This window comes from Ruminobacter amylophilus (genome assembly GCF_900115655.1).
GTDB classification, from domain to species: Bacteria; Pseudomonadota; Gammaproteobacteria; order Enterobacterales; family Succinivibrionaceae; genus Ruminobacter; species Ruminobacter amylophilus.
Genome location: NZ_FOXF01000019.1, coordinates 1 through 44,857, shown reverse-complemented (window position 1 = coordinate 44,857; position 44,857 = coordinate 1). Strand labels below are relative to the sequence as shown.

24 protein-coding genes are annotated in these 44,857 nt (G+C 42.0%); 20 read left to right on the top strand and 4 right to left on the bottom strand.

What is annotated here, in order from left to right:
* Window positions 1-495: 495 nt before the first annotated feature.
* The 3 genes from minE to minC form a co-directional block, all read right to left on the bottom strand.
* Window positions 496-831 carry a cell division topological specificity factor MinE gene (gene minE, locus BMY80_RS06290; protein WP_031579057.1) on the bottom strand — a complete coding sequence of 112 codons (336 nt, stop codon included), beginning with the start codon at window positions 829-831 and terminating at the stop codon, window positions 496-498.
* 2 nt (window positions 832-833) lie between these two features.
* Window positions 834-1,799 carry a septum site-determining protein MinD gene (minD, locus tag BMY80_RS06285; RefSeq protein ID WP_093142016.1) on the bottom strand — a complete coding sequence of 322 codons (966 nt, stop codon included), beginning with the start codon at window positions 1,797-1,799 and terminating at the stop codon, window positions 834-836.
* Window positions 1,800-2,158: 359 nt separating this feature from the next.
* Window positions 2,159-3,310 (bottom strand): septum site-determining protein MinC, encoded by a 1,152-nt coding sequence (gene minC / locus BMY80_RS06280; protein WP_093142014.1) that lies wholly within the window; start codon window positions 3,308-3,310, stop codon window positions 2,159-2,161.
* 350 nt (window positions 3,311-3,660) lie between these two features.
* Between minC and BMY80_RS06275 the strand changes: the two genes are divergently transcribed.
* Complete coding sequence (locus BMY80_RS06275) at window positions 3,661-4,341, top strand: outer membrane protein (RefSeq protein ID WP_093142011.1); 681 nt, start codon at window positions 3,661-3,663, stop codon at window positions 4,339-4,341.
* A 106-nt stretch (window positions 4,342-4,447) separates the two neighbouring features.
* Here the strand turns inward: BMY80_RS06275 and galU are convergent, their stop codons facing one another.
* Complete coding sequence (galU, locus tag BMY80_RS06270; protein WP_093142009.1) at window positions 4,448-5,362, bottom strand: UTP--glucose-1-phosphate uridylyltransferase GalU; 915 nt, start codon at window positions 5,360-5,362, stop codon at window positions 4,448-4,450.
* A 291-nt stretch (window positions 5,363-5,653) separates the two neighbouring features.
* Between galU and BMY80_RS06265 the strand changes: the two genes are divergently transcribed.
* From BMY80_RS06265 to BMY80_RS06175, 19 genes are all read left to right on the top strand, one after another.
* Window positions 5,654-6,685: a hypothetical protein gene (locus BMY80_RS06265; protein ID WP_093142006.1), complete on the top strand. Its 1,032-nt coding sequence runs from the start codon at window positions 5,654-5,656 to the stop codon at window positions 6,683-6,685.
* A 132-nt stretch (window positions 6,686-6,817) separates the two neighbouring features.
* Window positions 6,818-9,577, top strand: a complete 2,760-nt coding sequence (locus tag BMY80_RS06260; RefSeq protein WP_093142002.1) for a glycosyltransferase — start codon at window positions 6,818-6,820, stop codon at window positions 9,575-9,577.
* Window positions 9,578-9,688: 111 nt separating this feature from the next.
* Entirely contained in the window at window positions 9,689-13,705 is a 4,017-nt protein-coding gene (locus BMY80_RS06255) for a glycosyltransferase (protein WP_093141998.1), read from the top strand.
* A gap of 424 nt (window positions 13,706-14,129) precedes the next feature.
* Entirely contained in the window at window positions 14,130-15,305 is a 1,176-nt protein-coding gene (locus BMY80_RS06250; protein ID WP_093141995.1) for a nucleotide sugar dehydrogenase, read from the top strand.
* Between the two features lie 294 nt (window positions 15,306-15,599).
* Window positions 15,600-16,745, top strand: coding sequence for a non-hydrolyzing UDP-N-acetylglucosamine 2-epimerase (wecB, locus tag BMY80_RS06245; protein WP_093141993.1), 1,146 nt, complete (start codon window positions 15,600-15,602; stop codon window positions 16,743-16,745).
* Window positions 16,746-16,876: 131 nt separating this feature from the next.
* A complete protein-coding gene (wecC, locus tag BMY80_RS06240; RefSeq protein WP_031579069.1) occupies window positions 16,877-18,115 on the top strand; it encodes a UDP-N-acetyl-D-mannosamine dehydrogenase in 1,239 nt (412 codons plus the stop codon).
* An 86-nt stretch (window positions 18,116-18,201) separates the two neighbouring features.
* The gene (locus BMY80_RS06235) at window positions 18,202-25,791 is read left to right on the top strand and encodes a type I polyketide synthase (protein ID WP_143066470.1); all 7,590 of its coding nucleotides are present in this window, start codon (window positions 18,202-18,204) and stop codon (window positions 25,789-25,791) included.
* Window positions 25,791-27,122 carry an aminotransferase class I/II-fold pyridoxal phosphate-dependent enzyme gene (locus BMY80_RS06230; RefSeq protein ID WP_093141988.1) on the top strand — a complete coding sequence of 444 codons (1,332 nt, stop codon included), beginning with the start codon at window positions 25,791-25,793 and terminating at the stop codon, window positions 27,120-27,122. The genes BMY80_RS06235 and BMY80_RS06230 overlap by 1 nt, the downstream gene beginning before the upstream one ends.
* A complete protein-coding gene (locus BMY80_RS06225) occupies window positions 27,123-28,382 on the top strand; it encodes a polysaccharide biosynthesis/export family protein (RefSeq protein WP_093141985.1) in 1,260 nt (419 codons plus the stop codon).
* Window positions 28,383-28,402: 20 nt separating this feature from the next.
* Window positions 28,403-29,179 carry an ABC transporter permease gene (locus BMY80_RS06220; protein ID WP_093141983.1) on the top strand — a complete coding sequence of 259 codons (777 nt, stop codon included), beginning with the start codon at window positions 28,403-28,405 and terminating at the stop codon, window positions 29,177-29,179.
* Complete coding sequence (locus BMY80_RS06215) at window positions 29,179-29,841, top strand: ABC transporter ATP-binding protein (protein WP_093141980.1); 663 nt, start codon at window positions 29,179-29,181, stop codon at window positions 29,839-29,841. The genes BMY80_RS06220 and BMY80_RS06215 overlap by 1 nt, the downstream gene beginning before the upstream one ends.
* Window positions 29,838-30,989 carry a KpsE/RkpR family capsule polysaccharide export protein gene (locus tag BMY80_RS06210; RefSeq protein ID WP_093141977.1) on the top strand — a complete coding sequence of 384 codons (1,152 nt, stop codon included), beginning with the start codon at window positions 29,838-29,840 and terminating at the stop codon, window positions 30,987-30,989. The genes BMY80_RS06215 and BMY80_RS06210 overlap by 4 nt, the downstream gene beginning before the upstream one ends.
* A 288-nt stretch (window positions 30,990-31,277) precedes the next feature.
* Window positions 31,278-33,524 carry a polysaccharide deacetylase family protein gene (locus BMY80_RS06205; RefSeq protein WP_093141973.1) on the top strand — a complete coding sequence of 749 codons (2,247 nt, stop codon included), beginning with the start codon at window positions 31,278-31,280 and terminating at the stop codon, window positions 33,522-33,524.
* 164 nt (window positions 33,525-33,688) lie between these two features.
* Window positions 33,689-36,964: a glycosyltransferase gene (locus tag BMY80_RS06200; RefSeq protein WP_093141969.1), complete on the top strand. Its 3,276-nt coding sequence runs from the start codon at window positions 33,689-33,691 to the stop codon at window positions 36,962-36,964.
* A 129-nt stretch (window positions 36,965-37,093) separates the two neighbouring features.
* On the top strand, window positions 37,094-38,437 hold the full coding sequence (locus tag BMY80_RS06195) for a glycosyltransferase (protein WP_093141966.1): 1,344 nt from the start codon (window positions 37,094-37,096) through the stop codon (window positions 38,435-38,437).
* Window positions 38,437-39,543, top strand: coding sequence for a CgeB family protein (locus BMY80_RS06190; protein WP_093141964.1), 1,107 nt, complete (start codon window positions 38,437-38,439; stop codon window positions 39,541-39,543). Before BMY80_RS06195 ends, BMY80_RS06190 begins: the two co-directional genes overlap by 1 nt.
* Window positions 39,544-39,817: 274 nt before the next feature.
* On the top strand, window positions 39,818-42,226 hold the full coding sequence (locus BMY80_RS06185; RefSeq protein WP_177178513.1) for an SDR family NAD(P)-dependent oxidoreductase: 2,409 nt from the start codon (window positions 39,818-39,820) through the stop codon (window positions 42,224-42,226).
* Entirely contained in the window at window positions 42,227-43,795 is a 1,569-nt protein-coding gene (locus tag BMY80_RS06180) for an LTA synthase family protein (RefSeq protein ID WP_093141959.1), read from the top strand. It begins immediately after the preceding gene.
* 496 nt (window positions 43,796-44,291) lie between these two features.
* The coding region (locus BMY80_RS06175; protein ID WP_177178512.1) for a class II glutamine amidotransferase at window positions 44,292-44,857 on the top strand (566 nt) is incomplete at its 3' end.

Genomic DNA, 44,857 nt, shown 5'->3' with positions numbered 1-44,857 from the left:
ATTGGCATATCAAACTCCGTAAATATATAGTCTAATTATAAGTTATAATTAGACTATATTCAAGAAAAATTTCACAATTTTGTCGATATTTTTTAATTTTTTTAGGGAGAAAACAGGCTTTATATCTACATGAAAACTGAGGAAGTTATGTTGTTGATTGGTATATGGAGTAAATAATGAGATATTGAAACAAGATGTGCTCAATATTTGCACATCTTATATAGTATTATTAATTGGGAAAGTTCTAGTCAAACCTGGTGCGTTTAATGTATTTAAATCTGATGAAATTTCTGTCACATCAGGTGAACCATATTTCGAAGTTCTGCTTCGGATATTCTTCAATAAGTACCTGTTCTGGCTGCAGGGACAGAATAACAGAAGGCAGAATCAACTGATTCAGCCTTCTGATTTTGTTTATATGTTTATATGCTGATTTAATCCGTCATGACATAACTTCCTTTATTCAAGGGAAGAGGTAATCAGTCAGGATTTTTTTTACCTGTCATCAACGCTCTTGATATCGTTGATATCATTTTCGTCCGAATAACGTTCATGATATTCAGGAATCTTATCATCGTACTTAGGATCCAGAGATACGGAAACCTCCATCATTGAGGTATCGTTCTTCTGAGATACGTTTACGTGAACCTGTTCATCATTGATTTGTACGTACTTCTTGATAGCATTGATGATATCAAGCTTCAGCTGAGGCAGAAAATCAGGACCGTCACGGTTTTCACGATCGTGAATGAGTACCAGCTGTAATCTGCTTTTGGCACTGCTGCTGGCGGTTTCTTTTTTTCTGTAAATAAGATCAGTTAACCATGACATAGTTATTTCTTCCCTAATAAACGTTTGAAAATGCCAACCTTCTGGGTGAATCTGAAGTCAACGTGCTGACCGAGAATACGCTTAACGGTATCCATGTAGGCCATGCCTGCGTCAGAACCCTTGATGTAAACGGTAGGCTTACCGAGGTTGGATGCTTCGAGTACGGACTTGGATTCAGGAATTACACCGATAAGTTCGATGCTTAACAATTCAATTACTTCGTCCATGCTGAGCATGTGTCCGCCGTCAACTCTGTTAGGGTCGTAACGGGTGAGCAGCAGGTAAGGCTTGATTGGTTCAAGACCGTATTCGGCTCTGCGGCTCTTTGAGTCAAGAATACCGATGATTCTGTCTGAGTCTCTTACTGATGAAACTTCAGGATTGGTGGTCACAATGGCGATGTCTGCAAAGTAGAGAGCCATGAGAGCACCGGTTTCGATACCTGCAGGAGAGTCACAGATAATGTATTCAAAACCCATGTCGTCAAGTTCGCGCAGAATACGGTGAACGCCTTCCTTTGAAAGTGCATCCTTGTCTCTGGTCTGGGAAGCTGGAAGAATATACAGGTTAGGGCAGTTCTTGTCCTTGATTAAAGCCTGTCTTAAGGTGGCTTCCCTCTTGATTACGTTTACCAGATCGTAAACTACACGACGTTCACAACCCATTACGAGGTCAAGATTTCTTAAACCTACGTCGAAGTCGATAACAGCAGTCTTCTTTCCTAAGAGAGCGAGACCTGAACTGATTGATGCGCTGGAAGTGGTTTTACCTACACCGCCCTTACCGGAGGTAACAACGATGATCTTTGCCTTGAAATCAGCCTTGTAATCAATTTCTTCCACTTCGGCTGCTTCAGTTGCTTCGCCGGCTTCATTTTCAACTTCCTGACTGATTTCTGCTGCTTCAGCTTCTGTTTCAGCCACTGTTGAGTTTTCCAACTCTACGTCTTTATTTAAATCACTTGCCATTTAGTGCAGTATCCTTGTTAATTAACTTGCGGATTCGGTTTCCTGAATCCTTTTATGAATTTGTGTTATGTTACAAACGTAAAACCTTATCGGACTCTTTCCGAATCTTTTGTAAAGCAGTCTGAACATACAGACATCTTCTCAAAAGTCAAGTTCAAAAGCCCGTTAAGGTTTCACCTCAATAGCATATGACTGTACGGTAATGCCAGCCTGTTATCAGGTGTCTGTACAGTCACCGTAAATATAACCTGTTTACCAGGTATACAGTAAGCAGTTTCCGCTCATCTTATGACGAACAACAGGTATGTTACATCATTTTAACGATTATTAGAAACTACTTTATCCATCTTTGCGGATTATCACTGAATTTTATATTCAAGAACCCCGTTTTTCAGTGAAACAAGTACTCCTTTGCCAATCACTTCCGGCGGCATGTTTTCAATGGTGGAGTAAATGCCTGCAACGGAAACCAGCTGAGGTTTGAAATCATTGCAGTAGATAATGCTTGTGGTGTTCCGGCGTCCGCCAGCCTGAATTCTGCCTCTGACGCTGCCGAATACGTAAATGCAGTCATCGGCCGCTATCTCGGCTCCGTCACCCACGTTTCCGATAATCACCAGGGATTTGTTCTTTGCGTACAGACTGTTGCCGCTGCGTACGTTACCCACATGAATCATGGTGGTTTCCGGGTTGGCCACAATCTGAGGAACAGGCTGAGGCTGGTGTTCAGCCTGAGTGTTCTGAGCCTTTTCCTGTACAGGTTCCTTTACAGGAGCTGTTTCAGCGGTCTGTCTGATTTCCTGATGCTGCTGGGCATGCTTTACCGGAGTTACCACAACTGTGGAAGGAGCAGGTCCCATGGACATTTTGTGTTCCACTGTTTTGATGTCAGGTGCGGAAGCGGAGGAAATTCTGTCGGTTAAGCCGCCTTTAATACCGGCGGAGAATACGGATCCGGAAGGCGCTTCCTCGTCGGTTCCGAAAGGATTCTCGATTATGATGTCGTTAGGTCTGTGGAGATCCGGTTCGTCATCTGAAACCACGGCCGTATTAATCTTTATGCCCTGTTCGGCAGGAGCTGCGGTTCTGGCTGAACCGACTATGATGCCGTTGCTGTTCGTAATATTGTTAACGGTATGAGCTGCCGGAGCCGCGTGAACAGGTGCTGCAGAGGTTGAACCTGATGATGCCGTCTGACTGTTTCCTGAAATTCCGCCCGGTACGAAAACAGGGAGCTTCCATGTCTTTATGAAAAGGGCGATTTTAGGATTAAGGGTAGCACAGAGGCCGATAATGTTGAATCCGAGTTCCGCGGCGTAAGCCTTGATTTTATGGAAGTCAAAGCCGTGAAGATCTCCGGCGTTTTCCAGAGCCAGAACTATGGGAGTTGATTTGAGAGATTCATTATCCTGACACTGATTGAAATATTCGCATACGAATGCCGTGTCGCATCTGTCGAGATGCAGGGTGTTTATCAGATATCCTTCTGTTTTTAATGCAGGGCTGGTCATTGTCTTACCGATTATTATTATAACTTATTGTCTACACAAACATGTTAAAAAATTTTAGCACATTTTGTAATTATTAGGATTTTTTTTGCCTGCACAGTTCACACAATAACCAAAAACATAAGGAGTTCCGGGGATGTACTGAGCATTGCAAACAGAGATAAGCTCCGTGCAGGTTAAAAATATGAATAATCATTGTACGTTTTTTCCGCATTTGTGGTATATATAGGAGGCCACGTGATGATAATCTCATCGTGACCGTTTTGGTTTGCCGGTGGACTGCGACTGACACGGCAGTCCGTCAGAAACAGGTATGTTTTAAATTCATTGTCTGTCTGCAGACGAGGTTTGATATGAAAAATATGTTACTTAAGGTCGTTCCCTGTGCGGTTCTTCTTGCTGCTGGTGCTTCTGCTTATGCTGCCGATGATTATCAGGATGACACTTCCGCGAGGGGATTCAGAATAAGACCTTATATCGGCGGTACCGCAGGAGTTGCCTTTACAAATCTGGATTATACTCATGATGATCACCATCATCATGATAATCATGATCATAATGTTGATGACGGTGCTTCTTTTATTGTCAATCCTCATGTCGGTCTTGATTTTGAACATTCATCCGGTATGGGATTCAAGGTCGAGGCTGAAGGATTCTTCCTCAATAATGATGACTATTCCATGGATGTATGGGGTGATGACCATACTGTCTACAGGGATACAATGACGGTGAAGTCTTCTGGCATGTTTGTCAACGTAATAGGTAACTATCACATCAACAGTGTTGTAGTACCGTACGTGGGAACAGGTCTGGGTTTTGCCAGAAACAGATCTTCAATCAGTGGTTTCACCGAACACAACACCGAACTGGCCATAAATGTCAAGGCAGGTACCGAACTGATGCTTAATGATCACTTCGGCTTTGATGTGGGCTTGAGATATGCTGATTACGGTGAAGTTTCCAAAGACTATTTCTATGAAAAACTGCAGCTTGATTCCTTTGATCTGTATGCCGGGTTCAATCTGAAGTTCTAGGAGAATTCATCTGTTTACAGCCTGTGAATGAAATAAAAACCCATTGCTGCCAATGGGTTTTAACTAGGTTAATAAAAAATAATCAGAGATTATTTCTTCGTGATGATTAGTTTAATTTCGGATAAACTTCATCAAGAAGGTAGTGTCTGACTTCTTCCTGAAGCTTTGGATGGCGCAGGGCGTATTCAATGAATGCTTTCACATATCCGAATTTTGAACCGCAGTCCAGTCTTCTTCCCTTGAGCACAAAAGCTTCAATCTCTTCCTGTCTGAGCAGGAGTCTGAGTGCGTCAGTCAGCTGAATTTCATCGCCGGCACCGATAGGTGTTTCGTCAAGCAGATCCCAGATTGCAGGAGAAAGAACATATCTGCCCACAATGGCAAGATTTGAAGGAGCTTCCTCAACCTTAGGCTTTTCGCTGAATCCTTTGATGGTGATGTCTGTTTCCGGTTCAATGACTCTGTTCTTGAATTCTTCAGGAACGTCGATAACACCATAGGATGATGTGTCTTCCATAGGAACCTGTTCAACCATGATCTGGCTTTTCCCGGTTTCTTCATAGCGGGAGATCATTTTTTTGAGATTGTCCTTTGAGTAGTCTGAACTGTACTCATCAATCAGATCGTCCGGAAGAATTACCGCAAAAGGTTCACCGTTAACCAGTGATTTTGCGCAGGAAATAGCATGTCCGAGCCCTTTGGCTATACCCTGTCTTACGTGCATAATGGTTACGTCGTGAGGACAGATTGACTGTATTTCGTCAAGAAGCTGGCGTTTAACACGCTTTTCAAGGGTTGCTTCAAGCTCGAAGCTTCTGTCAAAATGATTTTCTATGGCATTTTTGGATGAGTGGGTAACCAGAATTATATCCTTGATACCTGCAGCCACGGCTTCGTTAACCACGTACTGAATAAGAGGTTTGTCGACTATAGGCAGCATTTCCTTCGGTATTGCTTTGGTGGCAGGAAGCATTCTGGTGCCTAAACCTGCCACCGGTATAACGGCTTTAGTGATCTTCATTTTTTGTGTTGTCTCCGCAACTTGCTATTATATGGTTATAATTTCAATCCTTAATGTTGAATAATGTTAGATTGATTTCCTGAATTTTCTGTAGGCGTACATTATTGATGAAATGTTCTGTAAATGCCATTAAATGATAACCCGTTTTTAACATTTTTTTAATACTTGTCACGTTATCACAAAAAAAATAATTATTTGTCCTTTACAGTCTCATCTTTTATGATGATTTAGTATTATAGGCATGGGGATTAATCTGTAGTTTGAATAAGATAGGGTTATTTGGAAAAACACATGAGTTACAACAGCAAGTTTGAGGAAGTTTTTAAAAAGGTTTCGATAGACAGCTATGCTGATTTCAGCAAGGAGATGAAGCTTCAGTGGAACAGACTGAAGAATCAGCACTACGATATGGAAAAAAGCTGTCAGTTTTATGACTGTAAGGATCTGGTTCGTGAAAATCTGAAAAACAGATTTTCGGTGTATCTGGGGAATGTGCTTTTTGATCTTCTTTTGAAGGAACCTGAACAGAGTGAAGACAAGAAGAATCTTTTTGTTATTTTTTCCGCGTCAAGAGAACCATCTGAAGCTATCCCCGTTTTCAAAAGAAATTCATACATGCCTTTCTGTCCGGGATATGTTCTCAATGTGTCGGATCCGATGCTGTCAATGTATAAACAGTTGCGAAGGGGATGGTTTTACGGTACTCGGAAGGAAGCTTATATTGAATATCTTGCCGTTATTGTAAACAGAATAAGAGAACTTCTCGGCATTGAAAACCGCAATGTGTATTTTTTCGGCTCCTCTGCCGGCGGATATGCTTCACTGCAGATATCCAATTATCTTGACGGAACCAACCATATAGCGGTAAATCCGCAGATTGACCTGAAGCAGACTTCCGCAAATTCGATGCTAAGCAAGCTTTTAGGTACGACAGTGGATGAAAAGGATCCTTTCAGAAGGAATGAAACCTCAGACATAATCAAAGAAAACATCTCGACAAACAGATATCTCATCATTCAGAATCTTACTGACGAAAATCACTGCAGCAAGCATCTTTTTCCTATGCTGAAGAATTTAAACGTCAGTGAGCTGAATTACGGTCTTAATCAGGTTCATGACAATATGCTTGTCTGGATTTATGATGTCATAGGCGGTCATGTGGCCCAGGGAGATCGTCTGATTTTTTCTCAGGCCGTCTATATGGCAATGCGTTTAAGTTCACCTGATTTCAGGATGGAAGCCCAGGATAATTTCCTTTTCCAGAATTTTTCATGTGTTTGGAGAATGAGAGACTGGTATAAGAATGTAATTGATACCAAGTAACAGTTACTTCCGACATAACAGATGTGTTCACATGAACTGCATTTCCGCATCGGGGAGATAAACATTATTTTCAGCTCAGAAATTTGAAAATTTTTTCTGAATGGAGTCTGAGTTGTATTTGAGTTGAGATTTATGAGTTTTATAAAAAAAATCGTTAATAAACTTAATGAACATTATAAGGTATGCGATGAACTTCGGATGATTTCAGAATCAGGCTATTTTGATGCTGACTGGTACCGCAGGGAGTATGGCCTGAACAGTCTTTCAGAAGAAAAACTGTTAGAGCATTTCTACAGAAGCGGCTGGAAAAAAGGTTTTTCATCAGGATGGCTGTTTGACGGTTCGGCATATCTTGAAGAGCATGAGTATTTAAAGACTTATGATCGAAATTCTCTTATAGATTATCTCTGTTCGAACAAGGAAATAAGGAATTTTTTTCTTCCTGAAAGACAGCAGGTCTCTTTTGATTATTCCGTAAAAAACCAGAGATGTATATATACCTGTTTTTTGAGAAATGACAGGGGCGTCTATACTGTTCAGATTCCTCTGATTAAGGATAAAGCTCCTAAATGGGACTACATCTGCATAACCGATAATGAGGAACTGCTGTCTATCGGCAGATACAACGGATGGCGTTTTGTAAGGTATGCCGGTGGAAAACTTTCTTATGAAATGAAAATCAGAATGGTCAGATATGACGTCTCATACCTGTCAGGTTACAGGTATGCCTGCTGGCTGTCTCCTTATGTCGAGGTGACCAATTTTTCATTTCATAAAATGGTGTTTAATCCGCTGTACCGGGGTAGTGATTTCTGGGTAATGCATGAAGATGAAAGAATCAGTCTGCAGGATAAATATGATCTGTCAGGACTGAAAGATAAACCTTCGGTAACCGAAAATCTGAAAGAAGTTCGGTTTGACGTGATGTTCTTTGACCTTACTCATTCCAAAACCAGAAAATTCATGGACTTCAGCCGCAAGTCATGTCTTGAGGGAATTCCTGAACAGGTGGCTTTTCATATTTTTGCTCAGAAATACGCACCGGAAGTTAAATATCTGAGATCCGCAGTGCTGATGGACAGAGTATGTCGCAGACTTGAGGTGGACGAAGAAAAAAGACCTATGGTTCAGAGACTTGATCGTCATTTTTTCCTGGATCGAGTGTTTGCCGAAAAGGTTATTAGGGGGCGACTCAATAAAAACAATCTGAATCTTTCTGAAAAGACTGTTCCGAAACTTATTGTATCTCTGACTACGTTTGGACCGAGAATCGGCGATCTTGTCTACGTAGTTTTTTCTCTTCTGCTGAATTCTGTTCTGCCTGAAAAAATTGTTATTTCCGTATCAGAAGAGGATTTTCCCGGTAGGGAAAAAGATTTTCCTGACCTCCTTAACGAGATTATAAGACTTTCAGGATTGGTGGAAATTATCTGGACTGCGAATACCAGATCGTACAAGAAACTTGTTCCTGTTCTGCAGAAGTATCCTGGTTATACGATAATAACCGTCGATGATGATATTTTTTATCCTGCAGGACTTATAGGAGATCTCTACGAAGAACATCTGATGTACCCGGATGTCGTGATTGCGGCCAGAGCACACCTGATTGATTCAGAGGAACACTGTCTTAAACCTTACCGGGAATGGAAACGGGATACCAGACTGTCATTCCCGTCTTTCAGAGTTCTGCCTACCGGATGCGGTGGAGTTCTGTATCCTCCGAATTGTTTCAGTGAAGATGTATCCGACGTTTCTCTTTTTACCAGTCTGGCTCCAACCACTGATGATCTGTGGTTCTGGGCCATGAGTACCATGAAGGGGGTTAAGAAGAAGGTTCTCCGCAGGCGTATTGATCTGGTTCACGTAGACCTGGCAACGGAAATCGGAGCCAATGATAAACCTACGCTGATGAAGATAAACTATGTGGAAGGTGATAACAATAATGCTCAGCTCAGTGGCATTTTTGCTCATTACCCTGAACTCTGGAACATCATGGAGAATGGTGAGAAGGATGCGCCGTACGTTTCCGTTATCGTGCCGGTATATAATGCGGAGAACATGGTGCGACACTGTCTGGACAGTCTGATGGCTCAGACTCTGCGCAATATAGAGATAATCGTCATCAATGACGGTTCTACCGATGGTACCGGCGCTGTGTTAAAGGATTATGAAAAGGCTGATTCCAGAATCGTGATAGTTGAACAGCAGAATCAGGGATGTAATGTCGCAAGAAACAGAGGCATCGGAATGGCAAAGGGTAATTACGTCGGCTTTGTCGATTCTGATGATACCGTCTCTGCTGATTATTTTGAAGAACTGTATAAAACCGCTGTTGCCGGTGAGGCTGATATTGCCGCTACTCCTAATGCCCGCTGGTTCAGCGAGAACGGTTCTACTCTGAAGAATTTCGGTATACCGTTCACAGACGGTACCTTTAAGGACAGAAAGATAATTGCTGTAAGAAGCGGTACGGTATGGAACAAGATATACAGCAGGGATCTGATAATAAGAAACGGTATCAGATTCTGTGAAATTCCAAAGGTGATAGGAGGTGATAATAAATTCACCTTCGGTGCCATGATGTACTGCAACAGAATAGAGATTAACTGTAAGCCGGAATATCTGTATTATAAAAACGATAAATCCATAACCAACAAGGTAAAATCGAAGGATGATGTCAGAATTTTCAGCCTGTACAGGGAAATATATACAGATATTGAAAATTCATCTCTGTCAGACGTGGAAAAACAGTCATGGAAGGATACCGTAATGAAACGGCTGGAAAGGGATCTGGGTTTTTATCTTCGTGGAATGACCGATGATGACAGGGAATATTTTCTTGCAAAAGCCAGAGAGTTTTTCCCGGATTTTGTCATGAGTGAGCAGCCTTGATTTTGTTTTTGGTAAACCGGAAAATTCAGAACTGTTAGAAATGTAAGTTTATTTATCAGATCGGTTTAAGATTTTGGATAAGATTGGATAGAGGAAGGGAAGGAGTTTAGAATGATTTCTGTAATAATGCCTGTATACAAAGCTCAGCAGGGGATAACAAGAACGATTGAGTCACTGCTGAATCAGAGCTGTCAGGATTTTGAAATCATTTGCGTAGATGACTGTTCACCAGACGGTTCTCTCAAAATTCTGAAGGAACTCAGCGAAAGAGACAGTCGAATCAGAGTAATTCATAACACCATTAACAGAGGTGCAGGATATTGTCGCAATCTGGGGTTTTCTCATGCAAAGGGGGAATACTGTTTCTTCCTGGATTGTGATGACTTCTTTATGCCTGATTTTCTTGGTGACATGTACAGAAAAATAACTGAAACAGGAGCTGATATCTGTTTCTGTAATTATTCTTTCGTTACTTCGGACGGAACACTCATAAGTACCACCTCTTTCGGAGACGGAGCTGAGAATCCTTTTGTTCCCGGTGAGAATTACGACAGACTGTATCAGCTTTCTCATGCGGTACCGTGGAACAAAATATTCAGGACGGATTTTATAAGGCAGCATCACCTCATGTATGCCGAACTGTCTTCCTCAAATGATCTGTCATTTACTCTTCTGGCCTTTTCACTGGCTGAAAAAATAGCATATCTTGACGGCAGTTATATTCAGTATACAAAGGGGGACAGTAAGTCAACCACCATGTCCCTCAAGGACTGTCATGTGGATAATGTTCTGAAGGCTTATGATATTCTTTTATCCAATATCATGAGACTTCCGAACAGACGTGATTATTTTGCAACCTTCAATACGGCACTTAACAGATCTCTTAACTACAGACTGAAACTCAGATCAAATTATAACGTAAGTTATCAGCCTAATATGTCTGCAAATGAAGAATTCCTCGAGTTCAGAAAAAATTCCGGTATGGTAGGTGATCTTGTTTCTGCCTATGTGGAAGGTCAGCCTCTGATAACCGTGGTGCTGACGGTTTCAACTGGAGCTGATTTTCTGCATGAAACGCTGGATTCTCTCATTACTCAGAGTTTTGAAAAAATCAGAATTATAGTCGTAAACAGTCAGTCTTCCTGTACTGGAGATCTTGACGGATACGGACAGCAGGATTCCCGAATTTCCATTGTTAATTCCGTCGGTATGGATCTTAACCGCAGTGTTGACAGAATAATCAGACAGATTGAATCTCCGTTTGTCATGTTCTGCAGATCCGGGGAAATACTGCATAAAGAAGCCTGCAGTAAGTATTTCTATGCTCTTGTAAAATCTGAAAAGGATATCTGCTACAGTGATTTTTCTCTGCTTGCCGGAGATTATGCTGATTATCAGGGAAATCAGCAGAAACTTGCTGAGAACAGCAGGTATGTAAGTGGCAGGGTAAATCTTCAGAAGCTTTTTTCCAAAGCATCCAACAAGATGTACAGAACTGAAATCATCAGAAAAAATAAACTTGTTTACGAATCTGAATCAAGATTTCTGTCAGCCTACTGCAGATGTATTGAGACCTGCAGTGAAATATTGGAAGCTCTTGTTACTGAAACCTTCTTCCGCAGAATAGAAGTTGTGGGACAGCCTCAGGTTTCAGTCATTATTCCCGTATACAACGTCAGAAAATTTATCGGTGATACTTTAAAGAGTGTCTGTAACCAGACTTTGAAGAATATTGAAATAATCTGCGTGGATGACTGCTCAACAGACGGTTCTGAAGGCATAATAAAGCTTTACCGGAAAATAGATTCCAGAATCAGGCTGATTAGTCTGGAAAAGAATTCATCGGCTCAGATTTGCCGTCAGAAGGGAGTTGCATCTTCTTCAGGTCAGTATGTCATGTTCCTGGACGGTGATGATGAGCTTTCCTCAAATGCATGTGAAACGGCATTTGAGGCAATCAGTAAAGCAAAAACCGATCTGCTGATGTTCGGCACTGACGTGGTCAATTACCGGAATCAGTGCGCATACAGACGTATTCGCCGTTTCGAGAGCTTTGTTGAGCCGTATACGCAGAAAATCGCATCAGACAATCTTCTGTCTGCAGCCTTTGTGGAACAGCTTTTTTCGTTTAATCTGTGGAATAAGATTTATTCCGGGGATTTGTGCCGTCAGGTTTTTGCTCAAATGCCTGAACACAGATTCTACAAGGCGAATGACATATATGCCATGGCATATATACTGGGCAGTTTTAAAAGCTACTGCGGAATTACCGATAAACTCTATCGCTATAAACTGGGATCAGGGGTAACCGGAACGGATCTGATGACTCAGGAAATGTTTGAGACAATGCTTACGGAACATGACGTGTTCATGGCGATAGATGAATACCTGCATACATTAAACGGTGATTACAGCAAGGTATCTGAAAATATCAGAAAGCGTCTGATGTCTGAAAGCGTGGTGAAATTCGTGAACTGTACCCAGAACATAAATAACGACGTTAATATGGCCTCCCTGGTAAATCTTTGGGGATATGATGATGTTGTAAAATGTCTCGCTGAAAAATTTTGGAACGAACCGAAAAAGGTTTCCGGCAGAATCTGCGGATATTTTAAATCCAAGCGTCCGCATAAGGATATCAGAACCATAGCTTTTTACTACAGAAGCATAAGCAACGGCGGAGCTCAGAGGGTTACACAGCTCCTCTGCAACAGATTTGCGGCAGTAAAAAATGCCGATGGTTCATATAAATACAGAGTCGTGCTTATTACTGATGACGTCAGGGACGGGGATGAGTACCCGCTGTCGGATATGGTAAGGCGTGAATTTCTGCCTAACAAGGATCTGTCTCATGAAGGTGCTTTTTTCGAAAGATACGGTCGCTGGCGTCAGATTATAGAGAGTAACGGTATCGATGCCGTTGTTTCAGGTCACTGGATGGACGAATGTTCATTCTGGGATATGCTTGCTGTGAAAGCAACGGGTGAAACCTATTATATTTCCCACTCTCATAACTTCTTTGCCGTTCCGTTTGTTCATAAATTTGCCTATAAAACTTCAGGCTCTGTTCTCGCGACATATGTGAACTGCGATGGTGTGGTAAATCTTTCCGAGTGTGACAGAAGGTATACCTCGCTGTACTGCAGAAATACAGCGGTAATACCGAACCCTCTTACCTTTAATCCTGATAATGTTCCTATGAATTTTCTGGATAACAGTACTATCTGCTGGGTAGGAAGAATATCGCACGAAAAAAATCCTGTCGATCTTATTAAGGCCATGGCTCTTGTTCATCAGTCTCTGCCGGAGGCAAGGCTTCTGATTGTCGGGGACGGTGATGAGTCAATAATGAAAAAAATGGTTCAGACAGCTGATGAGCTTGAAATCTCTGACTGTGTTGAGTTTGCCGGTTTTACTGAAAAAGTGGAAAAGTATTATTCTCAGGCTTCAGTGTTCGTCAATACATCAAAATATGAAGGTTTTTCCATGACTTTTGCCGAAGCCATGAGTCACGGTCTCCCTGTCGTAACCTACGATATGCCGTGGCTTACATTCATTGAGGACGGCAGGGGAATTGTGACGGTTAATCAGAATGATTACATAGAGCTGGGTAACCGGCTGGTTAAAATTCTGTCAGACAGAAAATACATGAAGAAACTTGGCAGTGAGGCTCGTGCAAATGTCGTTTCCATGGCCTCTGCTTCCGTAGAATCAATGTGGGAGGATTTTCTGCATAACATTGTGTCAGAGCGGGAAGGCGGGCTTAATCAGCAGCAGAATGAATACAGATTCATGCTGGATTATCTCAATGATTATGCTGAAGAAAGATACTCAATGACGGAAGATTATTATAAGAGAGCTGTTGATAAGCTGTCACAGTCCAATTCAGTGCTTAAGACCAGAAACAATGGAATTTATGAGGCTTTAATGAGCAGGGTTCTGAAGGAACTACGTTCTGAAACGTCTCACCTTGAGTCATCTTCTCCGCTGGAAGACGGTAGTAATACCGGAAGGACGGATGATACGGACAAAACGGAAAAAGAGCATGTAAGTCTGCATAAGCGTCTTTCCGATAAGGTTCTGAGTAAGGGAAAAACACTTGCCGGCTTCTTCGGCAAAAACAGATAATCCGTTGTTAATCTGAAAGCTTTTGTCTTCTGCGGTCATGGTGTGATTCTGCATCATGGCCGTTTTTGTACAATATTTCAGGTAAACCTGAAGACCGCCGGTTTTACGGGTAATGTTTGAATTTTCAGTAAAATAAAAACAGTAAAAAATATGAAAATGTTACCACTGAAAAATTAGGTTGAATACTAAATAATCATTAGCTAAAATCAGTTAAATTTTTTTAACAATCAATGTGAACAATCTCACAATATAATCTGTAAAAATCCCTTGTCTCTAATAAAGAGCCCTGATTACCTTGTAAAATAAATGCGGGTTTTTATTGCTTTTTTTGTGTAGATTGGCTTTTTGTAAAAGTTTGTGGCGCCTGGTCGACGTGTTGATTCGATGTTAAGGTGTTGTTGTTTTTTTATAGGTGAATAAATAGATGAAAATAGCAGTTGTTGGTGCAGGATATGTAGGCCTGTCAGTTTCAGTAATGTTGTCAACCAAGTATCAGGTTGGCCTGCTTGAAATTACAGAAGACAGAGTAAACAAGTTGAAGGCAAAGGTATCTCCAATCAAGGATGAATACATCAGTGATTATCTTGCAAACAAGAATCTTAATCTGACCGTTTCAACAGATCCAAACGAAATTTTAACCGGCAGTGATATTGTATTCATTGCTACCCCGACCAATTATGACCCTGATTTGAACTACTTCAATGTAGATTCAGTTCTCAGTGTTATCGAACAGGTTAAGGTATATGCTCCTGAAGCTGATATTGTTGTTAAGAGTACACTTCCTGTAGGTTTTACCGAAAAGACCAAGAAGGATCTTTCAGTTTCCAAGCTTCACTTCTCACCTGAATTTTTAAGAGAAGGTCGTGCTCTTTACGATAATCTTTATCCTTCAAGAATCATTATCGGTACCAACGATAAGGCTTTCGGTGAAAAGTATATTGAAATCCTTAAGAGCGTGGCTCTTACTCCGGCTGAAAAGATCCCTTCACTCATTCTTCCTCCAACCGAAGCAGAAAGTGTTAAGCTGTTCTCCAATACCTACCTCGCTATGAGAGTGGCATTCTTCAATGAACTTGATACCTACGCTTCTCTGAAGGGGCTGAACACCAAGAATATTATTCAGGGTGTTTCAATGGATCCTCGTATCGGTGATTTCTATAACAATCCTTCATTCGGTTACGGCGGTTACTGTCTGCCTAAGGACACCAAGCAGCTTCTGGCAAACTACAAGGATGTTCCAAACACCATTATCAAGGCCATCGTAGATTCAAATACCGTAAGAAAGGATTTCATTGCTTCTGATATTCTTTCAAGAAAGCCTTCTACAGTTGGTATTTACAGACTGGTTATGAAGTCAGGTTCTGACAATTTCAGATCATCTTCAATTCAGGGTATCATGAAGAGAATCAAGGCTAAGGGCATTAACGTTGTTGTTTATGAACCGATGCTTAATGATGAAACCTTCTTCAATTCAAAGGTTGAGAAGGATCTTCAGACATTCAAATCTCAGTCAGACGTTATTATCTGTAACCGTATGAGTGAAGAACTTGCCGACGTGGCAGAAAAGATTTACACCAGAGATATCTTCAATAAGGAATAAGGTGTAATTATTTATATTGCAGGTTAACCTCCTGAAAAAATTTTATAACTGTGTAGGAGGTTAACTTTTTAACCAATATTGCAATGGATTTCTGATCATAAATGCAGATTCCCTTTATTATGATAAAACGGAAAAAGAGATTCAGATATTAAAGTATCGATGCTCGTTGTGTTTGTGATGATTTTGAATATATTTGCACAAAAACATAACTGAATGCTTAAGTTACTGTTTTTTGTATAGGTGATGTTTTTGTGAAAATATGATTACTTAAGACAGGGATTGTACAGTAGTTATATGAAGATTATAGTGATTGCGGGAACCAGACCGGAAGCTGTAAAACTGGCTCCTGTAGTTATGGAGTTAAGGAGACATCCGGAGATTACCACTCTTTTATGTAATTCCGGTCAGCATCAGCAGATGATCGATGATACGTTTGCTGACTTCAAGATCGTTCCGGATATTTCTCTCAACGTGATGAGTCACGGACAGTCACTTGCTGTTCTTACCTCAAAGCTTTATGTGGCTATTGATGAGGTTTTTGAAAAGGAAAAACCTGACTGGGTGATTGTACAGGGTGATACCACAACCGTTATGGTTGGAGCCATGTGTGCGTTCTACAGACATATAAAGGTGGCTCATATTGAGGCCGGTCTCAGAAGCTATGATAAATTTGCTCCGTTCCCGGAAGAGGTGAACCGTCAGATAGTGACCCGTGTTGCCGATCTCCATTTTGCACCTACAAGACTGTCTTATGCCAACCTGATTAAGGAAGGTATACCTCCGGAACAGGTTTTTGTTACCGGAAATACCGTAATTGATGCTCTTCTCTGGGTAAGAGATTTTGTGAAGGGCAAGAATGATTTTCTGCATATTGACGTGCAGAAAGCTCTGGAACAGGGAAAGAAGATTATTCTTATAACCGGTCACAGACGTGAGAATCTTGGTGACGGGCTGGTAGATATCTGCAACGCCATAAAGGAACTTTCATATAAGTATATGGACTGCCTTTTTGTGTATCCTGTGCACCTGAATCCTCTGGTTCAGAGAACGGTAAGGTCTATTCTCAGCAATCATGCAAGAGTTCTGCTTCTGCCTCCTCTTTCCTATCTGCATTTCCAGGCTCTCCTTAATGCTTCATATCTGGTACTTACTGATTCAGGCGGTATTCAGGAAGAAGCTCCGGCTCTGTCAAAGCCTGTTCTGGTTATGCGTGATGTTACGGAAAGACCTGAAGGTGTTCAGACTGGATGTGCGAAACTTGTCGGCTCGGATTCGTCAGCCATCGTAAAGGGGGTATCCGAGCTTTTAGATAATCATGATGCTTACATTAAAATGAAGAATGCAAAGAATCCGTACGGACACGGACATTCTTCAGAAAGAATTGTAAGAGCCATTATGGATGCTTCAGGTTTGGATATTGGGGATGCTGAAGCGGTCTGATGACATGATTTTTTATGTCATCAGGAATATACTGAGGTTTGAGGCTGCTGAATATGATAATCGGCCGCATGCGGTAAGAAAAAAATATAAATCAGAATGGATACTGATATAAGATAAGTATAGGATAAAAGATGAAACTTTGTATATGTGGTTTAGGATATATCGGATTACCAACTGCAGCCATGTTTGCATCACATGGCGTTGAAGTCCATGGAGTCGACGTCAATAAACATGCGGTTGATATTATAAATCAGGGGAAAATCCACATTGTGGAACCGGGACTCGGTGAAGTGGTAAAGCAGGCTGTTGAAAAAGGCATGCTTAAGGCTTCGTGCAGTGCCTGTGAAGCAGACGGTTTTATTATCTGCGTACCAACTCCTTTTAAAGGCTCATCACATGAACCTGATATCAGTTATGTCGAGGCTGCGGCAAAAGAGATTGCTCCTTATCTTAAGAAGGGGAATACCGTGATTCTGGAGTCTACTTCTCCGGTAGGTACAACCGAGAGGGTCGCTGAAATATTCAGTGAACTGCGTCCGGATCTTGCTGTTGCCGATGAAAATAATGATGTATGCGACATCTATCTTGCATACTGTCCGGAAAGAGTACTTCCAGGCAGAATCATGTATGAACTTATTGATAATGACCGTATTATCGGCGGTATTAATCGTGTATCAGCTGACATGGCGGCTGATATCTATGCGGTATTTGTGAAAGGTGAGCTGTTAAAGACCAATTCAAGAACAGCGGAAATGTCAAAGCTTACCGAAAATTCATTCAGAGACGTGAATATCGCCTTTGCTAATGAATTATCCTTAATCTGTGATCGTCTGAATATCGACGTGTGGGAGCTTATTTCCCTTGCAAATCACCATCCGCGTGTAAATATCCTGAATCCGGGACCGGGTGTCGGCGGACACTGCATTGCCGTTGATCCATGGTTCATTGTGAGCAAGACTCCTGATCTTGCAAAAATAATCGGAACCGCCAGAAATGTTAATGACGGCAAGCCGGAATGGGTTAAACAGCAGGTAAGGAATGCCATTGCAAAATTAAACAGACACTGTACCATTGCCTGTCTGGGGCTGGCTTTCAAGCCGGATATTGATGACCTCAGAGAGAGTCCTTCTGTTTTCATTACCAGGGATCTGGCTCAGGAATATCCTGACTGCGTAGTTGCCGTTGAACCTAATATTACCGAACTGCCGGTTTCTTTAGCGGATAAGCCTCTGAAACTGGTTGATCTTGATGAGGCTCTTAAGGCCGATGTCATACTTCTCCTGGTTGATCATAAGGAATTTAAGGAAATTCATCCGGTATTCAGTGACAGTCAGATTCTCATTGATACCAGAGGTTTGTGGAAGAGATAATCGGACAAAACTCTAACGTGAACAAAACCTCGTAAATTTAACGGATTATTAGAAGAATACAAAAGAAAAAATATATAGGCGTGTTAGTGAGTAATAATAAAGATATAGCTGTTATAGGCATGGCCTTCAGGTTTCCTGGAGGGATAAAAAACGAAGAGCAGTTCTGGTCATTAATCAGTAGCGGCACCTGTGCCATTACCAGGATTCCGTCATCAAGATGGCCAACCGATTTATATCAGGATGACAATAAGCAGGTTCCGGGCAGAAGCGTGTCCTTCAATGCCGGTGTGCTTGATTCATTTAAATATTTTGAGCCGTCTTTTTTCGGGATTTCTCCTAAGGAAGCCGAATGGATGGATCCTCAGCAGCGTCTTCTGCTTAAGGTTACTCACGAATGTCTAGAAAATGCCAATATCCGCATTGAAGATTTCAGAGGTACGGACTGTGGCGTGTATACCGGTATATCATCTCTTGATTACTTTCTTCAGGCTGATGAGGATATGCCGTCAATATCACCTTATACCATGACCGGTAATACTTTGAGTATTGCCTCTAACCGTATTTCCTACGTATTCGACCTTCATGGTCCGTCCGTGTCAATGGACACTGCATGTTCATCCTCTCTGGTTACTCTGCATCACGCCTGTCAGGCTATCAGAAGCGGTGAAGTGCCGTGTGCCATTGTTGCCGGCGCCCATTTACTGCAGAATCCTTATTCATTCGTAGGTTTCAGTAAGGCTTCAATGCTTTCACCGACCGGAACCTGCCGTCCTTTTGATGAAAGGGCAAACGGTTATGTCCGTTCGGAAGGTGTGGCTGCTTTACTTCTGAAGCCTCTTGAAGATGCGGTAAGGGATCACAACAGAATTCATGCCGTTATCAAGGCTTCAGGCGTGAACACCGACGGTTCACGCAAGAGCGGTCTGACCATTCCGTCTGAAATCGCCCAGACCCAGCTGATGCATCAGGTTCTCGAACGAAGCGGTGTTTCAGTAAATGATGTTGACTTTATTGAAGCTCACGGAACCGGTACTCCTGTAGGCGACCCTATTGAAGTTCGTTCAATTTCCTCAGTTTACGCAAAGGAAAGAAACGAACGTCTGCCTGTTTCTTCCGTAAAGGCCAATCTCGGTCACATGGAACCTATGTCCGGTCTTGCGGGGTTCGTGAAAACCGTGCTGGTACTGAAGCACGGCGTAGTTCCTCCTATTCCGTTTGATTTCAGACCTAGTCCGAAAATTGATTTTGCGGGTCTCAACATTCTCTGTTCTCAGCAGGGGGTAAAGCTTGCCGACAAGAACGTCCGTACCGGTGCTCTCAATTCATTCGGTTTCGGCGGAGCCAATGCACACGTAATCATTCAGTCATATCCGGAGAATTCGGATTCAGCAGCTGATTCAGAATCTGTATCTGCGGTTCCTCCTCTTTTTGTTTCCGCAAAGACCAAAGAATCACTTCAGGATATGTGCGGTGCCTATGCATCCCTGATAAGAAGCAATAAGTATCGTTATTATGATGTCGCTTATACTGCGGTAAATGCCAGGGATGAATACGAACACAGACTGGCTGTGGTCGCGGAAAGCAGGGATGCTCTTCTTGCTTCTCTTGACGGCTACGCATCAGGTTCATCTGACGATAATGTATTTTATGCCTGTACCAAGAAGCCTTATCATCGTGTGGCTTTCGTATTTAACGGTAACGGTTCTCAGTACGTCGGTATGGGACGCACTCTGTATGCGGAAAACAGACTTTTTGCCGATTGCTTTGATTCCTTATCAGACAAGATTAAACCTTATCTCAACATTTCACTTAAGGACGTTGTTTTAGGAAAGGCCGCAGAAGAATTATCAGTAAATGAAGCCGAACTTATTCAGGATACCAAGATTGCTCAGACTCTGATTTTTGCCATTCAGGTGTCTCTTGCTTCTGTTCTCGGACAGGGCGGTCTTAAGCCTGAAGCCGTGGTAGGTCACAGCATGGGTGAAATTGCCGCTGCCTATGTGGCGGGACTTCTTACCATAGACGAAGCGGTCAAGGTAATCTGCATCCGCAGTATGCTTCAGGACAGAACCCGCGGTCACGGCAAGATGGCTGCAGTTTCCGTATCAGAAGCCGATTTCAATGCGGTTAAGACCGAATTGGGCTTTACGGACGTTGATGTGGCTGCCGTTAACTCATCAGACAATATTACCGTTTCCGGCAGTGAGGCAACCATCAGAAAGCTCAGGGAGTATTTCTCATCAAAGAGCGTATTCTTTAAGATTCTTGATGTTGACTATCCGTTCCACAGTTCGTTCATGAATATCATCGAGAATGATGTCGTAAGCATGCTTGCCGACGTTGGCAGTATCAGCGCTTCTTCAGAAGGTGTTGCCTACTATTCCGCAGTTCTCGGCCGTAAGCTTGAAGACGGATATTCACTTAAGAACAATTACTGGTGGCACAACATCAGAGACAAGGTTCAGTTCTACCAGTCCGTAAAAGCCATGGTGGAAGACGGATTTGACTATGTGCTGGAAATCGGTTCTAATGCCATTCTTCAGCGTTATCTCCGTGACATCTGCAGGAAATCAGGTGTTGATGCCAGAATCGGATCTACGCTTCTCGTTAATAATGACGGTAGTCAGCGTATTACTCATGTTGTAATGGACTACCATCTGTCCGTTGCAGAACCTGACCGCAGCGTATTCTTCCCGGTGAAAGTGGATTACGTTGATCTGCCTCATTATCAGTGGCATGAAAAGTTTTATGAATATAAGGATTCCTCTGAAAAGCAGCCAAAGCAGTTCCGCATATTCCCTCTTTTAGGCTGGAATATTCATTCTGCCGACAGAACCTGGCAGAATGTTCTGGAGCCTTCCAAGTTCAGCCTGCTGCGCGATCATGTCGTCGACGGAGAGTACGTATATGCAGCCGCTGACTTTATTGAAACGGTTCTTGAAGGTGCCTCATGCGTGAATAACGGTGAATGCCTTAATATTGAACATCTGGATATTCTGAGTTCACTGGTTTTCGACAGGGAAAACTACAAGTCTCTTAGACTCAGAATTGTTCCTGAAACCATGTCTTTTGACATCTACAGCAGAGACTATCTGTCTTTTGACGAATGGAGCAGAAACGTTAAGGGACGTCTGCTGACGACAGACGATGCCGCCATCAGATCCGCCGTTAATCTCTACAGTGAAAAAACAGCTTCCGCCGCTTCACAGACTCCTGTGGTCGTGAACAGAGATGAAATTTATGAAATAACTGAAAGTCTCGGCCTTGTTTACGGTGAACAGTTCGCCATTGTTGATCACGTTGAGATTCTCGATGACGTGCTCAGAATTTCTCTTAACCGTGAAGCTCTGGCAAAGCATGATGAAAAATACATTATCCATCCGGGAATTCTGGATGCAGGTTTCCATTCACTGTTTGCCTTAAAGCAGCTGAGTTCTGCAAATTCCGCTTATCTGCCGGTGAAATTCGGTCGTATTTCCATAATGAAAAATGCCGAAGTTGCCAGCATTGTGGCAAAGATTGAAAGAATAGCTTCAAGAAGCATTCTGGCTTCATTCTGTCTTTTTGATGAAAATGACAGATGTGTAGGTATCATGGACAGCTGCCGATTCAACATGATGCCGAAATCCGATACCTCCGCTTCAGATGCGACTGTTGCTTCATGGCATTATGAGGCCTTATCCGCTCCGCATGCTCTTTCCTCCGGTCTGACATCAGCAGCCTCCGCTTCAGATCTGGTTAAGTCTCTTGCTGAATCTTCAGCGGACACCTCCGATCGCAGAAAGTGGTACGGTCAGGTTATGCCGATGATGGAACAGTCTGTTCTCGCATATGCGGTTTCCGCTGTAAGAGAACTTGCCGCTGAAGGTCAGGACATGCAGAAGATTGCGGAAAATCCGTTATATGCATATCTTGTTGAACTTCTGGCAAAGCACGGTCTTGTTAAGCTTGATAACGGGGTACCTTCAGAATTCATCAGTCAGGAGGAAATCGGTTCAGGCAACGACGTTATTCAGTATGCCTACCATATCTGTCCTGAAGCTTTACCTGATCTGCTTCCTGTTTATCGCGTGGGTAACAGATTAAAGAATCTTATGAAGGGGGAGATTTCCGAAAAGGACGGTGATTTATCAGGTTCCGAAAGAAACGGATACTCACTCCTCTATACCGGCATGCGAAATGCCATGTCCGACTTTATTGAAAAGCTTGGAAACGGCAGAAATTCCTCTAAACTCAGAGTACTTGAGATCGGCAGTAACAGTCTCAAGGTCGGAGAGCTTTTAGCAGACAGTTTCGGCAGAGACAGCTATGTGGAAGTTCTTGCTCTCAATGATGAGGATATGGCTGAAATAAATCCTTCAGACAATGTCAAAAAGGCAAAATTCAATGCCGATACCCTGACTGTCGAAACAGATCGCAATGATCCTACAGTTCCTGCCGCATATGACCTTATCGTGGTTCAGGAAGCCTTGTTTAAGGCTTCAGCTCAGATTGCCGCCATTGAAAATCTCAGGGATATGCTGGCTCCTGGCGGTATTATTGCGGTTCTTGAAAGATACTCAGACTGGTCTGCCAATATGTGTCACGGATTCTGTGACGGCTGGTGGACAAAGAGAAATGACGAAGGTTTTGCAAGTCCTCTTAAGAGTCCTGATTACTGGCAGACTCTTTTTGAAAAATACTTTAAGGATATTTCCGTATACCAGGAAAAGTCTGCAGACGGTTATCAGGGAGGTGCCTATCTTCTCTTTGTGAAGAAGGAAGAAGATGTTTCACTTAAGGATGCTGCTCTGGGGGTTACTCATTCCTATGCAGTGATTTCAGCAGGTACCGACAGCGGTCTTGTGAAGGCGATTGTTTCACGTTTAAGTGATGCCGGTGTTTCTGCCGAGGTCGCTTCATCTGATGATGTTCCTGCTGCAGGAAAATACGACAGCTATGTCTATGTTTCAGACTGCGGTCTGAACAGTCATGAAGGCCTTGCCGAAAGATTCGGATATTCAGCAGAATGTTCAGAAATCAGTCATTCTCTTGATGTTCTGACCACAGTGGCCAACAGACTCAACACCTATGCGGAAAAGAACGGTCTTAAAGGGGAGGTTTCTCTTACCGTTGTTACCATTAACGGTTCTTCCGTACGTAATGAGAATACTGCTCACGATGTTGTTCCTGAACAGTCCGCTCTTATCGGTCTTTCCCGTGTTATCAGAAGTGAGGCCGGAGCCGTGGCAGTAAGAAGCATTGATCTTTCATCTGTTTCAGACAGTGATGCATCAGCTCTTACCGACGGGCTTGTCAAGGATCTGCTCGCCGCTGACGGAACCGATGAAGTTATTCTTACTGAAAACGGTCGTTTCCGTACCGTGGTGAGAACCGGAGAGTTCGGTACTGCTTCTGAATCGGCAAAACGCGATTCAGTTACTTCCGGATACGATATTGCCGGCAATTATTATCTTGATTTCTCAAGCCCGGGCAGACTCAGAAATCTCTGCTGGAAGCCTAAGACTGTCTGCGAACCTGCCCCTAATGAAGTGGAAGTTGAGGTTAAGGTTACAGGTCTTAATTTCCGCGATATCATGCTTACCATGGGACTTGTTCCTGATGATGCGCTGGAAAACGGCTTCTCAGGTCCGGCTCTCGGTCTGGAATTTGCCGGTGTCGTGTCAAAGGTTGGTTCTGATGTTACTGAATACGTTCCGGGAGACAGGGTTTTAGGTTTCGGTTCCGCATGTTTTGCGGACAGACTTACCGTACCTGAATATGCAGTAGCCAAAGTGCCTGATGAATGGTCGTTTGATGCTGCCGCCACTGCTCCGATTGTATTCTTTACCGCCTGGTATGCAATCCGTTATCTGTCCAGAATGGAAGAAGGTGAAAGCATCCTGATTCACGGTGCGGCAGGTGGTGTTGGTATAGCCGCCATTCAGATTGCAAGACATCTCGGTCTCAGGGTTTATGCAACTGCGGGAAGTCCTGAAAAGCGTGATTTCCTGAAGATGCTCGGTGTTGAGCATACCTACAATTCACGTAATCTTGATTTCCATGACGAAGTTATGAGAGATACTGACGGTGAAGGCGTAAATGCCGTACTGAACTGTCTGTCAGGTGAAGCCATGCGCTGCAGTATGTCAATTCTCAGGCCGTTCGGCAGATTTATGGAACTCGGTAAGCGAGACTTCGTTGAGAATACTACAGTAGGTTTACGTGCCCTTAAGGAAAACATCAGCTACTTCGCCATTGACGTTGATCAGCTGTTCAAGGTTTATCCAAAGCGTGCCAAGGAACTGTTCCATGAGGTAATCAGTCTGTTTGCCGAAGGCGAATTTACTCCGCTGCCGTTTACCAGATTCAACGACCGCGATGTTGTTAAGGCTTTCAAGTTTATGCAGCAGGGCGGTCAGATCGGTAAGATTACCGTTGAACGAACCGTTCACGGCGTTGACGCGGCTGCAGAATCTGCAGGGGCTGTTTCTGAAAAATCACCGGCATGCGTATTCAGTGCTGATGATACATGGATGGTTACAGGCGGTACCGGCGGTTTCGGTTTCGCAACTGCCCGTTATCTGATAAGTCAGGGAATCAGAAAACTGGTTCTGGTTTCAAGAAGCGGTATTAAGGATGAAAACGTGCAGTCTGAACTTAACGGACTTGTCTCATCATTAAATCTGAGCGTAACTGTTGAAAAGTGCGACGTTTCCGCTGCGGATGACGTACTGTCCTTAAAGGAAAGACTTGATAAGGCCGGAATAACCGTAAACGGTATTATCCATGCCGCTGCAGTGTTTGCCGATACCATGCTTCAGGGTATGAATGAAGAACTTTATGCAAAGGTTATTAATCCTAAGTTCCTGGGGGCATACAACCTTCACAGGGTATTTACCTCAGCTGAACTCAGAAACTTCGTGGTCTATTCTTCAATTTCCGTAGCCATTGGTAATATCGGACAGGCAAACTATGTATCTGCAAACTCAGGTCTTGAAGGCCTCACCGCAATGCGTCTTAACGCAGGTCTCCCTTCATGCTGTATTGAATGGGGCCCAATCAGTGATACCGGTTATCTGAGCTCAAGAACCCAGATTAAGAAGTCCCTTGAATCCGTTCTCGGAGCTGAAGCATTATCAAGTGAAGATGCTCTTGCCCTGCTTCCTGCGGCAATCAGTCGCGGCGGTGTCAATATATTTGCCAACCTGAACTGGGCCGGGGTTGCCGATACTTCCGGCAGGGTTTCATCAAGAGTTTATGAACTGGTTCAGAGTGATAAGCTCAAGCTTAAGGATTTCGGTAATGACGATCTGCTTTCAGTTATTGAAGGTCGTGACAGAAATGATGCCATTTCCGTGATTTCCGACATGCTGGTTTCAGAAATAGCGGATACCATGGGCTTAAGTGCAGACCAGATCGCCAAGGATCTGAATCTGCAGAGTATAGGTCTGGATTCCCTCATGGCAATGGAACTTATTGTCAGCATCGAGAAAAAGACCAGAATCAAGCTTTCAGTAATGGCATTCCAGGATAATCCTACCGTATTAAAGCTTGCTGAAAAGATTTACATGAAGATTACCGGCAGTGAATCAGGTGAAAATGAAGAAATCAATTCCGTTCAGCAGGTTATTTTATCTCACGTGGATGCCGAGGAACGTGAAGCTCTGAAGAATATGACAGGGGGAGACCAGTAATGTTTAATCCGCCTAAATTTTCCGGAATACTGAATTCAATCATTAAGGAAAAGTCTGAGAAGTCAGGAGATGACTCTGAGGCGAGAGATCTGATAGCAGAGGACAGTCAGCCAAAGGTGAACAGAAAGTTCACCACCTTCAGTGAACATCCCCTGTTTCAGAAAATCAGTACCATGAGAACTCTGGCTAAAACTTTCCATGTTGAGGATCCGTTTTTCAGACAGCATGAACTGCTGACCGGAGCCATGACCAGAATTGACGGCAGGGACTATATCAACTATTCAAGTTATAACTACCTTGGTTTGAATAACTCTAAAGAAGTTAATGAGGCGGTTATAAAAGCTGTTGAAACCCACGGAACCTCCGTAGGTGCCAGCCGTCTGGTGGCCGGAGAAAGACCGTTTCAGAGAACTCTTGAAAAGAAGCTTGCCGAGGTCTATCAGGCTGAAGACGCTGTTGTATTCGTGAGCGGTCACGCTACCAATATAAGCGTTATCAGTACCCTGTTCGGCGCAAAGGATCTGATTATCTATGATGCCCTGGTGCATAACAGTATCATTGAAGGCATCAAGCTTTCAGGTTCAGCTCATTTTCCGTATCTTCATAACGATTGTACTTCTCTTGAAAACCTCCTGAAAAAGAACAGACAGAACTACGAAAGAGTTCTGGTGGTAACGGAAGGTCTTTTCAGCATGGATGGTGATGTTCCGGATCTTCCTGAACTCATTCGTCTCAAAAAGAAGTACGGCTGCTTCCTGATGATTGATGAAGCACATTCTCTCGGTGTTCTCGGTAAGACCGGCAGGGGCGTTTATGAATATTACGGAGTAAATCCTAATGACGTTGATCTCTGGATGGGGACTCTCAGCAAAACTCTTGCAAGCTGCGGGGGGTATATTGCAGGTTCGCAGGACATAATCGACATTTTAAAGTATAATGCTCCTGGTTTTGTATTCAGCGTGGGCATGTCTGCTCCAATGGCAGCAGCCGCTGAGACTTCTCTCAGCCTTATGCTGGAAAATCCTGAAAGGGTGGAGAGACTGCAGAAGAACGGCAGACTCTTTCTAGAAACTGCCAGAAGCTTTAATCTTAATACCGGTAAATCAATCGGATATTCAGTTGTACCGATTATAACAGGAAGCTCCAGAAAAGCCGTATGGCTGTCCGCCGCCATGTTTAAGGAAGGCGTGAACGTACAGCCTATTATTCACCCTGCTGTGGAGGAACAGCAGGCAAGACTGAGATTTTTCATAACCTCAGAACATACTAAAGAACAGATAGTGAAGACCTGTGAAATTCTGTCTTCACTATGCAAGAATGAAGGGATTTAAATGATTTCCAAATTAGCAGATTGCATTAAAACAGCATTACTTATTTCTCTCGTTTCAGCACCTGTAGCCTTAACCGGCTGCAGTCTGCCTCATGCAGGTCCAAGCTATGGCGATATAAAAGATCAGAAAAAGCAGCAGACTCCGGTTTCTCTGGTGATGGTTGATGAGAATGTAACGGATCTTCTTAACAGTGGTAATGAAAAATCCACATTCTTTGACGTGTTCGGGGACACAAAACCTGAGGCATACAAGATTTCCCGTGGCGATACCCTTGATATTTACATCTGGGAAAGTGCTCCGGCTCTTCTCTTTGGAACCAGTAGTGTAAACAGCGAAAATCTGGCGGTTACTTCTCAGAAGCTTCCTACCCAGATTATTGAGAGTGACGGTAAGATTTCCGTTCCGTTTGTAGGCATGATTTCTGTTGTCGGTAAGACTGTTCGTGAAGTGGAAAAGGAAATTATCAGAAATCTTGATGGAAAAGCCAATAATCCTCAGGTGATGATAAATGTTCTGACCAAACCGACCGATAATGTCACCATCTTAGGAGACGTCAAGGGAGGCAGTAAGGTCTCTTTAAGTCCTAAAGGAGAAAGAATACTTGATGCCATCGCTTCTTCAGCAGGTGTTGCCAACAGCTTCAATAAAATCACCATAAGTCTTACTCGTAACGGTAAGACTGTTGATATGCCTCTGGAGACTGTTATCAAGGATCCTAAGCAGAATATCTATCTTAACGCCGGTGATGTTATGATTGCAATGTATCAGCCATGGTCATTCTCTGTAATGGGAGCCAACGGCGGCGCTGCAAGAGAAATTAATTTTGAATCTACCGGAATTAATCTTGTTCAGGCTCTGTCCCGCGCAGGTGGATTGAATGATAATATGGCTGATCCGGCTGGTGTTTTTGTATTCAGATTTGAAGATAAGGACACATACAAAAAACTTTCTGATGAGTTTAATTCCATAGAGAATGCTTCAGCGCAGAATAACAGCGGTTCATCTACTAAATCATGGGTATATCCGATGGAACAGATGGATAAGTACAACAAGCTTCAGTCAATTCCGGTGGTATATCAGATTGACTTCAGTCAGCCTGGTGCGTTTTTCTCCTCACAGAATTTCAGTGTGAAAAACGGCGACGTTATTTATGTTGCTACATCTTCAAGCTATGAACTGTCCAAGTTCCTGCGTATAGTTGGTCTTATTGTTAATCCATTCATTTCCTGGGGAAATTCCATTAACAAGATGACTGATTAATTCAATGGAATAAAACTGTTATGAGTGGTAATCCTGTAAAGAACACCCTTATGGTGTGGAAGGCTCTTTTTTTAAAAGATGCCCTGAGTCGTTTTTTTGGAAGCCGTGGCGCCTGGGCCTGGCTTCTGATTGAGCCGTGCATCCATATTGGTATCATGGTTGTGATGTTTACGGTGATTAGAACCAGAGTTATAGGCGGAGTTGATGTTCCTACCTGGCTTATGGTCGGAATGATGGGGTTCTTTCTTTTTAGAAGAACCTCTGTTCAGGGAATTCATGCATTGGATTGCAATCGAGCTTTTTTTGCTTTCAGACAGGTAAGACCTTTCGATACAGCATTAACCAGTGCAGTTGTTGAACTTTTTGCCATGTTTTGGATTTTTGTAATTCTGCTAGTAATTTTTGCTTTCTTTCGTCTTTCAGTAATTCCTGAAAATACCTTGACGGTTTTATCAGGATTCTTTGGTTTATGGTTGTTGGGATTGGGGTACGGTCTGATATCATCTGTCTGTATGAGAATAGTCAGGGATAGTGGTCATCTGCTACAGATTCTGATGATGCCTCTCATGTTTATTTCCGGTGTGATTATTCCCATGAATACCATTCCTGAACCATACAGATCTTACGTGGCGTTAAATCCTGTATTGCACGGACTTGAATGTATGAGACTGGGATTCTGGCCTGATTATCATACCCTTGATGTGTCTTTGTGGTATCTTTACGGGGTTGCTATGGTTCTTCTTGTCATTGGTATGGGGTTATATAGAAGTCTTGAAACAAGACTGGTGGCTCAGTAATGATTATTGTAAAAGATATATACAAAAGATATACCACCACTAAAGGGGTTAGTGATTGGGTGCTAAAGGGAATTAATCTTGTCATTCCCAAAAACAGAAGTGTTGGTATTGTCGGTGGCAATGGAGCCGGCAAATCGACTCTTCTGCGAATTATGTGTGGTGCGGACTATCCTACTTACGGTACGGTAGAGCGTCTTTGCCGTGTATCCTGGCCTATGGGTAACGGTGGCGTCGAAGCGACCATGACAGGGCGTCAGAATGCCAAATTTATCTGCAGAGCCCACGGTTTTGAAGATGAAATGGAGGAACGTATAGCCAGAATTCAGGAATTCGCTGATTTGGGAGCATCGTTTGACAAACCGGTTAACACATATTCTGCAGGTATGCGTTCCCGTCTTCAGTTTGCTCTTTCTCTGGCGTTTGATTTTGATGTGTATGTGTCAGATGAAGTAACAGCAGCAGGTGACGCGGCATTCAAGAACAAAGCTCAAAAGGCTTTTGAAAATCTTGTCGGAAGATCCAGTATCATCATGGTAGCTCATAGTGATAACACGCTGAAAAGTTTTTGTGACTCAGGTATTTTTTTATATAAAGGTCATGCAACCTGGTACGATAAATTGGATGATGCACTTTATGCATACAAGGAAACAATAAAGGTATGAGTGAAAATAATATCAAAAACGTTAGTTCTATGCCCAAGGATATGGGAAGATCATCAAGAATCGTAAATAGGGTTTTTAAATATATTTTCAGATGTATTTATGTCCTTGCATTTGCTTCCATCGTTTATTGTGGACTTGCTTCTGATCGTTACGTTTCAGAAGCTGTGGTGATGGTGCAGAATACTGATAGTGCGAGTTCTTCTAATAGTCTGGATCTTCTCAGTATGATTAGCGGTACGGCGGGAAATGCCAGTGACCAGCTGATCCTTACTGATTATCTTACTTCTCTGGATATGCTAAAAAAACTAGATGCAAAATATGATTTAAGAAGTCATTATGCTGACAGGGAACACGACATAATTTCCAGAATGTGGGACAGGGATATAGAGATTGAATGGTTCTATGGTTATTTTAAGGATCATGTAACCGTAAAATACGATGACTATACCGGTGTTGTAAGAATAAATGCACAGGCTTTCACTCCTGAAATGGCAAAAAATATTTCATCATTCCTGGTTGATGAAGGTGAAATATTCATGAACTCCATGAGTCATGCCATAGCCAATGAACAGGTTTTATTCCTGGAAAAGGAAGTTGAGACTGCCAGACAGGATCTTCAGACTGCAAGTGATAATCTGCTGAATTTCCAGAATCAGAAGAATATGGCTTCTCCAACCATTGAAGTGGAAAATTATCAGAAAATAATTGCCGATCTGGAAGCCCAGAAGAGTGCTCTGGTTATTAAACTGCAGTCACTGCCTTCTTCCATTGGTTCTGACAATCAGATAAAGCAGTCTTTAAGCAAGAATATTGCTGCGATTGACGGACAGATTAAAAAAGTTCGTTCAATCCTTACATCTGACAAGAGAACTTCTCTCAATGAACTGGTTGACAGGGAACAGATCCTTAAAATGGATTTGGAATTTAAAAAGGATATTTATTCATCAGCTCTTACCGGTCTGGTTAAAGGTAAGATGAATGCTGCCCGACTGATTAAGCATGTGTCTGTGGTGCAGAATCCTTCAATGCCGGAATATGCAATGAAGCCTGAGAGAATTTATAATGCACTGGTTACTTTCTTCGTTACATTACTGTTCCTCGGAATGCTTCAGTTACTGAAGTCCATTATTCTGGATCATGTTGATTAATCATTAACTGACGTGATTGAGCAGTGTTTTAAGTTCCGTCATATTGTATAGGCGGAACTTTTTTTGTATGTTTTTAGAACAGAAACAGAAAGACTGACTTATTTTCTCGTGTATTTTGCCGGTATGCGTGAATATTATCGGCGTTTAGTGTTAATATAAAGAAAGAATGTTAGAGATGAGTAACATAATTTAAAAACTGTATATTAACTTTGAATCCAGTTTTTTAGTTATACGGGCGTATACCTGTACTGATTTGATACATATTGCATATTTTTCGTTATAGAAGTTATGAACAGATACTGTATTTTAACCAATGATACTGAAGCATTACCTAACAGAGCCACTGAAGATCATGTAAATCGTCTGATGCTGGGGCAGTTTAAGGAAGGAAAGGCCGGTGTTCAGGAAATGGCTTCAATCGCCAGCGAATTCAGTGGAAAAATTACCTTTTTCGTGGATTTATGCGGGGCGTATGATCGTAAAGATGAAATTCTTGAAGTGGTGAAATGGCTGGATACTCACGGACAGGATGTTGAACTGCATCTTCATCCGGAATATCTGCCTGACAGCTTCTGGGAAAAGGAAGGTTTCAGCAGAAATCCCCGTTTCCTTAATATGTATCAGGAAGGGGATAAGGAAAAACTGAAATTCATTTTTACCAAATTTGCAGGAGATCTGGAAAGCGTTCTTAACCGGAAAATAAATGCATACAGAGCAGGTTCATTCAGATGGAATTCATTGACTCTCGAAATGCTTAAGGATCTGGACATTCCCATGGCGTTCAACAATACCGTGGCTTCCAGGGTACTCGGACAGTGTCCGTATGCGATTCCTTATCAGAAACCTTTCAGATGGTCCAACGGCATTATTGAAGTGCCGGTAACCGAAAAGAATTTCTTTTCAAGGTTCAGGGACAACTGGTGGGTAAGATTTCAGTATCCTCTGTGCAGTCTGGTTAAATACCGTTCTTCTCTCGGTTCCATTATTCCGTACAGCGTGTCCCCTAAGGATGAGTTTCTTGTCTGTCTGATGCATTCCTGGTCCTTCCTGTATCGTGATAAGGAAGGATTTCAGTACTATAAGGATGATCGTCTTCAGGAAGGCTTCAGAACCATGCTGAAAAAGATGAGTCAGGATTTTGACATTATTGACTCAAGGGATCTCAAATACTTAATTGATTCCGGTAAATTCCAGATTGAAAGAACTGAAGATGTTTCTAAAGCTGTTTATGTACCTGATAATATAATCAGTCTTGAAAGCCTTGATAACGAAGAACAGAAGATCAATGAATTTGACAATGTATCCGGTGATACGGCAGGTCTTTCCAGTGAACTTTCTGATGTCTATACAGATGCCGGAAACGATTCAGGTATTGATATCCGAAGAATTCACAGAGGACCGAAATATTTCTTCTCAGGTTCTTTTTTACATAAGAATATAGAACAGGATCAGTTTAAAGGCCTGTTAAAATTTCATGAAACACCTTCAGGTTTGAAGATAACCTCCACGAATAAAATCAGTAAACACATGTATATTCCTTTGGCCTCAAGATTCATGCTGAAGGATTTTATTCATGATGAAAGACTGCCGTTGTATTTCGGTGTGGATTCATCTGAAGAAATGAATTTTGGTATTTATTTTTATGATGAGCATGGCAATAGACTGGGAAGCAGATTGCTGAAGTGCAATCGTAATATATATCTCAATCTTCCAAAGAATACGTACTTTGTGACTTTTTCATTTAGAATACCTGCTGGATTTAAGTTCGCTACGTTGAGGTATCTGGCGTTTTCTTTTGTAGATACATATTCTACTCATGTATTTGATTTTAGACCAGAAATCGATTCAAAGGAAACATCTGCTCAGGACATACCGGAAGCGCAGAAAAATAAAGTGAACCTCCGTCTGATAGTGAAAAACTCTGAAAAGAGGAAAAATGGTGTGGTTATTGTTTTTCCTTCTTTTGAAGTCGTTACTAAAGAGAATGTGGTCAATTATCCTTTTTATGCCAAAAGACTCTTTTCACTGCAGGATGTAGACTGTACGGTTATTTATTTAAGCGAACTGCTTGATGACAATGATTTACTCTCTAATACTCAGTGTTTTAATGCAGCAGGCAATGATACTGTATTATCATTTATTATGGATAAGATAAAAACCGTTATAGGCGATGATTACGGGGAAACTGTATGTGTGGGGGCAAGTGCCGGCGGTTTTGTGGCTTTGAATTTTGCCGCTGTAAATGGTATCCGTCACTGTATATCTTCAGCTTTGAAATTTAACTGCAGGATTCCAGCCTCCTTTGTTGCTATTAAAGAAGTTTTAAATAATAGCAAGGGACTTGAGGATGTCGAATTTATCAGTTTCCCAAACAGCATTCGTAGAGAATTAAGAAATCTGGACTGGGTTAAAGACTGCAGGGTAAAAATAAAACACATAACTGAAAGTTGTAATTTAGTAGGTAATCCAAGGATGAATAGAATTTCTTCCTGCGAAGTGGAGTATATCAGGAACAGTTTAAGACAGAAAAAGTAAAATATTTGTTAAAACTGCGATTAATCTCTATTAGACAGGCGATGATTTAAGATAAATGATCGCTTTGATTTATTTATGTTGGATAATGTACTTCGTGTTGGTCGATACTGGCTGATAATGGTAAATTATGGGTTTAGTTGATAGGTCGTAATCAGGAAGATAAGATGTCTGTGGAAGAAAATAAAAATAAGGTAAATTCATTCAGGACTGTCAGAATTGCAGCTATAATGGATGATTTTACCTGGAACAGCTACTCTCCTGAAGCAGACATGTATCAGCTTAAGCCGGATAATGTTATAAGTCAGCTTGAGGAAAATGTTCCTGAGCTACTGTTTGTTGAATCAGCATGGCATGGCGCTGACGGCCTCTGGTACAGAAAGATATCCAACTGTTCTGCTGAACTGATGCAGGCGGTTAAATGGTGTAAATCAAGAAACATACCTACTGTATTCTGGAACAAGGAAGATCCCGTTCATTTTTCAACGTTCAGGGAAACTGCTCTTAATTTTGATTATATCTTTACCTATGATTTCAACTGTGTTGAAAAGTATAAATCTCTGACCGGAAAGCACAATGCGTTTTACCTTCCCATGGGAGTGCAGCCAAAGCTGTTTAATCCCATAGAAAAATATCAGCGTCTGGATAAGTTCTGTTTTGCCGGTTCCTACTATGTAAGGTACAGGGAAAGAACGGAAGATCTGGATGATTATATAAAGTATCTGCCGGACTATAAGGATATAGATATTTACGACAGACAGTTCGGAAAAAATGATCCCAACTATATGTTTCCTGAAAACTATCAGAAATATATTAGAGGATGTCTGTCATATACAGAAGTAGACAAAGCCTATAAGGGCTACAATTATTCCATCAATCTGAATTCAATCAAACAGGCGCAGTCATGTGCAAGGCGCGTGTTTGAACTTTTTGCCTGCAATACCTTTATTGTTTCCAATTACTGCATCGGCGTGAAGACTCTGTTCGGAGATCTGATGCTTGTAAGTGACAGCGGCAAGGACATTGTCAGACGCCTGCGAAATCTGGACAGGGATCCGCTGACTACGGACAGACTGAGACTTCTTGGACTCAGGAAGGTTTTTACAGAGTCTACATATGAAGATCGTCTGGCTTACATTCTGCATAAAACAGGAATAATAAAGGAGCATTATGCATGGCAGCCGGAAGTCACCGTCTGGAGCCGAGTCCGCGACAGAAAAGAATATTCTGACATACTGAAGATGTTCCGTAATCAGAGTTACGGCAGAAAACGTCTTGTCATACTATCGGATTCAGCTGATGTTACGGCATCTTCAACAGGGGATGGAGATACTGTTTTTGTTAAAACAGCGGATGAGCTTCCTAATCAGTCTGAATCAGGCTTCTTTGCCTGTTTTTCCGCTAAGAATTTCTATGACAGAAATTACCTTCTGGATCTGATGCTTGCCACAAGATATGACGATACCGGCAATTACGTCAAGTCTTCCGTTTTTGAAAACAGAAATCAGAAAATTGAGAGAACTGCGGTTTCTGACAGACCGTATACGTATACTGATTCCGTTATTCCTGATGAAGCGGTTTTAAACAGACGGAGTTTCCTGAATCATCTTGCTGAGATTGCGTCTGATTCTCATAAAGCAGTCAGCGAAAAGGGCTTAAGAACGGATTCATTTAATTACTGCAGAAACCTTCGTGCGGACGATATTACTTCTGAACTGAGAAATGTTTTTTCAGACAATGAGGAAACGACTGATTGCGGTTATTCCGTTACCGAACTTCAGCAGATAGCTGAAAAACAGCCGATAAAGAAGCAGAAATCTGATGAAAACATGAAAAAACTTTCTGCCGCATTTATTTACGAGGAAATTGAGAAGTCTTTAGCCGCGAAAAAGAGAACATCGCTGTTTGACAGGTTCGCTTCTCTTCTTGGAAAGAAAAAACAGCCGGAAAGAAACATTGTACTCAGAAATGAAAAAGATGGTTTAGCCCTGGATTATGAGCTTCCTGCTACGGAGCATGATTACCTTCTGCTGAAGAAAAAATTCGAGGTTTCCGAACTTACGGATTCCGGAGAGTTACGTCTGTATCTAAGAAACCGCGGTACAAGAGTGGGACTTGCCTATTATCTTTACGAAAACGGTAAAAAGATTTCCAGTAAACTCTGCCAGCCGAACACTAATGTCACTGCTGATCTTCCGGATAATGTTACTCATGTAAGACTGGGACTCAGAATTGCCGAAAAAGGAAATTCGGTAGTAGAAAACATTTATCTTGAAGAATGCAGGGATTTATTCACTCTTCCGGGAAAAATATTCAATAAGCACAAGACAGTTATTGTAGTGCATCATTATCCGTCATATAAGGATATCTACAGATACGGTTTTGTGCACAGTCGTGTCAGGGGATATATAAGAAAAGGGGAAAAGCCTCTGGTATTTGTTCTGGTTCAGAACAGTGCGGAGCTTATATTCTCTGAATATGAAGGTGTCGATGTAATTACCGGCAACAATGAGGCTCTGGATAAAATCCTTAATGACGGTGTTGATACCGTACTGACGCATTTCATGACACCGGCTATCTGGGAAAGTCTTGGAAAACTTCCTGAAAACATCAAAATATTTGTATGGTGCCACGGGGCTGACGTGCTGCTTTTTGACAGAAGAAGCTACAATTACGTGACTGAGGATGAAATCAGAAAAGAGCATATCACGAGTGATGGCATCAGGGATTTCTGGACTCCGATATTCAAGAATCTGCCTGCAAATCTGCATTTTGTTTTTGTATCGGAATTTCTGGCAGAGGTGGTGATGCAGGATTTGGGAATAAGACTTCCTGAAGGAAGGTATTCCATCATTCATAATCCTATTGATACTTCGATTTTCAAGTATCATGAAAAGAAGCCTGAAGACAGATACAGAATTCTTTCAATAAGACCGTTCGCTACCAGAATGTACGCAAACGATCAGACAATGAATGCCATTAATCTGCTTGCTAAGAGACCTGATTTCAGCAGATTTGAGATTCTTCTGGTAGGAGACGGCAAACTTTTTGATGAGACGGTGGCTATCCTGAATGATTATCCTAACGTGAAAATCAGAAGATGTTTCCTGAATCATTATGAAATAGCCGAACTGCATACTCAGTATGGCGTGTTCCTGTGTCCATCACGTTATGATACGCAGGGAGTGTCACGTGATGAAGCCAGAGCGTCAGGACTTGTTCCAGTAACCACTTCCATTGCGGCGATACCTGAATTCGTGAACAGTGAAACTGCTATGCTCGCGGAACCTGAAAATCCGACATCCTTAGCAAAAGCAATAGGTACTCTGGCGGATAATCCTGATATGTTTGTTAAAATGAGCAGAAAGACTTCTGAAGAAGCCGTAAAGCGACTTTCAATGGATGGGATCATTGAGCAGGAATTAAGTTTGTTTAGAAAGTAGGTGACTTTTTATTAAAGGTTAATGATAAGACCGGAGGCGTCTTATCCGAATAATTGTAATCTGTTGTTATAAAAGAACTGTTTAATATTATTTAGTTAAACAGCATAAGTTTTGTAAATTGTTGGATAAATGAATATAAGTTGTCTTCACAGCTGGTATACCATTCATGAATTAACCAGACTGTTAAAAAAAGCCGAAAAAGGCACTGATAAGAGTTATCAGGGAGAGCCGGGAAACTTTCTGTACGTTCCTGCGAGCTGTCTTCCTTTTCACATTAGCGGATATACCACCAGAACTCATGAGATTCTGAAATCTCTTAATGCCGGGTTTGAACGTGACAACGCTTCATCAGAGCATAAGAAAAAGCTGTTTGTGCTGACAAGAACCGGGTATCCTTGGGATCGCAGGGATGCTCTTGAGTATCCTGAAGAATCTGATTTTAATATTCTTGACGGTATAAAATACGAGCATTTGAGAAAGCCTGATAATAATTCACTTACGGTTTTTTACGTTAAGAAGGCAGCTCTTGCTCTGGAAAAATACATTGTTGAAAACGGAATTTCATGCGTTCATGCTGCTTCCAATCACGTAAACGCCTTACCGGCACTCCTGGCTGCCAAACGTCTGGGTATTCCGTTTCAGTATGAAATGAGAGGACTGTGGGAGCTTACCAGAATTTCCCGTGACCCTAAATTTGCCAAATCACATAATTTCAGACTGGGACTGGATCTTGAGGCTCTGGTGGCCACTCATGCTGACAGGGTTTTTGTAATATCAGAACAGCTGTCTCAGTACATTCAGAAAAAATGGGGGGTTAAACCTTCAGCCATAAAACTTCTGCCGAACTGTGCCGACGTGGAAAGAATCAGGCCGGCGGAAAAGAAAGCAACTACTGAGCCGGCTGACAGAAAAGATTCTTCTGATGCTGCACCCGTGACCATTGTTTATGCCGGTTCGCTGATTGTTTATGAAGGTATTCAGACTCTGCTTAAAGCCATTTCGGTGCTGGTTTATGAAGAACATCTGCCGGTAAAGCTTGAGATACTCGGAGACGGTGAATACCGTAAAACACTTGAAGCCCTGTCAAAAGAGCTTAAGCTGGAAAGTTATGTTTCTTTCCTTGGAAGAGTATCTCCTGAAGAGGCGAAGAGAAAACAGGATGACTGTTCTCTGGTATGTATACCTAGAGAACCGTTTGATGTATGCAAGATTATTCCGCCTATTAAAATGGTGGAAGCCATGGCCAAGGAAAAGTGCGTTATTGTACCGGATCTCCCGGTATTCAAAGACGAACTCAGTGAGGGCGATTCAGGATGTCTTTTCTTTAAATCCGGTGATTACAGGGATCTGGCATCGGTTCTGAAAAACAATATATACGATTCTGAAGGTCTCAGGGAAAAAGGAATCAGGGCAAGGCAGTACGTGATAGCTCACAGACAGTGGAAACAGTTTACGGATGAGGTGTTTCGATAATGCTCGGTAAAATTGTCAGATTAACGCGTTCCGTAATGTATGACTATCCGGTGATTCATGAAGATGTTACCGGTGACGGCAGATTCGGAAAATTAAAAATCGCACTGCTTACGGACTATCTTACGGCAGTTAATCTATCCATGGAATGCAGGATCAGAAATCTTACTCCGACAAATTTCAGGGAAGTTCTGACTGAATGGAAACCTGATCTTGTATTCGTTGAATCCGCTTTTCACGGCTATCAGTGGAAATGGAGCTACAGGCTGGTTAAGCATTCCGTTCTTTTTGGGAGTAATGATCTTTCGGAGTTTTCCGCATTAATCAGGCTTGCTAATGAACTTCATATTCCGACCGTATTCTGGAACAAGGATGACGGGGCTTATTTTGAGCCGTTTATTGAAGTGGCCAAAAAATGTGATTTTATCTATACCACTGATAAAAACTGCGTACCTAAATATCAGGAAAGGGTGGCGCAGATTTCTCCATCCGGAAAGTGTGACAGACATGTTTCTGTAATGCAGATTGCCTATCAGCCGAGAATTCATAATTTTACCGGTTTTAATTTCAAAAAGAACAGAATGTGTTTTGTGGGGTCTTATTACCGTAAGATTCTTAATTCCCGAAGGATGTTTCTGGATGCCGTTTTTGACGTCTGCAACCGCAAATCACTGATGCTGGATGCATATGATCGTAACAGTACCAGACTTTCAGGTTATTTTGAATTCAGATTTCCGAAAAGTGAATTCATAAACGTTTATCCGAGTCTCAGCAATCCTCAGACTGCGGAAATATACAAAGAGTATAACGTCTGCCTGAACGTTAATTCCGTTACTGATTCCGAAACCATGTATTCCAGAAGACTTATCGAAATCCTTGCCTGCGGAGGAATAATGGTAACCAACAGTTCAAAGGCCGTGGAAAGTCATTTCAAGGATTTCTGCACTGCGGTGTCAAGTCCTGATGAACTGATGGATATTCTTCCGGCTATGGTGGCTGAGCCGTCAAAACAGAATATGGAAAAAGCAGAGGCCGGAAGTATTTACGTAAAGAACAATCACAGCTGGGAGCGCCGTCTTGAGCAGATGAGCGAAGATATAAAGTTCTAGATAATGAACCGGTCACAGGTTTTTTACTGCTATTTAAGATAAAATACTCTTTTGGTATTTAGGTAATATGGTCATTCAACTGATAAGCTGAATGACTTTTGTAATAATTTATTAATAATAAGACAGATTCCGCATGACACTGTCTGCGGAAAGAATTAATAATCGGGTATTTAAGAATTGCTTTATTACCCGGAGACAGTCTGCATTAAAACAGAATCTGTTTTCCCGGATGGTAATCCTTAAATACCGGATTGATTTACGGAGGATCTTTAGAATGATTTTTTCCATAATTGTTCAGGTTTTACTGTTTATTTTAGTGGCCTTTTTTGTGACTTTTACCTGCTACGAAATTATTGAAGGTCAGAAGAAAGTGAAGCAGTCATCAGATGACGGCAGGGACAGCAGCAGTTCAGATAAGGTATCTGAAGAGCATACTGAAAAATCAGATACTGAAGAATATGACATAAAGGATGTTCCCACCGTATCCATTCTGCTCCCGGTATGCAATGAGGTTGCAGTGGTAGGTCAGCTTATAAAGGCCGTTTCTGAAATTGAATATGTGGACGGGGCTTATGAAATTCTTCTTCTGGATGATTCCAATGAGGAAAATGCCACTGCTGTAAAGAGAATTGTTGAAGAATTCAACAGTACCCGAAATCATGCTGATTCTGAAAAGAATGAAAATGCTTCAGAAGGTTTCAGATCCGGTGTTGTTCAGTATTATTCCAGAGAATCAAAGGAAGGTTTCAAGGCAGGAAACATCAACTACGGTCTGATGATTGCGAAAGGGGACTTTGTGGTGGTGTTTGATGCTGACTGCGTACCGCCTTCAGATTTTCTTATCAGAACCATTCCCTGTTTCCATGACAGTTCTCTCGGATTCCTGCAGACAGCCATTGATTTCAGAAACCGTAATGAAAACTTTATTACCAGATTCCTGGCAACCGAAATCGGTCATAAGGATAAAATGACTGCAAATTTCAATGAGGAACAGGATCTTGCGAATTTGACCGGTTCATCCAGTGTATGGCGCAGAAAGTGTCTCGATGATATCGGCGGTTTCAGCGACAGAACTCTTACCGAAGATATTGATTTATGCTACAGAGCACAGCTTAAGGGCTGGCATTACCGCTATCTTTCAGAAGTCGTTTCTTATGAAGAACTTCCTGATACCATTTCAGCAGTAAGACTTCAGAGACACAGATGGGCATATGGTCTGGTCAGGAATACCTTCCTGCATATCTGCGGTTTTGCCGGAAAATCCGACTTTACTTTAGGTCAGAAGCTTAATGCGTTTATGATGATGTCTCAGACATTTCTGCTGGCGTCGTTCTATGCTCTGCTTCTTATCGCCGTTCCTGCAATTTTTGTAACCGAAGATCTCGGATGGATATTCAGAATCATATGTACCGTATTCCTCATAACGGCAATTGTCTGGGGATATAACAATATCTGCGGAATCAATCTTACCTGTCAGACTGATTCTGACAATAACGGCAGAAAAAACGATGATGCTGCAAAAGAAGCCGCTCCGCAGAAAACACAGGAAAGCTCAAAGACTGCCGCCGGGGACAGAACTGAAAACACCGGCTGTTCCTTCCTTGAATCCGTAGCTTATGTTTTAATGTATCTTCCTCTTTCTCTCTATTACTTCCTTGCAGTGATAGAGGTTCTTCTGGGAATTAATGTTTCTTTTGTTCCGACTCCGAAAGGCGGGGCAGTGATGCAGAGTAACAGACTGGCAACAGTGATATTCTGGCTGGAAGTCGTGTCATTTATCTACGCATTATCCGGCATGGTTTTCAGTATCTGCTACTTTAATCTCTGGACTCTGCTTTACACTACTATCTGTACCTGCGGTTTCGGTATATCTCTTGCACTCAGTGCGGTTGAAGGTCAGCGCAGATATTTTGAAAATCTTAAGCATGTGGTTATTACCGGAGCTACCGGTGAAATCGGCGGAGCACTTGCGAGAAAGTTTGCACGTCGCGGTATGCATATGACTTTAAGCGGTAGAAATGAAGCTAAGCTTAATGAAATAAAGGCTCAGTGCGAAAAGCAGGGGGCTGAGGTTGATATCAGGATCCTTGATTTAAGAAATGTTGATGAATTAAGGGCATGGGGTTCAAGTCTTGCCGATAAAATGCCTGTGGATCTTCTGATTGCCAACGCAGGTCTTAACACCAACATCGGTGAGGATCTGGAAGGGGAGCCCTTTGAAGAGGCGAGAGCTCTGGTAGAAGTCAATCTGCTGTCGGATATCGCTCTTATTGATTCTGTTCTTCCAGCCATGCGCAAGAGAGGCAGGGGACAGATTGCCATTCTGTCATCACTGGCTTCATACTACGGTCTTGTTTATACTCCTACATACTGTGCCACCAAGGCCGCTTTAAGAAATTACGGTAACTCTCTGCGTGCCTGGTTAAAGCCTGACGGAATAAAGATCAATGTGATTCTTCCCGGGTATATTGATTCTCCAATGTGCAGAGCCATGCCTGGACCTAAGCCTTTCCTTATGAAGTCTGACAGGGCTGCAGGAATCATTACCCGCGGTCTTTATCTGAATCTTGCCCGTATTTCATTCCCGTTCCCTCTTAATCTCGGGATCTGGTCTCTGTCATTCCTGCCACACTGTCTGGCTGCTCCGATAGCTGCGCTTTTCGGCTACGGGAGAATGAAGTAAATGGTTCTGCCATACATTGTCGGAGCCGGTGTTCTCTGTGCTGCGGTCTGTTTTATGGGTGAATTTCTGGTTAAACCGGGAATTCACCATAAAATGTTCGGTATCAGGCTTCTGCTGATTCATCTGTCCATATTTTATTTCCTGTATGGACTGATGCTTCTTTTTACCGGAAGAATTGTTTTTTCCGCTGCAGTAACAGTGCTGGTTTATTTCATTCTGATAGTAATCAATAATGCCAAGTATCTGAGCTTAAGAGAACCACTGGTTTTTTCTGACTATGACTATTTCACAGATGCCTTCAGATTTCCGAGACTGTATTTTCCGTTTCTCGGAGTAACCGGAATTCTGGGAATAATAATGGCTGCCGCCATTATTATTTTAGGTTTCTGCATTGATTCCTCTTATGTTGACAGGTTCGGAGATCCTGTGGCTGCAGCCACGATTATCGGTGGGGAATTCTTATGTCTTCTGATTCTGTTTCTTTTAAGAGACATAAAAAAACAGAACACCTTCTGTATCAGAACCGATATAGACAATATGGGGTTTGCCGTATTCCTGTGGAGTTATTTTCTGGCCTACCTTGATAAGCCTCAGGTTAAATCTCCTTTTGAAATGTCGGGAGAAGAAAACGAAAAGCAGGAACGGAACAATAGAGCTGATGATTCAGATATTGCGGTTCAGCCTAATCTCATAGCCATCCAGAGTGAATCTTTTTTTGACCCGAGAAAGTGGAATGCAAACATCAGAGAAGACATTCTCAGGGATTTTGATGAAATCTGCAGTGAAAGTGTGAGTTTCGGGAAAATGGAGGTTCCTGCATGGGGGGCCAACACCATCAGAACTGAATTTTCTTTTCTGACAGGTATCAGTCCTGAAGACATGAAGGGACACAGATTCAGTCCTTATCAGATTTCTTCAACCAGATGGCCGGTAGCCTCATTTGTGAATATGCTTAAGCGCAAGGGGTATCATACAGTCTGCATTCATCCTTATTATTCCGGTTTTTATCATCGTGACGTGATATTCAGAAAATGGGAATTCGATGAATTTCTGGATATCAGATCTTTCGGTGATGCGGAAAGATTCGGGCCGTATGTTGCAGATTCTGCCATTGCGAATAAATTAATGGAACTCTGTGATGAATGGAACGGCAGACAGCCTCTTTTTGTATTCATGATTACCATGGAAAACCACGGTCCGCTTAATCTTGAGTCTATCACTGAATCGGAGTGCCAGAAGTATTTCAAAGAGCCTGTTTCTTTTCATGACTATAAGGATCTGGCTGTTTATTTAAGGCATCTTGCCAATGAAAATTCCATGCTTAAGACACTAAAGGATAATTTTGAAAAGAAGAATTATCCCGTATCAATGGTGTTTTACGGAGATCATGTTCCTATTCTTCCAAAAGCTTATGAGCTTATGGGGGAACCGGAAGGCCGAGTACCATATTTTATATGGAACAGTTCTTCAAGCCATAAAGGTGAACGTGTGGATTCTATTGAACAAAAGAAAACGGATACGGTGGTTAGCAGTTTGGCTGTACGCTGGTTGAATCGGTTTAAAAAATAGCATTTTGTTCCAAAATAATTTTTTTATGTTCATTTAAGAATTTCAATAGCGTAATATATATCTAACATATGACTCTGATGAGAATTCCTGAAATAAAGGATGATAAAAAAGTATTTTCATCATATGAACAGTATAAGAGCATGTTAAAACAGTAAAACTCTTTATGGAATATAAATAGGGTAATCTATTGAAAATAGATTACCCTTTAATCAAATCTAGAAATACTATTTTTATATATGCACTATTGAAAAAAGCAGATATAAAATCAATTCTATTGAACGATAAAGTTCTCTTACTAATTCTAATTATTCTACTAATCATGGAATAAACAGGTTTTGTCTGCCTGTCTTATCAAATATAATTTATATTCCTGTTATCAAAAAATCAAGTCTCTAAATTTCGTAAATAATTCATGATAAATACTTATTATCATCAAAGATTGCTCACAAAAAAAATAATGCAATAACAACACGTATACTTGGAATAAATCAATAACATGTGCGGAATAGTCGGAGCTGTAGCTCGAAGAAGCGTCAAGAATTTTCTTATAGAAGGATTAAAAAAACTCGAATATCGTGGATACGATTCGGCAGGTGTAGCCTTCATCAGTAAGACAGCCGGTAACTCATACGAAATTTTACGAGACAGATGTCTCGGAAGAGTATCAGTTCTGGAAAGCAGTGTGGCGGAAAAATCCATTGACGGATGTATAGGTATTGCCCATACCCGCTGGGCCACTCACGGAAAGCCGTCAGTAGTGAATGCTCATCCCCACATGTCCGGAACCATAGCAATGGTTCACAACGGTATCATTGAAAATTATGCTGAACTCAAATCCATGTTAATCAAACACGGATATATTTTTACTTCAGAAACTGATACCGAGGTTTTTGTACATCTTGTAAATTATTACAGAAAACAGAGCTGCGGTTTGCTTGAAGCTCTGCAGCAGGCCATTAAACAAGTTAAGGGAGCTTACGGTACCGCAATCATTGATTCAGCCGAACCTGATTCCATGGTGGTGTCAAGATGCGGTTCTCCTCTGGTCATCGGCCTGGGACA

Bases quoted from the DNA above. Each gene is read 5' to 3' on its own strand.
- minE (WP_031579057.1), bottom strand. From the start codon at position 831: ATGTCATGGTTAACTGATCTTATTTACAGAAAAAAAGAAACCGCCAGC.
- minD (WP_093142016.1), bottom strand. From the start codon at position 1,799: ATGGCAAGTGATTTAAATAAAGACGTAGAGTTGGAAAACTCAACAGTG.
- minC (WP_093142014.1), bottom strand. From the start codon at position 3,310: ATGACCAGCCCTGCATTAAAAACAGAAGGATATCTGATAAACACCCTG.
- BMY80_RS06275 (WP_093142011.1), top strand. From the start codon at position 3,661: ATGAAAAATATGTTACTTAAGGTCGTTCCCTGTGCGGTTCTTCTTGCT.
- galU (WP_093142009.1), bottom strand. From the start codon at position 5,362: ATGAAGATCACTAAAGCCGTTATACCGGTGGCAGGTTTAGGCACCAGA.
- BMY80_RS06265 (WP_093142006.1), top strand. From the start codon at position 5,654: ATGAGTTACAACAGCAAGTTTGAGGAAGTTTTTAAAAAGGTTTCGATA.
- BMY80_RS06260 (WP_093142002.1), top strand. From the start codon at position 6,818: ATGAGTTTTATAAAAAAAATCGTTAATAAACTTAATGAACATTATAAG.
- BMY80_RS06255 (WP_093141998.1), top strand. From the start codon at position 9,689: ATGATTTCTGTAATAATGCCTGTATACAAAGCTCAGCAGGGGATAACA.
- BMY80_RS06250 (WP_093141995.1), top strand. From the start codon at position 14,130: ATGAAAATAGCAGTTGTTGGTGCAGGATATGTAGGCCTGTCAGTTTCA.
- wecB (WP_093141993.1), top strand. From the start codon at position 15,600: ATGAAGATTATAGTGATTGCGGGAACCAGACCGGAAGCTGTAAAACTG.
- wecC (WP_031579069.1), top strand. From the start codon at position 16,877: ATGAAACTTTGTATATGTGGTTTAGGATATATCGGATTACCAACTGCA.
- BMY80_RS06230 (WP_093141988.1), top strand. From the start codon at position 25,791: ATGTTTAATCCGCCTAAATTTTCCGGAATACTGAATTCAATCATTAAG.
- BMY80_RS06225 (WP_093141985.1), top strand. From the start codon at position 27,123: ATGATTTCCAAATTAGCAGATTGCATTAAAACAGCATTACTTATTTCT.
- BMY80_RS06220 (WP_093141983.1), top strand. From the start codon at position 28,403: ATGAGTGGTAATCCTGTAAAGAACACCCTTATGGTGTGGAAGGCTCTT.
- BMY80_RS06215 (WP_093141980.1), top strand. From the start codon at position 29,179: ATGATTATTGTAAAAGATATATACAAAAGATATACCACCACTAAAGGG.
- BMY80_RS06210 (WP_093141977.1), top strand. From the start codon at position 29,838: ATGAGTGAAAATAATATCAAAAACGTTAGTTCTATGCCCAAGGATATG.
- BMY80_RS06205 (WP_093141973.1), top strand. From the start codon at position 31,278: ATGAACAGATACTGTATTTTAACCAATGATACTGAAGCATTACCTAAC.
- BMY80_RS06200 (WP_093141969.1), top strand. From the start codon at position 33,689: ATGTCTGTGGAAGAAAATAAAAATAAGGTAAATTCATTCAGGACTGTC.
- BMY80_RS06195 (WP_093141966.1), top strand. From the start codon at position 37,094: ATGAATATAAGTTGTCTTCACAGCTGGTATACCATTCATGAATTAACC.
- BMY80_RS06190 (WP_093141964.1), top strand. From the start codon at position 38,437: ATGCTCGGTAAAATTGTCAGATTAACGCGTTCCGTAATGTATGACTAT.
- BMY80_RS06185 (WP_177178513.1), top strand. From the start codon at position 39,818: ATGATTTTTTCCATAATTGTTCAGGTTTTACTGTTTATTTTAGTGGCC.
- BMY80_RS06180 (WP_093141959.1), top strand. From the start codon at position 42,227: ATGGTTCTGCCATACATTGTCGGAGCCGGTGTTCTCTGTGCTGCGGTC.